This window comes from Novosphingobium album (ex Liu et al. 2023), from assembly GCF_029076845.1.
In the GTDB taxonomy this organism is placed as follows: Bacteria; Pseudomonadota; Alphaproteobacteria; order Sphingomonadales; family Sphingomonadaceae; genus Novosphingobium.
On sequence record NZ_JARESE010000060.1, the window covers coordinates 1 to 44,615 of the forward strand.

Consider the following 44,615-nt stretch of genomic DNA (forward strand, 5'->3'; position numbering starts at 1 on the left):
TAGCCGCCGGCTTCCTACCGAAGCCCGTGCCCAGCCGCCCCGCGTGGGGGATAATTATCGCTTACGATATAATCGCGCTGGCCCGGCAATATGGTCGCTATGGCTATCGCCGGGTGACGGCGTTGCTGCGCGATGCGGGGTGGCATGTGAACCGCAAGCGTGTCGAGCGCATCTGGCGTCGCGAGGGGCTCAAAGTGCCGCAAAGGCAGCCGAAGCGCGGGCGACTGTGGCTGAACGACGGATCATGTATCCGGCTGCGGCCCGAGTATCCCGGCCATGTCTGGTCCTATGACTTCGTCGAAGGGCGCACCCACGATGGTTGCAAATACCGGATCCTGTCGATCATCGATGAGGCGAGCCGGGAGTGCCTGGCGTTGCCGGTAGCGCGCAAGCTCAGGAGCGATGACGTGCTCGCAGCGCTGGCCGACCTGTTCGTCACGCGCGGACCGCCCGCGCATATAAGGTCGGACAATGGCCCCGAATTTATCGCCACGGCGGTGCAGCAATGGCTCGCCCAGATCGGCGTGAAGACGCTGTATATGGCTCTGTTGCAAACATTCGGGACCGCCGAGCGGCACCGCGCCTTTGTTGGGATCAGGCCGCTTTGTTGAAATGCTGATTGAGCATGGCCATGGCCTCGGTCATGGCCGAGGGGCCAATGCCAAATGATCTTTCGATCAGACGCACCTCTCCCCTGATCCCTGGCTGCAGGCACCATGCCCGGGCCTGCCCTTTGCGCAGGGCGCGCATCACCTCGAAGCCCTTGATCGTGGCGTAGGCTGTCGGCATCGATTTGAAACCACGCACGGGCTTGATCAGCATCTTGAGCTTGCCGTGGTCGGCCTCGAGCACGTTGTTCAGGTATTTCACCTGCCGGTGTTCGGTTTCTGGGGCGAGCTTTCCTTCTCGTTTCAACTCGGCGATTGCGGCGCCGTAGCTTGGCGCCTTGTCGGTGTTGAGTTTCGTCGGCTTTTCCCAGTCCTTCAGACCGCGAAGGGTTTTGCCAAGAAAGCGCTTCGCAGCTTTGGCGCCGCGGGTCGGCGACAGGTAGAAATCAATCGTGTCGCCCCGTTTGTCGACCGCCCGGTAGAGGTAGGTCCATTTGCCCCGCACCTTCACGTAAGTCTCATCGAGACGCCAGCTCGGATCAAAGCCGCGCCGCCAGAACCAGCGCAACCGCTTCTCCATCTCCGGCGCGTAGCGCTGCACCCAGCGATAGATGGTCGTGTGATCGACATCGATGCCACGTTCCGCCAGCATTTCCTCGAGATCACGGTAGCTGATACCGTACCGGCAGTACCAGCGGACCGCCCATAGGATGACTTCTCCGGTAAAATGCCGCCCTTTGAAATCGTCCATCACAACCGACCTTACCAAGACAAGGCCCAACGTTGGCAACCGCATCAGAGTTTGCAACAGAGCCCCGGAAAGTACCCAAGGCGCTCGATGCTGGCGGGGGCGACGATGCCTCGCCGCTCGGCGATGCCATCGCCGCCAACGAGGTGACCCGGAAAAAGCAGATGCTGCTGCTCGGTTCAGCAGGCGCCGCAGCGCTGGTAGCGGGCTCTCTCTATATCTTCGACGATAGCGGCAAGGCGAGCGATGCCGAGGTCAGGCAAGCCGCCGAAGGCGTCTCGGTCGACGAACTGGTCAACAAGAACATGGCTGAGAAGGAGTGGCGCGCGCAGTCCGAAGCGCAGATGATGTCAATGAACAACAACATGCGCGCACTCGCCTCCCGGGCCGAGCGCGCCGACCATCTCGAACAGCAATTGGCAGCTGCACAAGGTGCTGGCGGAGGCCAGGGCGGAGCCATCTCGTCCGATACCGAACGCGTATTGTCGGCCTACCAGGCGGAAAACGAGCAGCTGCGCGCAGCGCTGAATGCCGCGCGCCAATCGCCGGTTGGTGCGAGCGCTGGACCAAATGCGCTTTACGGACGCACCAGCCCGCCAAGCTACCAGGTCGCCGGTGCTCCGCGGGTTGGCGGACCGCTGCCGTCGACACCCGCCGGACAGGCAGCAGCCTCGGCAGCAGGTCTTCCGGCGATGCGCGGGAGTGAAGTGAGCCTGGTTTCGTTCAGCGAAGGCGCGAGCGGGACCGGCACACCGGTGCCCAAGGGCAATACGGTCTTTACCGACAGCGCAAATTATCTGCCGCCCAATTCGATCGCGGTCGCCAAGGTGATCGTCGGGGTCGATGCCATTGCGGGGGTCGAGAGCCAGACTGATCCCTTGCCAGTCGTGCTGCGGATTACCGGACCGGCGCGCTCTGTCTACGAAAACGGTCGGCTGCTCACGACCAATATCGCCGGCTGCCTCGTCAACGGTGCGGCCCGCGCCGACCTCTCCTCGGAGAAGGTCTACGTCAAACTCCAGCGCATGACCTGCCCGCAGCCGGGCGGGCGCTACGCGGTCTCCGACGTCAAGGGCTTTATCGCCTTCGGCGGCAAGACCGGGGTGCGGGGCCGGGTGGTGAGCCGCGAAGGCGCGCTTGTCGGCCAGGCGTTTCTCGCCGGGCTCGCCGGCGGGTTCGGGCGCGGGTTTTCGGCCAACACCAGTTCGCTGATGACAGGCACCAATGTCTCGGTGAACGGCCAGCGCCCGAAACTCGGGGCGGGCGAGATCCTCGAAGGCGGGCTCGGCGAGGGCGTCGCGACCTCGGCTGACATGGTCTCCAAGTACCTGATCGAGCGGGCCGAGCAGTATCAGCCCGTTATCGAGATGCCGACCGGGATCGATGTCGAAATCGTCTTCCTCGAAGGCGTGTTCATCAGCGGGTGAGGAGAAAACGCATGAAGCTTGAACAACTGCACCTGCGCCAAATGGGTTGGGCACTTGCCGCCGTGACGCTCGGCAGCGGCGCATCGCTGGTCTGGGCGCAGGCAAGCGAGGGGGCACCCGCAAGGCCATCACCGCAGGATACGTCAGTCGCAGCCCTGCTCAAGGAGCGCCTGCCGCGCACGCAGGTCTCCCGCGTCAACTGCCAGGTGGTCGACGGGGTCTGTGAAGTGACCGCAGGCTCGCAGCTGTTCTACGTCGACAAGACGGCACGCTACCTGATGATCGGGCGGGTCTACGACATGCAGACCCGCCAGGACCTGACCGCTGTGCGCCTGCTCGAGGTCAATCCCGATCTGCTGGTGGGCGGTGCAGCAGGCAGCCGGCGTGAGGCCGAAGCTGTCGAATCGCCAAGGCGCGGTGTGAACACAGCTGCCGCGCAGGCGGCCCCCCGGACGATGTCCCTGGCCGCACTGCCCGAGGCCGGCGGCATCGTCTGGGGAAATCCATCGGGTCAGACCGTCACCGTCTTCAGCGACTTTCGCTGCGGCTACTGCCGCGCGCTTTCAGGCGTGCTCGAGAGCCTCAACGTGCGGGTGATCGAGCGGCCGATCTCGGTGCTCGGCAGTCGTGATCTCGCCAACCAGGTGTTCTGCGCGCGCGACCGCCGCCGCGCGGTCAAGGCTGCCTATGCGGGTGAGCCGATCGCCGACACGCGGCCTTGCGACACCTCGCCGCTCGATGCCAACGAACGCTTCGCGCGTGAAAACAGCATTGCCGGAACCCCGGTTATCGTCCGCTCGGACGGCGCAGTGATCGAAGGGTTCCGCCCGAAGGAATTCCTGATCACCTGGCTCAAGGGAGCGCGCTCGTGACCTCGCTGTCGGCGCTGCAGTTTGCGGGATTCCAGCGCGCCGCCAGACGTCGCTCGCGCGGGCAAGTGACGATCCCCGATGTGCGGCTGAGCCTCGCAGAAGCCACCGCCCTGTGGACCGATATCCGCGCCGCCTTTGGCCCTGCCACTGGCAGGGACCTCGCGCCCCAGGAACTCGGTCACTTGCGCCGGCGTGCCTGGCGCCGATCCTCTGGCTTTGCGAGTCTGTCGGCGCTTTCGATGTCACTCGAGGCTGCCCACGCCTTCTGGCGGCTTGCCGGAAAGCTCGGCGCGCTGGCGGCCCGGCGCAAGGCTTCGCCGCGCTCGAAAGTCGCGGACGCCGCCGTTCTTGGCCTTGCCGCGACGCAGATGGCGGCCTGCACCACCTTCCTGGGCAGCAACATCAAGGGCAGTTTTTCGTGCAATGCGCCGGGCGGCACCTGCGCGCCCTCGACCGTGATCGATGACCAGGCGCTTTCCGTTATCCAGAACGCACGGCCAATGAGTCCGGCCGGGCCTTACTTTCAGCCATCGGCGCGGAGGCCAGCCTCAGTCGCAGCCCTCGCACCTGCCGGACGCGGACGCTTGGCGGCCGCCAGCGAAGGCCTCGTCCACCGCGAGCGCCGGGTCCTGAAAGTTGTGTTCCCCGCCTTTGTCGATGGTGCGGGCAACCTGCACGAACCGCGCATTGTCCATACCGTCGCCGACCAGGGAGGCTGGATGCAGTTGTCCTCGGGCGAGCCCAATGCGGGTGATCAGCTCGCGGGCCGCGGCGATGCCGCAGCTGCGATCCCTGCATCGCTGGCCGGCACCATGACTGCGCCAATGCCGGGGATGAATGACACCGCTCAGGAGTTCAGGGACGCCCCCACCCAGGCTCTGGTCGCCTCGCAGGTACAAGGCGGGCCGCCCGACCCGAGGCTCGTTGCCGAAGCCCGGGCAAGGGGCACCGAGCGACGCGCAGTGTCGCCGGTCGATGCCATCAAGTCCGAAGTCCAGGCGCAGCTTGCGCGGGTCCCCAAGGCGTCGGGCAGCGTCGGCACGGTTCAATCGCCGCCACTAGAAAGGTCGGCAGAACCGGCCGCCTCGCAACCTGCGGCACAAGGCGCGGCACAAAGCCAGGTCCCGCCTGCCCCCAAGGTCGCCAACCCGCCCGCCGGTTTTTCCGGCAAGATCGAGGAGTAGGCCCGTCATGGCCGCCCGCAGCTTCTGGGACAGCTTTCTCACCCTGATTTTCGGCGACGCGGCGCATCCCGAGGCGCAGCGCCCGCTGCTCGGCGCACCGATGCTGTCGAACTGGCTCCCATACCGCAGCTTCGACGCCAAGAGCCGCATGTTCATCAACACCGAGTCTGTCGGTTTCATCCTCGAGCTCGCCCCGATGGTGGGGGCGGACGAGCGCAGCGGCGAGATCCTGACGCAGTTCCTCTCCGATGCCGTGCCGTCGGGCTGCGAGATCCAGCTGATCCACTGGCAAAGCCCGTCGATCGGGGAGCGCATCGCCGACTGGGTCATGCCGCGGGTGGTTGCCAAGGGCGTCTATGGGCGCGCGGCAATGCACCGCGCGCGCTGGCTGCGGCGCGGAGCGTGGATGTCGATCTCCAAGGACGCGCCCTTCTTCGTGCGCTCGCATCGGGTGATCCTGAGCGTGGGCGCTTCGCTGCGAAGCCCGATCGGCGCAGACATGCTTTCGACTGTGCGCGACAGCCTGATGGGCACCTGCCAGGCGCTCTCGATCCCGGCGCGCGATATGGGGCCCGTTGAGCTCATCGCCTTCCTCGACGATTTCCTCTGCCCTTCGGTCGACAACGCCGATCGGCCCGAACACTATTCCGAGCTCGATCCGATCAACGTGCAGTGCATCCGCCGCGACCTCGAAACCCAGGTCACGCCCGACCGGATCGTGCTCAAGACCGAGCGCTTCCGCCCCACCGGCGAGGAGATCGACGGCGCCCCGGTGATCGGCGAGGTCGTCCCCGATACCTTCGACTGGCGCTTTTTCGCGGTGCGTCACCTGCCCAAGCAATGGGCGCCGTGGGACGTCCAGAAGATCATCGGCGACATGGTCAACGACAAGCTGCGCTTTGGCTGCAACGTCATGACCGTGCTCGGGCTGTCCTTCCAGGACGATGAAGCGGTCGCCTCGCGCACCGGGCTCAAGGTCATGCGCACGACGAGCCTGGCCGACAGCAGATCGGCGCGCTTCCTCCCCCAGCTCTCCGAGCAGCGCGATGAATGGCAGTACGTGCAAGGACAGATCCGTCAGGGCCGCAAGCTGTGCCAGGCCTATTACGGCGTCGGCGCGCTCTCGCCGCTCGGCAAGGGCGACATCAACGAGCGCATGGTGAAGTCGGTCTACAAGGGGGCCGGGTGGGACCTTATCGACGAGCGCTATCTGCAGATCATGGGATTGCTCGCGGCCATGCCGCTTTCGTTTCCCAACGGGCTGTCGGCGGACCTGCGGCGCATGAAGCGCTTCAAGACCATGCTGACGACCACCGCCGCATCGATCGCGCCGCTTCAGGGCGAGCATATCGGCGGGCTGATCCCGCACGTGCTGCTCATCGGCCGCCGCGGCCAGCCCTTCTTCTGGTCGCCGTTCCAGAACGCGGCCGGCAACCACAACGTCGCGGTCTTCGGCAAGTCCGGTTCGGGCAAGTCGGTGTTCCTGCAGGATGTCTGCGCGGCGATGTCGGGGGCAGGGGCCAAGGTCATCGTTATCGACGACGGACGCTCGTTCGAACATATGGCCAAAGCCTTCGGCGGGGCGTTTGTCGAGTTCAAGCTCTCCTCGGGCTTCTCGCTCAACCCCTTCGACATGATCGATGTCGCGGCGCTGACCAGCGACGAGGACGGCGAGGACTACGAGGTCGAATGCCTCGCGATGCTGAAAGCCATTGTCGGCCAGATGGCCCGCCAGCAGGACCGCCTGTCCGATACCGAGCGCGGCCTTATCGATTCCGCAGTAAGCGCGGTCTGGCGGGCAAAACAGCGTGAAGGGACGATCGACGATGTCGCGGCCGCCTTGCGCGCCCTGTCCTCGCCGTTCGCCGGCGACCTGGCCGATGCCATGGCGCCGTTCCTTACTGGCGGGACTTACGGCCGCTTCTTTGAAGGTGCCTGTTCGATCGACCTTTCCGCCGGGCTCACGGTGTTCGAGCTGTCGGACCTGTCCTCGAAACCCGAGCTGCGCTCGGTGGCGCTCACCGCGCTCATGTTCCTCACATTGCGCGTCATGCGCGATCTCGACCGCTCGGTGCCCAAGCTCACAATGATCGACGAGGCCTGGCAGCTCCTGGGCGGCGGACAGATGGGCCAGGCGATCGAGACCTATGCCCGCACCTGCCGCAAATATGGCGGCTCGCTCATCACCGCGACGCAGTCGCTCAATGACTTCTACAAGTCCGAAGGTTCGCTCGCCGCGCTCGAGAATTCCGACTGGTCGGTCGTGCTCCAGCAGAAGGAAGAGACGGTGAGCGACCTCGCCAAGCACCAGCGCTTCGAGATGGACCGTTATACCGAAACCCTGCTGCGTTCGCTGAAGCGGAGCGGCACCGAATATTCCGACGTGCTGATCAAGGGGCCAGAGACGCTCGCGGTCGGACGCCTGGTCCTCGATCCCTATTCGGCGACGCTCTATTCCTCGAGCCCGCGTACCTTCTCGAAGATCGAGGAACTGGTGAAGGGCGGCATGGCGCTGCCCGACGCGATCGAGCGCGTTGCCTTTCCCGATTTTGTGCCGCCCGCGCCCGGTGCGCCCGACTTTTATGAGGGCGAATTCATGGCAGCCGCCGAATGAGCAGGAGCGCGCCTCGCTGCCTGCCAAGGCCAGCCCCGAGCAGGCTTCAGGACGCCTGCTATGCCGTGCTGCGCCTTTCGGGATGGCTGACCGTCACTGCGGCCTGTGTGATCGGCCTCTGGGCGGCATTCTTCGCCGTGCTCGGCCAGTTCACTTTCGCGGGCACCATGCTTCATCTCGGCAACTTAGCCTCGCGCTACGTCGCGGCCGGGGCCGAACGCCAGGATGGGTTCCGTGCGCTGTTCTGGGCGTGGAGCACCGGGCTGTTCGTCACCGTGGGCTTTTTCCGTCGCCGCACGCTCACCGATCTTGTGAACCAGATAAAGGAGAAGGCCGATGGCCAGAAATAGGCTCGCATCCGGCGTTGCGGCAGCGGCAGGCGACGGCCCTCTTTTCGAGGACAAGGCTGGCCTGCAGACCCCCGCAGGTCAGTCCGACGTAAGCACTACCGTGCAGTCGCGCAGGATGGGCTGGATGCCGGTGGCACTGGTTGGCGGCCTCGTTGCCGCCGGCCTCTGGGGCGCCTGGGTTACCAAAAAACTGATGGCCGATGATGCCATACCGCCAATTGCGCGGGTCCAGCTTTCAGCAATTGTCGGCGAATATGTCCAGGCCCAGGCACGCTCGGCAACGCCGCCCGAACAGGTCACCGCCGAGACGCGGGCATTCATGGCCGAAATCCAGCGCAACCTCGAGGCGCGTGGGCAGCGAGGCGAGATCGTGCTGGTGGGCGAGGCGGTGCTCGCTGGTAACATTCCTGACATCACCGCGAGCCTGCGCAAAGAGGTCTACACCAAGGTCCGCATGCCGCAGCCAGCCTCGCTCAATCCCAACCAGGCTGCGAACGACGTGATGGGCGCGATGCGCTCGGCGATGGCTGGGCCAGCAGCGCCGCAAGCTGCGCTGGCAGGGGGGCAGGGCCGTGGCCCCGGCTACTGAGATCTCGCCGCAGGCGCAGCGCTGGTTTGCGATCGGGGGTCTCGCCTGGCTACTCGCGGCAACTGCCTGGCTCAGCGCCTGGCGCGATGATCACGCAATCCTGATCAACACGACCGAGTCGCTGCCCAATTGGGCGTTCTTCATAGACAAGCACCGCCGACCTCAGCGCGGCGATTTTGTCGTGTTCACGCCGCCGGTGACCCCGATCATCACCGCGCATTTCGGGCAGAAATCAGCGCCGTTCGCCAAGCGGGTTTACGGCATGCCCGGTGATTTCGTCACCCGCGAGGGCAATGCAGTCTTGATCAACGGGGCGGAGGTTGCACGGCTCAAACCCCGTACCAAGCGCGGCGAGGTGCTCGTCCCGGGCCCCACCGGGCGAATCCCGGAACACTGCTACTACCTTGGCACGGCGCATAGCGACGGGCTCGACAGCCGCTATGCCGACATCGGTTTTGTCTGCCGGGCCCACATCATCGGCACCGGGGACGCGATCCTGTGACCAGGGCCCGCCTCTTCGCCTTCGGCGCCTGCCTTGCTGCCATGACCGGATGGCCGATCGCCGCACATTTGCACGCCGCCGACCACGGCCAGATGGGCGAGACCTTTCCGATTATCGAGACCGATCTCCTCACCTCAATCGAGGCGAAGCTGCGCGCGCTCGAGGCCTCGGGCGGGATCGCGGCGCTCCAGCGCCAGATGCAAAACCAGGCGGTAGCCAGCGTGCGGCGGCCCAAACCGGTCGAAGGGCTCTCGGCAGCGACAGTGCGGCGCGAATGGCTGTTCGATCCCTCGGTGGTCACCGAAGACGACATTCATGACACCAAGGGCAACAGAATCGCCGCGCGCGGCACCAGGGTCAATCCGCTAGGTTTGGTGCAACTGCGCCAGGACCTGGTGTTCGTCGACGGTAACAATGCCGCCGAAGTAGACTGGGCGCTGCGCAGCTGGAGCGATCTCAAGGCCAAGATTGTCTTTGTCTCGGGCTCGCCCTTCGATGAGATGAAGCCCCGCCAGCGCCGGCTCTATTTCGACCAGGGCGGCATGCTCGTCGCCCGCTTCGGCATCCGCCACACGCCGGCGGTGGTGAGCCAGTCCGGTGACGCGCTCAAAGTTGCTGAGATCCCGCTGGTGCGAGCCGCGCCTAGTCCCAGGGGAGGGCCGGCGACATGAAGCACCCTCTGCTCATCGCCGTGCTGACCCCGCAGGCTGCGCCCGAGACGCGCGGGCTCAGGATCATGCGGCTTGTCTGGATGGCGCTCTGCGCCAGCCTCGCGGGCGCGGTGCTCGGGCTGCAAGTGCTCCTCGCACTGCTTGGCCCGAAAGGTGCGCTTGTCGCGGCCGCGCTGTGCCTCGCCGCGCCGATCCATGGCCTGTTCTACTTCCGCGCCAAGATCCGCGCGGACGAAGCCTTTGAGAGAGGGGAGGGGGCATGAAGGCGCTGCGCAAAGTCTTCGTCATGGCACTTGCCGTCCTGGCCATGGTCTTCGTAGGCCCTAGCCCCGCCCGCGCGGCATCGGTCACCTGCCACGGCAAGTTCATCAATCCGATCACCGATGTCTGCTGGTCGTGCCTGTTTCCGCTGTCGATCGGCGGCCTCTCGATCTGGAAGGGCTCGCGGCCTGATCCCAAGAACCCGACTTTTCCGCTCTGTGCCTGCGGCTCGCCCATTCCGCGCATCGGCATTTCGGTCGGGTTCTGGGAGCCGGTGCGGCTGATCGATGTAACCAATAAGGCCTGGTGCTTCCCCAATCTTGGCGGGATCAGCCTCAACCCGGGCTTCGATATCGGCAACGGCCATGTCCAGGGGCGCAGCCAGGTCGGCGGCAAGACCCAGAACAGCTCGCAGTGGCAGTCGCACTACTACATCTACCCGCTGCTCTACTGGATGGAGATCCTCACCGATTTTCTCTGTTTCGAGCAGACCACTTTCGACGTCGCCTATGTGACAGAGCTCGATCCGCTGTGGCAGGATTCGGCGCTGACCTCGATCCTCAATCCCGAAGTCGCGCTCTTCGCCAATCCGATTGCCGCGGCCGCCTGCGCCGCAGACTGCGTGGCTTCCACGGCGAAACTGCCGATCGACCAGATGTTCTGGTGCGCGGGCTGCAACGGCTCGATGTACCCGCTGAACGGTCATGTCCCGGCTCATGTGACCCCGGTTCAGGCCTCGCGGCTCGTCGCCGAACGCATGCTCTACAAGGTTCACCGCCAGGCGCTGGCATGGGGGACAATGGGTTCGAAGGCGCTGTGCCACAAGTACCTGATGCCGGTGATGCGCAAGCAGCAATACCGGCTGCAGATGACCAATCCCATTTCGACAGTGAAGGGCCGCTACGCCTGCGCGCCGATCGGCGCGACCACGATCATTCCGCACACCGGCAAGTCCTTCCCGGTGAAGGGCGAGGACTTTGGCTACCTCGTCTGGCGCAAGCGCAACTGTTGCATGCTGTGAGGAGCGCGCGCGCCATGATCCGGAAGCTGCCCCGGCCCACGCTTGCCGGTATGGCGGGCTTCCTTGCACTTGCCGCAGTCTCGGCGGCGCTCGCCCAGACAGTCGGCGACCTCGATCTCGGCGCGATCAAGACGCGCGGGACCGAGCAAGTGAAGGAGGCGCAAGCCTTCGTCGACGAAGTGGCGGGCAGGGGCGAGGCGCACCGGGCCGAGGCCGAAGAACTGAGGGATGAAGGCCTGAAGGCGGTTTCCGAACTCGATCCCGCCAGTCTACCCAAGGGTCCGGCGGGGCCAGTGGACTTCGACGAACTGCTGAGCGGCGCTGCCGCCAACACGCGCGCACCCATGGGCGAGGGGCCGCTGTTCACGGTCTTTGCCAGCCTGTCGATGCCGCAGGCAAGCCTGAGTGCCCTGATCCGCGACACGACAAAGGCCGGGGGTGTGGTCGTGTTTCGGGGATTTCCGCACGGCAGCACCAAGGCCTTTGTCGAAGGGCTGAAGCGCGTGGTCACCGATCAGGCGCAGGAAGCCCACATCGCGATCGACCCGCGGCTGTTTCGCGCCTTCAAGGTCACCGCCGCGCCGACCTTCGTGGTGACGGGTCGCGCATACGAGCTGTGCGACGGGTTCGATTGTTCGAGCGCGGCGCCCGACCACGACCGCATGGCGGGCAACGTCACGGTCGAATACGCGCTCGAGAGCTTTGCTTCGGCGCGCGGTCCCGGTGCCGGTGTCGCCGGCGTCGCGCTCGCCAACTTGCGCAAGCGGGACTGATATGCGCGCACGCTCCCTCCCTCGGCGGGCCTGGTCCCGGCTCACGCCAGCAATACTGCTCCTCGGCGCGGTGCTTGGCCTTATTGGCGGGACAGCAAACGCACAGGTCTATATCCCGCCGCCCGACGACCTGATTGAAAATCTGCCTGTCCTGCCGTCCGCGATCGACCCTGGCATCGCGCCGCCCGCACCGCCGCCCCCTTCCGCGCCTGTGACCATGACGGCGGACGAGGCCAAGGCCGAGGCGCGTGGGCTTGGAAGCACGCTGCGCGGAGCCTACGAAGGACTGACCCAGGCGCCGGGCGCAGCCGGGCAGATTCCAGGCTATCAGGACACCTATCCGGGCCAGACGAGCTATTACACCAACTCCGAAGCCATGCAGAGCGATGGCGCGGTGGCGGGCTGGAACAGCGAGGCCTACCAGACCGCCAATTCCACAACGCGGCCGACGGTCGATATCACCCGCGGCGATCTTTCTCGCGCCACCGCAATCGAGGCCGATCCGAACGCCTATCTGGACGGCATGAGCGCCGATGGTTCGACCGGATCCTGCACGCCGCTGCCGCCGGGCTCGGGCACAGCCAATACCGCCGAATGGACCTGTCATGTGGGTTCAAGCGTGGTGGAGCAGCCACGGACCTGCACCCGCAGCCTGGCAGTCGCTGAATGGAACGACACCCTTTACCAGTATCTTTGCGTTACAGCTGCCGGTTTCGATGGCTGCGCATCGCTCGCCGGCAATGCCATGTGCCACAGGACCGCGAGCTATCCGGTACCCGAATATGGCCTGACGGTCGATTATTACGACTGCGACAGCCCGGTCAGCGATCCGGGCGCCTACCTCATGGGCACGCTGCCAAAGCCGCCGCCTGCGGGCGCATTTCAGGTCGTGAGCAATGTCTATCGCTGCAACCGCGAGGGGATCGCCGACGCCCTGACCTTCGATCCCGTCACCGGCACGCCGCTGCAATACCTGACTGGCCTCCAGCAATGCGGGTCGATTGCCTCCAATGCCAGCTGCACGGTCACCAGCGCCACCGCAGCTGGCCTAGCTGAGCGCTCACTTTGCAAGACCTGGGACTTCATCGGCGATCCTTTCGGCGGCGGCTCGCTCTATTGCCTCGAGCCCGCCGCGCCCGAGGAAGTCTACGTCTGCACCGCAAATGTTGCGGGGATGACGGCGGAAAGCGCGATCTCGAAATGGTTCGTCGAGACCTGGACCGACAACGCCTGCGCCATCGACCTTGGTTCGTGCACCTATGCCAGCGCGCAATGCACTGCGGCAAACGAGACGCGGGTCGTCGGCGGCGTGGCAGTCACCCGGCCCTGCTGGGAAATGACCAAGACATACCAATGCCAGACCGTGGTCAGTGGCGGCAACGATTGCGGCACGCTCGAGGCGACTGCGGGCTGCTCGCCGACCCGCGAGATATGCCTCGACGATCCGCCGCGCGATGATGGCAGCTGCGACGTGATCGAGCGCGTCTACACCTGCCCGATCCCGGGCACGGTCCAGGAACCCACCCAGTATATTTGCGGCGGCGACGTCTACTGCGTCAACGGCGAATGCGAGGCCGTAGAGCGCGAGGCCTCCGACGAATTCAAAGATGCCGTCGTTGCCCTGAACGCGCTTGGCCAGGCCAATGCCGAGTTCGATGAAGCTGCCCTGACACTGTTTCGCGGCACGCGCGAGAGCTGCTCGCACAAGGTCTTCGGGCTTTCGAACTGCTGTTCGGGCAAGGGCATCCCGCTTCTGACCCCCTGGCTGTGCTCCTCGGCCGAAAAGCTGCTCGACGAAAAGGACGATGCCGGACTTTGCCACAAGGTCGGCACCTATTGCTCATCGAGCTTCCTTGGCATCTGCGTCACCAAGAAGGACGTCTACTGCTGCTTCCAGTCGAAGATCAGCCGCATCCTCCAGGAGCAGGGCCGCCCGCAGATCGGCAAGCCCTGGGGCAAGCCCAAGACCGAAACCTGCGAAGGCTTCTCGATTTTCGAGTTCCAGCAGCTCGATCTTGCCGCGATGGATTTTTCCGAGGTCTACGCTGACTTCATGGAAGCCGCGAAGCTCCCCGACGAAGCCGCCGCCCTCGTCCAGATCCAGCAGAAAATCGCGGACTATTACGCCGCGCACAAGCCGTGAGGAGATCGTCATGACCAAAAAATACGAGAGGCAGCCTCCCGGCGACGTGCGTGCGTTTGCGGTCGGCGGCAACCTGCTTTGGCCCAACATGGCCCTGTCCGAATTCTTCGTCGTCTTGGCTTTGTGCCGCCGCGGACCGTCGACCTCTGCCGAGGTCGCACGCGAAGTATCGACCTGGCTCGACACGCCGCTGCCTCCCGGTGGCCTCAAGCGCACGCTGCACGTGGTAGCCGGGCTGGGCTGGGCGCACCACACCGAGGGAGTTTACGCGATCAGGAGCGAGGGGATCAAGATCATGCGCAGCTGTCATGTCGCTTATATGCGTATGTTGAGTGACGGCCCGGCACACCCGGATGCCGCCGTTCTTAAGTGCTGCATCGAAAAATCCGAAAGGTCCTGATGATGCTCGAGCGGTCACGAATATCGCTCGCTGTGCTGGCCGCACTGCTTGCAGCATCCACCACTCTGGCGATTGCGGCCGACCGGAACGGCGACGGTGTCGAAGTCGAACAGCAGGAAGACGCGCTTTATTGCAAAGAGCGAAGGCTCGGCACCTGGTTCTACTGCGAAAAGCCGAAGGAGGCGCCGCGGACCACGGCCGCACCGCAAGCGTCCGCGCGGGATCGCCTGGCCGCGATCAGTACCAGTCTCGAGGAGCTGAAGGCGCGCGCGATCCTCGAGCCGAGCCCCGAGAACGTTACTGCCTATGTCCGCTTCCAGCGCGAGCAGCTCGACCGTTCCTCGATGTTCGCCGATGTCTGGCAGCGCGCACTGTGGCAGGATCCAGGGCTCGACTACACATTGCAGCGCCCGGTCTCGACGCTCGGCAAGCGGGCGTGGATTGACCAGCGCAAGGGCGACCGCGACCTGGTCATGGCCCAGCTCTCGCAGCGCTACGGGGTGTTCTACTTCTACGCCTCGAGCTGCGGGGCCTGCGACATCTTCTCGCCAATCCTCAAAGCCGTCAGCGACAAGTACGGGCTCTCGGTGCTCGCCGTCTCGATGGACGGCGGACCTTCGGCGGTCTTCCCCGGCTACATGGTCGATAGCGGCCAATACGAGCGCCTTGGCATGGGCACCGACCGGCAAGTGCCTGCGCTCGTCCTGTTCGACAGCGTGACCAAGCAGCCCATGCCGATCGGCTACGGAATCCTCAGCCAGGACGAGATCATGGACCGGGTGTTCCAGCTGACCCAGGTTGCCGCCGGGAGTGACTACTGATGCGAAAATCCCGTTCCTGTCGCCGCAGCGCAAAGAATCTTCGGCCCCGGTTTGCCGGCGTCTCGGCGCGGGTGCTCGGCACCCTGCTCGCCGGCTCGATCGTGCTCGCCTCGCCGGCCCCGGCACTTGCCGGAGTCGAGGGCGAGATGCAGAACTTCATGTCCGAGATGGGCGTGCAGGGAAACGTCACGGGGCCTAGCGCCTACCAAGGCCAGTCGGCGGGCTACTATTCGGGCGGGGCGGTCTGGTCGCGGTTTCCGCAAAAGAACATCCAGCCCTTCAACATCCAGTTGCCGCACGCGCGCGCCGGCTGCGGCGGCATCGACCTGTTTGCGGGCTCGTTCTCGTTCATCAACACCGCCGAACTCGTGGCCATGCTCAAGGCCACTGCCAACAACGCGCTCGGCTTCGCCTTCAAGCTCGCCATCGACACGATCTCGCCCGAGATCGGCAAGGTCATGGATGAGCTCGCCCAGAAGGTGCAGCAGATGAACCAGATGAACATCTCGAGCTGCGAGACCGCGCAGGCGCTGGTGGGCGGGCTGTGGCCGACTTCCGACACGGCCTCCTCGGTGATCTGCGAGGCGATCGCCAACAGCCAGGGCGCGGTCGCCGACTGGGCCAAGGCGCGCCAGCAATGCAACAACGGCGGCCAGCGCGAGGCCCTGAAGGGCGCAAATTCCGACCCGGACATGCGCGAACAGGCGGGCATGCCCAACAACTATACCTGGGAGGCTTTGGGCAAGAAATACGGCGGGTTCGATGCCCAGTTCCGCGAGTTCCTGATGACGCTGGTCGGCACGGTGATCTACGACCCCAATGGCACTGGCGGCAAACCGCGCGTCCAGTTCATTGGCCCGGCCGATAGCGCGCTGATCAGCGCCATGCTCGATGGCACGTCATCGACGCCGCACAAGGTCTGGAGCTGCGGCTCGGATACCAGCAAGTGCATGAACCCCAGCGAGATCGACATGGTGATCGGACCCAACGCGGCGATCAAGACCAAGGTTCGCGCGCTTATCGAGTCCATGGCCCTCAAGGTGCGCGATCCCGGAGCCTCGCTGACGACGGGCGAGGTCCAGCTTCTCGGCATGGCGAGCGTGCCGGTCTACAAGATCATCACCGTGAGCGCGGCCGCCGAGTTCGGGATCTCGGCCCAGGAGATCAACGACCTTTCCGAAATCGTTGCGGTCGATCTGGTCACCACCATGACCATGCGGTTCATCGACATGGCAATCAATTCGCGGTCCGACTTCAACGGCGCGGACGCGGATAGCTTACGCGAATGGCGTGAGGGGCTTTACGAAACCCGGCGCAACTTCCTCGGGATCGCGGCGCGGACCTCTGACCGCTTCGACCAGACCTTTGCGCTGATCCAGCGCACGCAGATGCTGGAGAAGACCCTGCGCACGCAATTGAGCCCGCAGATGTCGGCGGCGCTGCGCTTCTCGCGCACCTTGAACCAACAGGTCCAGTAAGGGGCGCTGGCGGATGCTCGAGGTCTACACGGTCGGCGGCGGCGACTATCTCGTCAACACCTTCAACGCGATCGCCGCCTGGACCGGTTCGGGCGGGTTCAAGTCGCTGATCCGGGTCGTCATGGTGATGGGGCTGATCTACGCGCTCCTCATCACCGCGATGGATCTCGACTGGCGCGCCTGGTTTCGCTGGTTCATCCAGTCGACGCTGATCTACCTCGTGCTCATGGTGCCGACGGTCACGATCAAGGTCACCGACCGCATCAATCCGGGCCTCGCGCCATCAACTGTCGCCAATGTGCCGATCGGGCTCGGCGTCATGGCCTCGTTCACCAGTCAGGTAAGCGACTACTTCACCCGCACTGCCGAGACGGTGTTCGTCATGCCGGCGGCCTTGAACTATTCCAATGGCGGCTTCGTCTACGGTGCGCGGATGTGGGACAAGGTGCGCGGGTTCGAGATCCGCAATCCCGTGTTCAAGGCCAACTTGGACGGCTACCTCAAGCAGTGCGCCTATTACGACATCCTGCTCGGCACCAAGAGCTTGAAGCTGCTCAGCGAGTCGACCGATCTCTGGGCCGACCTTGGGGTGGGTGCCGCCACCAACCGCGGCATGAAGTATCTGACCGATACCGGTGGCGGGACGGTCGATATCGAGGGCAAGACCTGCGCAGAGGCTTGGGGCCTGATCGATGCGCAGTGGGACACCGAGATCAATGCCTATGCGCTGCCATTCGCGCATTCGATGTACCCCAAGCTTACCCAGGCCGCCGCCGGTGCAAAGCTCGCCGCCGATGTTCCGGTGGTCTCGCAGCTGCTCACCGGCAGCGCCATGACCCGCAACCAGTTCTTCAAGCAGAAGAGCATGGTCGATGCTTTCGAGGCCGCCCAGCTCGACTTCGGCAATGCCGACAGCGATTCCTTCGCGCTCCAGCGCGCTGATGCCCAGACCCGCAACGCCATGACCACCACGGCCGAGCAGGGGCTGATCTGGATTCCGGTGCTGAACGTGGTGCTGACGGTCGTGTTCTACGCGCTGTTTCCGATCGTTTTTCCGCTGCTGCTGTTTCCGCGCAGCGGTATCGCGACGCTCAAGGGCTATTTTGCCGGTTTCTTCTACCTTGCCGCCTGGGGACCAATCTACGTCCTCATTCACATGTTCATCATGGACCGCCTCGCAGCGCAGACCAATGCGGCGGCAGCGGGCGGGGTGAGCCTTGTGAACTGGGCCGGGATCGATGCCGTCAATCAGGACGTCGCCACCATGGCGGGGTTCCTGATGATGTCGGTGCCGGTGCTTGCTCTCATGGTGATGCGCGGCACCATGTCGGTCGCCTCCAACATGGGCTCGATGCTCGCCCCTGCGCAGGGCGGGGCGGATGCAGCCGCGCTTGAGCGAACCACTGGCAACTATGCCTTCGGTGATGTCAGCCATGGCAATCTCAATGCCAACAACCGCCAGATGGCGCAGTGGAACCAGGCGCCCAACCTCATGGCTGGCGCCGCCCATTCAGGATTCCGCGGCGATGATGGCCGCATGTACCATCAGTACGGCGAGGGCCACACGGTGATCGACAGCAGCGGCGCCATCTCGCAGCTGCCGTTCAAGGCGTCGATGACACGCGGTTACGCCAGTGATCTCAGGAACCAGGGTCAGTGGTACATGAACGAGGCCGAGCGCATCGAGAATGGCACATCGGCGACCTGGAGCAGTTCGCGCGGAACATTCGGCAGTGCGGTCGCTGCCAGCAGCGAGGTCAGCGGGTCGCGAAGCGAGCGCGGGTCGCGTTCGTCAGACACCCACAATGTCGGCGGCAATGTCATGGTCGAGGGCTCATCGGGCAAGTCCACGCGCGAAGTCACGAATGACGATCTGATCCTGCGGCAGGGCAACAGTCGATCGAGTGGGAATTTTGATCAGCGGGCGTTTGGAGGCTCGGTAACTGGCTCTGCAAATGGAACTATTGGAACGCCCGGGAAGGATCTTGCAGGTAGCGGTGTTTCGGCGGGCCTTGGCGCTTCGATTTTTGGCAGGCGGGAATGGGGGGATGACGCCAGAACCGGATCCGAACGATCTGCGACGAACCAGGTCACCCGCGGTACGGACAAGTCCGAGGATGTGGGCAGCCGGGTCGTCGTCAGCGGCAACAGCGGCGATGTCCGGTCGTCGGGCACATTCAGCCAGAACTCCGATTATACCGATGCCAGCCAGAGCCGGACTACGACTGACGGCACAGATTGGCGGATTGCCGAGGCCGACGAGCGGCGCGCGGCGGCTGCGCGGTACCGCGAGATTGGCGGCAGGATGATGTCCGAAGCAAGCTACGCGGAGAGCCATGGATTCCAGGTGTCGAGCGACATGTCTAACCTGATCCAGGATCGCTACGAGGCCCTGCAGCGTGAACATCCTGAATGGCATCTTCCCGACATCTCGAACCCGCGCCTCGACTACCGCGATCTCGCAAGGCGCGATCAGGCCATCAGCTACATCATGGATGACCTGATGAGTGACCTGCGCAATCGGCGTATCGACGAACTGGCGGACGTATCCGATATCGCCGGTAAAGGTGCGCTCGGCAGCAATGCCGAGCTTGGCATGCCGGACAGCGTTGCATTGCCGCCTTCCGGGGGCTCGTCGGCACTCGTAGCCTCAGCCTTGGAAGGAGGAACGCTTCTGGCGGCTCCCGATGGGCCGGTTGATGGAGCGAAGCTTGCGCGCGAGCTGGGACTAGGCATCAAACCCAGCGCGCAACTAGGCCGGATGGATGGCGAACTCGTACCAGCCATGGGCGTGGTGGCAGAGGAAGCAACGGCGCTTGGCCTGCCAAGGCCCGTTGTCACGTCGGGCAATGACAGTACCCAGCACGTTGCTGGTTCCGCCCATTATGACAACCGGGCGCTCGACTTCCGTGGGAACAACATCTCTGACGCACAAGGAGCGCAATGGGCCGCACGCGTGCAGGAGCGTCTAGGGCCATCATATGCAGTCGGTTTTGAGCGGTTCCCTGACAACCCGGCTCGGGATCATCTGCATGTTGCTAAACGACGCAGTTGAAATCAGCCAACGATTCCGGATTCAACGAGAAACACGATTACAAAGGCGATCATGCATACCACTACTGTCGGCAAAACGTAGGGATTGCCGTCCTGTACCGATGGATCGGCATGCGGAACAGATGGCAACGGCAGGCCGGTGACAGGATCAGTGTTCGCTGCGCGGCAAGCCAAGGGTAAGCCATCCAGTCCGTATCGATCGTGGTTCATGTTGGGGCTCCTTGCTCTGGCAATCGATACCCTGTTCGGGCCGATTTTTCAATGATGTGCCAGGAAAAAGGGTGAGCCCCCGCCGCCCATTCCGCACCCTCGCACTCCTCGGCGCAGAGCGCCGGATCTGGTGATGGCAATTACGCGATCTCAGGCGCGTGCGGTGATTGAGCGCGCTATTCTCCGCATATATTGCGGCGATTGTCGTCCCGGCGACCTCTAGGCTGCCGAGCTCGCGACTTGACAATGTAAGAATTATTCCTTACCTTCCGGCTGTCGCATGGAGAGTATTATGGCAATCGCGCTCGAGGAATTCAGCACCATTACCGCGAAGGGTCAGACGACGATCCCCAAGGCAGTCCGTCAGGCGCTGGGCGTCGGTTACGGTGGCCGCATTGCCTTTCGCGTGAGCGATGGCGGCGTGACCGTTTGCCGTGCGGATAGCGATGAGGATCCGGCAGTCGAGAGCTTCCTGAGCTTTTTGGCTGCCGATCTGAAACAGCACCCTGAGGCCGTGAAAGCGCTTTCGCCCGATCTCACCGCCCGCATTGCCGCGCTGACCGCAAATATTCCGGTCGATCTCGATGACGCGATCGACGGCGACGTCTCGCTTTGAGCAATGACCCGGACTTGCTCAAGTGATCACGGTCAACGGTTGGACACTTTACGCGCATCCGCTGTTTCTCGCCCAGCTCGATAAGCTGACGAGCGCCGGTGAGCGCGCCCGCGAAAAAGACCCGATTGCCTATACCACCAGCGCTGACGCCAAGTTGCTTGCCGCAATACGCAAGCTGGTTTTCGAGGTGATCCCCGTCGATCCCTCACGTCCTGAGTTCCGGCAAGGTGGCACCCTGGGCCGGGAGCGCAAGCACTGGTTCCGGGCAAAGTTCGGCAATGGCCGGTTCCGGCTGTTCTTCCGCTACTCGACTGCCGCAAAGATCATCATCTTCGCCTGGGTCAACGACAGCAACACGCTGCGCACCTATGGCTCAAAGAGCGATGCCTACGCCGTTTTCAAATCCATGCTCGACAAAGGCAATCCTCCCGAAGATTGGAACGCCCTATTGGAAGCATGCATGGAATTGGCCGCAGGCTGATCCGGGTCCAACCGATATCCGGCCCAAATCCAGCTTTCAGGCGCTATTCTGCACTTCGACGTATTCCACCTCGATCCTGTCAACATCGACTATGCGCCCGCGCACCCGGACACGCCCATTGAGCCCTCCCGCCGCGCTTTCGTCAACAAAGCCAAGCCGCCAGCACAGGCCGTCATCGCCGCGCAGGATCGGCGCGCGCGCGCCGGGTTCGATCATTCCGACATGGAATCTCGCTGAGGGGGAACTGGTCGATTTCATGGGGTGACTTGGTGTCGGATGGAGGGAACAGCCTGAGGTGCATGCCGCGGACCCTGGTCGGCCTTAGCCTGCAGGATCGAACTTGCCCAGCCATCGCAGGAACTGGCACCTACTGACGACCCGTCCAGGGTCCCACCAAAGGCCCCGCCAACGATGCAGGTTGCATAGTTATCAGCGTGTGATAACTATGCAGGGTGAATGAGCCGCACGACTCGAGCCTTGATGCCTTGCTTCCGCTCGATGGCGAAGTGTTTGTCATCGATCCTTCGGGGAACCACTGGGTCAAGTTCGAGGTCAAACGTGTGGCAAGCTCACCCGAGAGACCGCACGGCTTGCGCTACTCGCTCACTCTGCACGACGGGAAGGGCGAAAGGTTGGTCGGATTCGACAATGCCCATCCGGTGACGTCGGGTTCGGGACCGGGGGCAAAACAAGCGGCTGCGTTCGACCATAAGCATCGGCTACGAACCATTCGCCCTTACGAATACGCCGATGCCGCAAGCCTGTTGGCCGACTTCTGGACAGAAGTCGAAGCGGTGCTGGCGCAGCGAGGAGTAAAGCTATGACGACGTTGAAAATCGGAATTGCCAGCCCGGCGGACTACAAAGCCCGGACCATGGCCATCGCGCGGGGCGAGTTGAAGCAGTCGGCGCAGGGGCCGAAGGTATGGTTCACCTCGATCGAGAGCCTCGCCAAGGTGCTGTCCGACCGCAACCGGGAACTGCTGGCGCTGATCGCCAAGGAAAAGCCGGAGTCCTTGCAGGCGCTGGTCGAACGTACCGGGCGAGCCAAGTCGAATCTGTCGCGCACATTGAAGACGATGGAGCGTTACGGTCTCGTGCGTTTCGAGAAGCGGCCCAACCGGGCACTCGCTCCGCGCGTGAATTACGACGATATCCGGCTCGACCTGTCGTTGCGCGCGCAGGCTGCCTGATCGCGCAATCCCCAAAATGGTGGCGCGGCCCGGTGGGAGGCGACCCGGGCCGCGCCGTCTGGTCAGGCCAGGATCGCTTCTTCGACGCAGTCGATGCAGTCGCGGTTGCGAACCTGGCTGGCAGAATCGGGGCGGGGAGCAACCGCCTTGTCAGGACAATCATCGCAGTCTGGCTGCTCGGCAGAAGGGGAGGGCCGCTTCATTGCCTTGATCCGCGCCTTAATCGTCTCGACGGCATCTCGCGTGTTCACGCCTGTTTTCGCACTGGCTTCGGCAGTCAGCGCATCGGCGACGCGCTGCAGCTCCTGCCTGCGGACCGCAGTAACCGCGGCGGCAGGCTCAATCGCAGTCTCGCCAAGGCCGGAGGCCGGCTCAGCAGCCAGCGAAGGCTGGGCACCCGCGGCAAGAAGCGCGGACAACAGGAATTTCAGTTTCATGGGTGGTCTCCTGGTTTCAGAAAAAGCCGGTCCGGCGGCCATATGAGAGGTCGCTGGTTGCAGAGTCCCCGAGCGCCGACCGGCGCACGCTCAGAGTAACGCCCCGACTGCCGCGACTGCGGTAGTGGAGGTCGCGGACATCGAGGTTGTTTCGTTCCGCCCAGTCCTGGGCGTCGCGTTCGTTGGCAAAGTCGCCGATTTCCTGATGGTCATAGGACATCCGTCAGGTCCTCTTCTGGATTGGCGCGGCCGGGCGCACTGGTTGGGGCTGGGTTCGAAGCGGCGATTTCGGCCAGTCCGTCGGGTAATGTCGGGCAGAGCGCGACGAATGCAGCGGCTAGCGCGACCGCGACCATCGCCCAGACCGCAACCTCCTGAACATCGGACCCAGGCGCAGCGAAGGCGAGCACCGCAAGCCAGATGAGGGCGGCCTGACAGCCATCGAACAGCCGGGTGGCGCTCTCTTTGGTGCAGGCGGGAATGGGCCGGCGCCTCACAGATCGAGCCCCAGCGATTTTTCGGGAACGGGGAGTTGCCGCACCGGTGCCTCTGGCACCGGACCCAGCACCGCATCGAGCTTGGCCCTGAGCTCCGGGCTCATGCGCAGTTCGGGAACCTGGCGGGTTTCGATGGGATTGGCCTGTCCGGCGTCAACTTCGACCTTGCCCGTCACCTCAAGCGCGGAGGTCTTGTTGCCCGGTGTGCGGTCGAGCTGGAACTTGAGGGCACCGAGATCATCGGTGACAACGTGCATGTCATCAGTGGCGCGGGTGTTGAGGACATTTTGCGTCCGCTGGGTCGCAAGGTTGCGCTGGGACGACGAAATCACCTCGATTGCATGGGCCTTGGTCATGCCCTGCGCCATGTGGGCATTGAGCGCGTAGCCAAGATCGAGACGGCGCAACATGGGGTCACCCACGGGCAGGGTAAGCTGCCGTTTGTCGGCAAGCTCGACCGTCACCGCTTCAGGCTTTGCCTCGATCACCTTCGCGTAAGTCGACTTGGCAATGTCGCGGACGGCATCCTTGTCACGCCAGAACACTGCGTCGCCATCATGAATCCGGATCGACTTCTGGTCATAGAGCCCGAGCCGGTCGAACTTGTGGTTTGGATCGATCCGGTCGGGATCGAAACTCAGGCGTTTGCCGCCCTTCTCGAGCGTGACCTTGCCGTCCTTGCGAATGTCGAGAATCGCATATTCACCGCGCGCGAGGCCAATCTCGCGCACATCCATCCGCGCCTCGAGGACCTGGCCGCGCCGGTAGGTTGAGGAAAAGCGTAGTTCCTCGCGGCTGACATTGGCGCTCTGAAGCGTTGTGAGCGCGATGCCTTCGCCCCCCAGCGCGCCCTCCTGGAGAAGCCCTTGCTGTACGAGGCTATTGATCTGGGTCCGGTCGTCGCGCCCGGCGGTGAAAATCGCCGTCGCCTCGCGCTTCTCCGGACTCAGCGACAGCCAGAGTTCAGCTGCGCGCGCGACGTGGTTCTGACCCGCCTCGATCACCCGGCCGTGCGCTGCCAGCAGATCGAGCGCGAGGCTGGCGTGGCCTTCATTCGAGAGCCCCGCGACCGCCAGCAAGAGCGGTGAATTCCTCTGACGGATGTTCTCGTCCATCCGCACGGTCGCCTGGCCAGCGGCCTGCGAGACCGCGAACATCTTGCCTTGCTCGATCGCCGACAATTGCTGGCGGTCGCCCATGAACGGCGCCTTGGCGACATCAAGTTGCTCGGCAATCGCGGTGAGCCGCAGCATGTCGCGTGAGGAGACCATCGAGGACTCGTCGGTGATGATGACGGTATCGCGTAGCGCTGCCCTGGAGGCCTCGAAGCGCTCGCCAGAACCCTGGGCTGCCGCCGAGCCATGCTTGTTGATGAAACCGGCGATGGTCCAGGCCTCGATCCCGGCTTCCTTCATCTGCTCGACCGACATGGTACCCGAAGCACCGCCGCGCAGATCGGCAACCATCTTGTTCTGAAAGGCGAGGCCGATCAGCTTGACGCCTTCCGCGCCAAGCACCTTGTCCAGCGCACCAAGCAGGGTCGACTTGCCGGCGCCCGCAACGCCCTGGATATTGAGGAACCGGTCGGTGCCCGAAAGGATCGCAACGCCGGCGGCTAGTTGGCCTTCGTTCAACTGCCAGCTATCGACGCCGGCCCGCTCGAGCCCGAGTTCGCGAGCGGCCTCCTGAAGCCGGGCCATGGCGAGATCGGGCGCCATGAAAGCGCGGCCCTGGCCGGCACCGGCATCCAGGCGGTCCAATATCTGCTGTTCGCGCGCCAGCGCCTCAGGCGTTGTCACCAGGTCGTAGTGACCGTCGGCGCGTTCAGACTTGCCAGGAATGAGGTGGCCGTCCCGGACAAGTTCACCGATCCGCGTGACCACGGCCTCACCCTCGAGGCCCTTGATCTGGAAGCCGAGCGCGCTCGCCAGGATGGCATGGGGTGAAAATGCCGCTTCCCGCTCGGAAAGGTGCCGGATAGCGGACGCGGTCGCGTGCTGGGCCTTGATGGTTTCAGCGGGGAGGAACAGTGCCGCCGTCCCGCTGACAGCCAGCGCGCTCGGTGGACGCATGGCCGCACTTATCCGCTCGGCGATCTCGGCGAAGGCCTGCGAGGCGGTTTCCCGAAGCGATGGCCTGGCCTGGTGCTGTAACCGCGCCATGGCCTCGGCGACGAGCGGCTTGCCGTCGAAGCCCAGTTCGGCAGCGCGGTCCTGCCATCCTTGGACCAGCGCGGTGCGATCTTCGACCACAAGCTTGGGATCGCGGGTATAGAGCGTGATCTGCTTCTTGGTTGCCAGAGTGGTGGCACCGGTCTCGGCGATCTTGGCTTCGATCTCGGCGGCGCGGGTCGAAAACGCCTTGATGACCTCGCCTGGCACGCCCTTGATTTCGAAAGCGCCGTGCTTGCCGGCGGCCTCGGTCTCGTAGCCGAGCTTCTGCAACTGGGCGCGGAAGGCGGCATGGTAGAACTGGCCGATCGTCGTATTGTTCTTCCAGATCTCACCGTTCCACAGTGCCTTCCAGTTGCCCTTGAGATCGCGGGTGAGGTTTGCGACCACGGCATGGATATGACCTTGCGGATCGAGCGCGCGGCTCGTGTCATGGGCAAAGAGGGCATAGACGAGATTACCGGTCCGCTCGGGCTCGCCGTTGCGGCTGCGTTCGTAATTGCGGGCCTCGGCGAACTGCTTCTCGACAAGCTGCGCCATGGTCGAACGCACCGCGGCCAGGTGCGCATCGAGAATCCGCCGGTCGCCCGAGACCAGTGCCAGGATCGAGGCAGACTTGGGCATCGAAAAGGTAAGATCGAGCCCGAGCCTGCGCCCCTCGACCTGCCCGACCTTATCGCCATCTGGCAGATGTCCGTTCAAGATCGCCTCGAACGCATCCCTCTCGACCGGGCCCGCCAGTCCCAGATCGCGCGCACCCTCGCCAGCCCAGACCCCCGCTTCCGCGTTCTCTTCAGCCGTGTAGTAGTTGTCGTTCGCGAAATAGTCGGCGGCGCCGCTCGAAGACCGCACTGCAGCAATGGAGTGCATGGGCTACATCTCCATTCCGTCATCCGGGCCGTCATCGAGCCCGGGACCGGGCACCTCGGGGCCATTTGGACCGCCTGCGGAGCGTTCAATCCTGCTCTCCGGTTCGAGCGCTTCGCCAAGTTCGCGCGCGGTCTGGCTGACACGTTGGGCCTCAGTCTTGGCCTGTGCGCTCGGCGCCGGTTTGGTTGAACTTTCAGGTTCGCGGGTTTGCGCCTGCGCGGCAATTGGCGGACCGCCGGGACGGAATATCATCGTGTTGCCGAGACTGCCTGCGGCGAGCGGGCTTTCGCCTGGCATGGATCCGGCAGGAGGTGCAGCAGCATCCGCCTGCGGCGCAAGCGCTGGCGGCCTCGGCAGGTCCCCATCGCGGTCGACTTCGACCTTGGGCTCGAGCTCGTCCTTGGTCTCTCGGCCACCACCTTCTTCGTCTGCATCGTCGTCGCTGGCGGGCTTCGCGAACTCGATTGGCTCGACATTCTCGCGCAGGATGTAGCCTTCGGCGACCGCCGGGTAGTCCTTGTAGGTGAGCTTGATCCGCGCGGCATCGAAGCCCTCGGGGAATACCAGGAACCCGCGCAGCGAGGGCAGCTTCATGATGTCGTCGGGCAGGACCAGAGGCTGGACTTCGGAGCGGGGGGTAATTGTCGCCGCATCGCGGATGTTGGAATAGCCGTAACTGTAGGCCTCATCCATCATGCGCACCTCGCGGTGGCCGATGTAGTCGGAACAATGCTCAGCGGTATCGCGATCGGCGGCGGCCAAAATGAGCTTGGTGCGCGCCAGCGAAGAGAGGTTCTGCGCGCCTTCCTTGCCGTAGGTCTCCGACAATTTGGCGAAGGAATGGATGCCGAGTACGAAGGCGCCGCCGAACCCCCGTGCGGTCTGCAAACCGTCCTCGATTGCGGGCAGGCGGTGCAGCGCATGGACCTCGTCGAAGAAGAACCAGGTGCGCAACGAGCGCGTGCGCGGCAGGCGCATCAGCGTGTGCACTGCCAGGTTCATCCAGAGCGAGAGCAGCGCGCGGTTGAGGACGAGTTCGTTGTGCGAGGAGGTGATGAACAGGATGCTGCCCGGCTTGTCATCGTTGCGGATCCAGGATTGAATCGAGAAGGGCTCCTTGCCCTCGGGCAGGAAGCGCAGCGCCTGCGCATTGGTGTTGAACACGGCCCGGATCGACTCTGCCATTTTGGCCGCTTCGGGCGCAGTCAGGGGATCGGCCACGGTGTTTTCGAGCATCTTGTGGACCTCCTTGAGGTCCGCCATCATCAACCGGCTGGCGAGCGCCTGGTTGGTCGCCTGGCCATCCTTCATGAGCTTGATGCAGGTCTCGACAAACAGCGTGCGCGCAGCGAGCATCCAGAACGGCTCGGCCCCGCCGCCATCGGCCGGAAGCAGGGCTGCGGCGATACCGGTAAAATCGGCATGGTTCTTCGCCTCGCCGAACACCGACCAGGACGGGCAACGCTCATCCATCGGGTTGAGGATCACGTCGGTCTGGGGATTGTAGAACGCCTCGACGTAGGCACCGGTGAGATCGAAGACGACGGCGCGATCGCGGCGCATACGCATCTGCGCGATCAGCGCGCGCATCTGGGTGGTCTTGCCGGTCCCGGTCGAGCCGATCATCATCGTGTGCGACTGTTCGGTACGCCAGGGGAAGGCGACCCCGGCGAGCGAATAGGCGTGGTGAATGCCGGCCGCTTTGCGCGGGGCAAGCGGCATCGCCATGACCTCGTCGAAGCTCATGGCGGGAAGCCGCTCGGCGATTTCCTGTTCGAGCGCAGCCCGGTTGTGGGCATTGATGACGGCTGCCAGCTCTGCGCCGTCGACCAGCATCGCGCCGCGCTGGTGACGCTCTTCGAGGATCGACTTGCCGCGCCGCTTCGAGAAATCGACGAACCAGATAGCGAGCGGTACAGCTAGGAACAGCGAGATGAACAGCGAGCCCCAGACCGCGCGCATCATACGGTTCCAGGCGATGGCAACATCGGGGTGTGAGGCGACCATCGAAATCGGCGCCGGGATCACTTCGCCAGAGGGCAGGGAGAGGTTGATGACCTTGCCGGGATTGAACTCCATGAATCCCCATCCGGCGGCGTAAATCCGCATGAGAATCATCTGCACTTCGTGTTCGTGAAGACGCAGCGCGAGCGCGACCGAGAGCACGAGGAGGAAGGTGAAAAACCACACCATGAAAGGCAGGCGCGCGGAGGCAAACCACATCAGGAATTCGTGGGTGATGAGCTGCGATCCGCGGGTGAAATCACCGGCATTGCGCGGCATGGTCCCGCGCGCCGAATGGTGCTGCAGCTTGCCCGGCCGAGCGCGGTCGGACCAGGTGTCAGGCCCCGCCATGGAAGGCCTCCATGCGCCGCTCGGCTTCGGTCAGAAGTTCGGTGTGCACCTCGGGGTATTCGCGCTGGACGATGAGGTCGAGCGCGAGGAAGGTATACTCGGACGAGAACTGACGCCGGCGATCCTGCTCGGATGAACCGGAAATGTCATCGATGAAGCGCTCGATGGCGATTCGCAGAAGCTTCGATCGGGAGATATTGCGCGAGACCGCAGCGGCATTGGCCGCCTCGGCAATGGGTCCGGGAAGCCGGACCGAAATCAGGACTGTTTCTGTCATCACCAAACCCTTCGAAAAGGGCCCGGTGGAGATTGCGCCTGGATGTTTTAGGCCATCGCCGATGGCTTGGCAAGGGAAGCGGGAACCGCTGCCTGCCGTATTCAAATGTATTACGCGCAAAATGGCGCAAGTGCGTCGTCCCCAATTATGTTCAGCAATTATAACACATTGTGATACAGGGATGGGATTGCTGTATACGCGCGCAGTTCTGCCAATTTCGCCTACTGCCGTGCAGTGTACGGTCTGCACCTTTACCCCTTAATCCGATGCAACTTGGTTCGCGTTGGATTTCTGGTTTTTTCAGGATCGAGGATCGGGCCTTCAGTGCCAGTCTCTAGGCGCAGCAGGGGCAATCTATGCTTCGCAGGCCACGGCAAATTGCAGATGGTTTGAACAAGAGGACTTGCCAACAGGCTTTGGCGTTGTGATGCTTTTGCCGGGAGGTTTCAGCGCCAACCCACGAGGTATCATCATGGCCAGGAAAGGAAGTCTTGAAGCGGAACGACAGGCGATCGCAAGGGAGCGAAACGCGCTGGAAGCGCGCGAAGCGAAGCTGCGGGAAAGCGAGCAAAATGCCATGGCCGAACTGCTGAGAAAATCGGCACTCGGCAAGGCACCGTTCGAGCGGGTTGAAGGCTTCTTCGCCACACTCGGAAAGCTCGGCCTGGACGAAGCGGAAAAGCGCTTGGCGAAAAGCTGAAACCGGTCTCGCAAGAGACCAGCGCAGCCGGGGCTCGATGCCCCGGCTGCGCTTTAATTCAGGCTCGCAAAAAAGGGGCCGGAGAGCCCCTGACGAGCCCTCCGGCGCTGTGCGATGTTTCTGCATGTCAGAACGGGCAGTCCGCGTCCCATTCGGGATCCATGACGACGCTCATGAAACTTGCGGCGCGGGCGATGTTCGCTTCGTCGAAATCATCGGCCATCATGCCTGGCACCGTATGGACGATCCGGTCGATCAGGTTCTGGGGCAGCGCATTGTAGTCGCCCTCGTCGATGGCGACGAAGCAGCCCTCTTCGTCCTCGATAACGTGCTGGTCGAAGAAGCTGTGCTGGGCCCTGACGTTGGCGGCGCGTACCGCGGCGTCATAGCTGATGGGATCGAAAGCCGGGATGTCGAGTGCGGTCGTAAGAGCGTTCATGTGAGCCTCCTGTCAAAATCATTGAAGAGACCTCCGAAAAGATGACCGAGCTTGGCCCGGGTCAGGAACGGGCCGCCCGCGGCCCGCCGCGAAGCGGGGGTGGGGGTGCCGATTTTTCTGGAGCGCAAGCGCAGCCGGAGTGGAGGAAAAATTGGGGGAACCACCCTTCTTGACGCGGGGCAATGGCGGTCATCATGCTTGGAATTCTGCGAGAGTTTTAACCCCTGTTGGTCCGCACCACCGGTGGATCCAAGTGCTGGCCTGCCGCCCGGCCGATGCGAAGGCTGGGAAGCGGGCAGGCCGACAGGCCGTCACCCGGGGCCCAGCGAGCGAGCCGGGTCAGACCAGGGGCGCTCCAAGCGACAAAAAAGAAGGGCATCCGGCGGTTAGACCGGACACCCTTCGGTAAAGTCGGATCACGTTGTTTCCCGCTCAGAACGGCGGGAGATCGTCGCCATTGACCGTGCGCTTTGCCCCGCCGCGTTCTGCCTGAGCCGGGGCCTTTGACCGGGATGGGGGAGCCTCGTTCTGGGCACCTGCCTCGCGCACGATGTGCATCGGCACGCGCGCCTCGCGCAGCCTGTCGGCGAGGTTCGCCTGGATGCCGCCGCCGTTGCACACCACCGCCTCGACCGGTTTGAAGCTGAGCATGCGCGCATTGCGTTGGTAGGGCGCCGAAGGACCACGCGAGGCATCGGGCTTGCACAGGATGACGGGGACGTTCTTGCTCGATGCCCAGGCCGCCGCAATCACGTCAGCACCCTTGTTCTGTGCGGTCGTTGCCAGCACCATCGAAGGGATGCGCGTCCGGATTGCGTTGAGGTAGTCTTCAACCTGAGCAATGTCGGTGAACTGCTGCCCGCCCGAGAACACCACAACCGGGCCCGTGGGCGCAAACTGTTCCCGCCGCTGCGCCTTTTGTGCGGCCAGGTAATCGCGCGCCTCGATCATCGAGGCATTGGTCTTGGACGATACCCGCGAGCCGCGCACTGGCGAGAAGGGACGACCGGTCTCCACGAGGTAGATCTTCGCGGCATGGTCGCGCATGCATTCCATCGCGTCGCGGCATTCGGCCAGGCTGCGGGCCTGCATGGTGAGGTCCTCCAGATCGGTCGCGTAGACTTCGCTCGGATCGTATTCGCGCAGCTTCTCCTGCAGCCGGTTCGCCATCGAATCCTCTCGGGTATCGAGACGCTTGGCGACCACGTGGAAGCTGTTGGCAATACCCCAGGCGACCTCGCTTGCCATGTCCTCCATCCGGGTGTCGCGGAACAGGTCGAACACCGTTGCCAGCATCATCTCGATTGCCGCCTGCGCCACATCCGGATCGGGCATTTCGGCTGCGCTCGGTTCATGCTCGATCGAAAGCTTGGCAAGCTCGGTCTGCTCCATGAATGCGGCAGCATAGTCGGGAGTGGCAATTTCCCGCGCGTAGTGTTCGGCGAGATCGGCGAAGTTCGAGAAACGGTCCGTCATGATAACCTCCAAAAGGAATTGTCTCTCATCACGCTGATGAAAGATGCCCATCGGAGGGACGCCGGAGTCAGGCAGTCAGGGACGGCGGCGCGCACGCGCTGCCGCTGCGAGCAGCGGGCGTGGGGGGAGCCGATTTTTGCTCGCAAGGCGGTAGCCGCAGCAGGCCAAAATCGGGGGGCACCCGCGATCCTTGACGGCCGCCAATCTCCCAGGCGTCATGCTATGGCGATGCTGATTTCGCTCAGCCACCGAGATGAGAGAGAGATTAGGTTTTGCCCCCGAACCCCTTCAGGGCGTTCGGGGTTAACCGCAAAACGCCATGTCCTTTGCGCCCCGCTTGATTGCCGTGGCCGAAGAATGTTGGTGGGTCGTCGCGGGGCGCGCTGGCTGCGCCGTGGTCGGCGGAGCCAGCAACAAATGACGGACCCCTTGTCGGAGACAGTCAGTCGGCCCGTGGCCCGGTGCATCGCACGGGCGCGGGACGGCGACGGAGGCGAAGGCAAGAGTGCCGGCGGCCCAATGCAGGAAACCCCGCACCCGCAGGAGCGTGCCAGCAAGGCGCGCGGGACCGAGTGCGGCAATCTTGACGGGGCCGCTCCTTCACTTCTGACCGGCGATGTCTGGCACCCTGCCGATCATCGGCATCACCAATGCCAGAAGCGCCAACGTTGATGATCAGCAGGCAAGCGATGGCGATGATCATGATGGTCATCAAAAACCCTTTCACGGGGATATGGTTTGTTAGAAATATGTGTGCTAGTTTCTAACGAAAGGAGCACTCGAATCATGTCCGCCATGGCCGACAAGATCATGAAGCGCGTTCGCGCGAAGGGGAGGGGGTGGGTATTCACCCCCAAGCATTTCATCGACTTTGGCACACGCGGCTCGGTCGACATGGCACTGTCGCGCCTAGCGCAGGCTGGGGAGATTCGCCGGATCGGGCGCGGCCTCTACGACTATCCTCAGTTGCACGACAAGCTGGGCGCGCTGACACCCGATGCCGAGATGATCGCGCAGGCCGTATCAGCGCAAAGCGGCGACCGGCTCGCGCCCTCGGCAGCGGCAGCGGCGAACAGGCTTGGCCTGTCGACGCAAGTACCTGCCAGGACGAGCTATGCGACGACAGGACGAACCCGCGTGCGCCAGGCCGCTGGCCGAAGCGTCACGCTGAAGCACAGCCGCGCACCAGTGCTGGGCAATGCCTCGGAGGCTGCCAACGGCGTGGTCCAGTACCTGGCTGGACTGGGACGCGCCAACGTCGATGCTGATGCGATTTCGCAGCTTGCCGCGCGGCTCGATGACAAGGACGTGCAGGCACTGCTCAAGGGCCGCGCGCAGATGCCGGGTTGGATGGGCGATGTCGTGCTGAAGATCGGGGCGGCGCACCATGGATGAATTTGCCCGGCGGCCTGCCGAAGAGCGGCGGGCGTTCTTTGCCGAAGCAGCCGCACGCCGCGATCTCACGCCGCTCATCGTCGAGAAGGACTTCTGGGTGTGCTGGACCCTGCGCCGGCTGATGGGCGTACCCGAGCTGGCCAAGGTCCTGACCTTCAAGGGCGGGACCTCGCTCTCGAAAGCATTCGGGATCATCAAACGGTTTTCAGAGGACATCGATCTCACCATCAATCGCGCAGCGCCGCTGCTCGGCGAGGTTGCCTCGCCGATGGCGAGCGACATCAGCGGCAAGGAGCGCGAACGGCGCGGCAAGGCGCTCGGCGCTGCCGCGCAAGACTGGGTGGGGACGATCCTCCTGCCGACGCTCGCGCAAGCGATCGAGGAAGCCCTGGGCACCCGTGATGGTTGGAGCATCGAGGCCGATCCCGATGACAAGGATCGGCAGACCGTCCTGTTCAACTATCCGGCATCCTCGGGCTACGGCCTCGACTATGGTAACACTTATGGCGGGCGTACCGGCTACGTGCAGCCGCGGATCAAGCTCGAGTTTGGGGCAAGGGGCGATCCCGAGCCATTCGAGCAGCGGGACATCCTGCCCTACGTCGCCGAGGACTTTCCGGGCGAAGTGCCCGATGCGGTGACTGCCGTGCCAACGCTTGCGCTCGAAAGGACCTACTGGGAGAAGGCGACGATCCTGCATGCGCTGCACTACAGCGGCAAATTGCGGCCAGGTCTGTCGCGGCACTTCTACGATGTGTTCATGCTCGATGCCGCCGGCGTCACGGAACGGGCGCTGACCGAGCGTGTGCTGCTGGAGCAGGTCGTCAGGAACAAGAGCCTGCTCTTCGCTGATGCCAAGGCCTCCTATGGAACGGCGCAGCTCGGAACACTGCGGCTCTCGGTCACCGAAGCAATGCGCGAGGAACTGGCGGCGGACTACGCCGCCATGGCGGAAATGTTCATGGAGGAGCCGCCGGCCTTCGAAGAACTGGTGTCCAGTCTCGCGGATATCGAAGGGCGGATCAATGCGGCCGGCTAGCCCGCAAGGGCACCGGCAAGGCGATAAGAGAAATCAGGAGATGCCTCGGATGGAATTCGACGACCAGATGCGGCGCTTCTTCGGGACCGATGATCTCGGTGCGGTTTCGCCCGCAGTGATGGCCAGCGGTATCGAACGGATGCAGGTCGAGTTTGGCCTTGAAGCCGACAAGGGCCGCAGGTTTGCGATGTGGTCGCTGCTCTACATGCTGGGTTCGGCGCCGGACCTCGACGTCGCCTTCAAGGACGAGCGCGACCGCGATGCGGCGCGCACGTTCATGGACCTGCTGGACCAAGCAAACGATACCGCAGCGGTTTGATCAAGCCTCGGAAACGCCAGCCTCAGGCTTATCCCACATTCGGGCAATCAGCGCGATTTGTGGGATAATTAGTCCGCCCAAGGCGGGCGATGACATCTCTATTTGGCTGTGAGTTCCATTTGAAGCGCGACTTCCGTTCGATGGTCTAGCATTGCACCGAGGGTGGGGCGAGCCCCACCCTCGGTGCTTCAATATCATTCTGAGTGGCGAGATATCTCCGCGGACAAGACCTCCAGCGGAGTCTGGTAACCGAGGCATTTGCGCGGGGTGCTGTTGAGCTGGGCGCAGATCGCCGCGATGACAGCAGGGTCCATCGCTGCGATGTCCGTGTCGGAGGGCAGGAACCGGCGAAGTCGGCCGTTAAGGTTCTCGACGGCGCCCTTCTGCCAAGGCGATTTCGGCTCGCAGAAGTAGCTGCTCATCCCCAGTTCGGATCGAAGCGTCGGGAAGGCGGCAAACTCGGTTCCCCGATCGAACGTGACCGACTGGCGCAAGGCGGAGGGAAGGGGGCCGAGTTGCCCGCAGATCCCAGCCATGACGCCGGCTGAAGTTCGGCTCGGATTGCGCCAGAGTACGGCAAACCGGCTTTTTCGCTCAACCAGCGATGTGAGGTTGGATTTGCCGTAGACCTGCCGGAAGGCCACGAGATCACCCTCCCAGTGGCCAAAATCGTCGCGGCGGGCGATTGCCGTAGGACGCTGTCCGATGCTGTTGGTCAGCGGAATTTTCAGCCCGCGGGGTTTCCGGCCGCCGCGGGGACGCCGGCGCCGGCGAGACCATGGCAGTAGCCGGTAGAGGTCCTGCTGCTTGCCTGCGGCGCCGTAGACATAGCGGTAGATCGTCTCGTGGCTCACCCGGAAGCCGCTATGACCGGCCAAGCGCAATCGACCGGCGATCTGCTCGGGCGACCAGCAGCTCCGCAGACGATCAATCACGTAGTGCGCCAGCTCCGGGTTGCGCTCGAGCTTGCGCCCAGGGACTCGCCGGTCGCGCGCCAGCTTGTGCGCAACGCTCGGGAAGTAACCGCGAAAATAGGCGTCCTCATCAAAGAAATAGTTCCGCCGCAGCTCGCGATAGATCGTCGAAGGATGCCGGCCGAGCTCGGCAGCTATCTTTCGGACCGGCAGCTTGGCGGCCTTCATCCGAAAGAGCGCTTCGCGCTCGGGCAAGCGGAGCTGACGGTAGCAGTGCGACATGGGCGTTCCTCCGAGAATGGGGCCTGTGCCCCGAAAATCCTCGGAATTCGCACTTCAAGATAGAATCCACCCGGCGCAAAAATCCAAGATTGATAAGATTTCTTATGTTAAATCAATGGTTTAGATGAATCACGCATTGTCAGGCCACGATGACTGGTCGCGCGGCAATCGCTGCTCGTCGTCGATCACTTCAAGACGATGCGGGGCCTCGCGGCTCCAGGACCACAGCACCAGATTGCGGTCATCGACCGTAGCTCGTGAAGCGAAGCTTGGCACGATCACGCCGGCGCAGCCGGCGGCAATGAGCCGATCGGCCAGTTCCCAGGTCGGAACGGACTTGCGGTCTCCGGCAAGACGCTCCCAGGCGCAGCTGAGCTGCGCCAAGGTGACCTGCGCTGCATCCCGCACGTCAGGGCTGGTCAGGTCGAGAATTTCCAAAAGATCGGCGCGGTAGCTGCAGATCGTCAGGGGCTGCGCCTTGAAGGCGAACCCTTGCTGAGCCTCGAGCCAGGCGGTTTCGAGGCTGAGCGCCGCATAGAAGCACGCCGTGCCGACGCGGTTGAAGCGGCCGCCGTGAAGCTTCGCGCCTTCGCCCGATTCCGGATCATAAGCCCACGCCGGATGATGCGCCCGATAGACCAGGCCGTCGAACCGGGTGAACGGCAGAGCCGATTTCGAAATCTGGCTCAAAGATCAGGCCCAAAGATCAGGCAAAGCCGCCGGCGGCAATCCGGCCAAGATAGGTGCGAACCTTCTCGCCCTGTCCCTGACGGACAAGCTCTTCCGCCGTGGCATCGCCGAAGGACGGCAGCGGCTGCGATCGGTACCAGGCATAGGCGGCAAGTTCACTACCCGCCCAGGGAATGACCCGGTTGATGATTTCGCTCATTTCACGCAGCCGCGACTGGGTGGCGATGCTGTTGCTGCGGGCGGCCTTCGAGACGGCATCGCGTGACAGTCCCGCGGCGAGCGCCAGTTCAGACTTGGTGATATGAAGCGCCGCCGACAGCCTGTCGACTGAGACGCCCTTGTCGCCGGAGACTTCGCTCAAAAATGCCGCGCTCGCCATTTGCCTCACCATATGCCAATATTTAGGTCATTATATGCGGCGTTCTCCGAAAATTGTCAAGCTGGACGTCAGGCTGCGAACAGTTCGCCCTGACCCGTACCGGACGCTCGAACCGCGCCGATCATTAGCGCAGGCCGACGCAGCAGTTTCAGGACCGCCGGGTTCACCACGTAGACCGCATGGCGCCCGCCGCCGCGATTGCGGTGGTTGGTGGCGTAGCCAGCGTAGTGCCGTGTGACCAGACCCGCACGCGCCAGATCCGAGATCGCGCGGCTGACATTGGCGCGGCCCACGGCCAGGACCTGCTCCTCGACTGCCTGGTCAATCTGAGCGGCATCGCGGGCCTCATCGCCGGAGAGTTCATGCCTGAGCGAGGCTGCAACGCGGGCGCGCAGCGCCGCGCGGCGGCCCTGCTGTTCGCTCAAAGGAAGCAGCTGGGTGCAGAGCCAATCGCGCAGGAGTGCGGGCTTTCCATCTCGGGCAACGAAGGGACCGGACTGCCCTCGCCCGTCGGCGGCTTCGGATACGAGTTGGAGAACCAGGAAAGCGTAGCGCGGCCGGCTCGAAACCTCGGCCAGCACCGCGTAAATGCCGCCAACGCCAGTGATCGGTGTCTGTTGCTCCATGGATCAGTATTGAGCACAAAAGGTGAATCCTGTGAATCCCCTTTCGTTCAGGCCATGTCGTTTGTCGCCCGTGACACTTTGCCTGGCACCGCATCGGAACATTCGGGACCTGCATCGTCAGCCAATTCGATCGGCAGAGCATTCAATACGGGCGGGTATCACCCGCGCTCCTGCAAAGGCTGATGTCGATGATGACACTTTGCCCTCGGGGCAGAGTGTCACAGACGGCAAGACATGCATCGATAAGTCGACAGAAAAGGAGCCAGGGAATGAAGCTGATATCCGACGTCGGTCCATCGGCGCATCAGGCTTAGCCGAAGGCGACCCCGAGCTTATTGCGCGGTTTGGCGGCCGCGACCGGCTTAGCCTCTGACTTCGGACTTTGTCCGGGCTTGCGACCAAGTCCGATCCGGACGGCGAGTTCCTTGCGCTTGGCGGCATAGTCGGGCGCGACCATCGGATAGTCTGCAAGCAGGTTCCAGCGCGCGCGGTAATCGGCCGGCGTCATGCCATGATCGGTGCTGAGGTGGCGCTTGAGCATCTTGAACTTCGCGCCGCAATCGAGGCAGGTCACCGCATCGGGTTTGACCGATGCGCGGACCGAGACAGCGGGTATGCGCACTTGCTCGGTCGGCTCGGGCACCTGACCAAGCGAAGCCAGCGATGCGTAGACCGACTGGATCAGGCCCGGCAAATCACCCGCCGCGACCGAATTGTTGCTGACGTGGGCCGAAACAATATCAGCGACGTGATCCAGGAGCATTTCATCGGCCATTGCGTGCGGTCTTTCTCCAATTGGCGATGGCGGACCCTATGGGCCGCGGTCGCCAAATGCCAGTGCCGTTGGCTTGCGCTCCAGATCGACATGCGCAAAAAAATGGGGCCAGCTTGCGGCGGCCCCTTGGAAAGTTTTGGGAGAGGATGCCTGAAAGGCACTCCTGATATGGGGTGACGCCTTAAATGCTGCAAGTGCGAAATAAGGTCCGGCAGTTGAATTTTGTGCAACGCGGCATCCACCTTCACCCCGGCGGCCGGTAGCGCGGGGTCGGATCGGCAAACCGGCGCGGATGAGCGAGTTCGGTGCGGGCGACACGGAACGTGTAGCCGTCCCATTCGCGCCAGGGATGGTAGCGGTTGAAGGTGCCGCCCATGCCGCTCGGCGTATCCCACACCGGCGTTTCGGCAGTGATCGTCATGGGGAATTCCTGTCTTTGTGAGAAATCGGGGGTGCAACGATCCGGCAGGGATTGGCCTCACCCCCCGTTGGGAGGCGGCGCTGCCGCCTCCCGGGCTCCGGTCAGAGGAAGAGGACTTCCTCGGCGACGATCTCGACCGCGTAGCGTTCGACGCCCTCGCGGTCCGTCCACTTCGAGTAGTGGAGGCGGCCCTGGACCTCGACCATGTCGCCCTTCTTCTTGTGCTTGGCGACCGAAGTGCCGAGGCCGTTGAAAGCGGTGACGCGGTGGAACTCAGCGAGGGTCTCGGTGTAGCCGGCCTCGTTCTTGACCGTCTTGCCATCGACCAGCTTGGGGCGGTCGGTGACAAGAGTGAAGGAGGTAATCGCGGTTTCACCGGCGTGACGGGTTTCGGGTTGGCTAGCGATGCGACCGATCAGGATGACGAGGTTCTTCATGGGGTTTCTCCGTGGCTTGAATTCGGCGGAACCGCCCGCCGATGAACACCACAGGCAGGGCCAAAGGCACGGGCCCGCACCGAACGCTTGCGTGAGGGGAACTCAAAAGCGAGGAGTGGTGCGGCAAGCCCGCAGGGCTTCACGGTCCGCTGCTTTTGGGTTGCGGCCAGAGACTGGCGCTGCAGGGTTCATCGGCAAACGAAGGGCGGTTTCGTCAGTTCAGGCCGCAGGTTCCCAGGCGTTCCTACCCGTCTGCCTTGGTTGCATCCCGTCAGGGCACCCCGGCACCACGCTGGTGTCCATGCGCACCCTCCCCTCGCAGCGGTACTCCCGCCTGCGCATGTCCGGGCAAGTCAGAACGAGATCGCGCGAGAAACCTCGATTTCTCTGCGCTTACCGCAACGGCCTTGTGCGTCAGCACCTGCACGAAGAGCGGGCTGATCCGGAAATTTCAGGGTGCCACCGCGTGCGAATGGGCGCGTCAGCGCCAGGGTTTGGCGAGGCCCTGCGTGATCAGGTAGTCGCCGGCGTCCACGCCGTTCACCGAGATGGTGGCAAGCGTCCGCCCATAGGCGTCGGTGCCAAGCCGCGTGATCATGACCCGCCCACGCGAGACGAACCGCACGAGCGCGGCGCGCGATGCTTCCCCGGCAGTGAAGTCGCACCAGGCGTAGGACCGGCGACGGTCCTGACACTTGGGACTGTCCGGCAGTTCAGGTGCATCGATATTGGCGATGCGGACCCGCTCGCGGCCGCAGCGGATGGTGTCGCCATCATGAACGCTTGGCGAAAGACATAGGGCGGCAGCGGCGAGAACGATGGGCATCGGCAATCCCTAGCGCGGCCGCACTGTCGAACCAAGCCCTCCCCTCTTCCCGACTGGCCCCGATCGTCACCCGAAGGGCCGGCATTCTCGCCGGCGAGGTTGGGCGGGCGGCGGCGCGAGAGCGCCGACCGCGCGCCCTAGCGAGTAGAGCGGGTCGCCCCAAGCCCCGCGCGGGGCGCGGGCGTAGGGGTGCCCCCGCCCTCTCCCCTGCCCTTTGCCTCCCAACACCCCATCCACCTTTAGCCCAATACCGATGTGCGATTGTCGCCCGCATGGCGGGCCCACCGCGTCAGTGGATTGCGGCAATGCTCGACCAGCGGCTCTAGAAAGGCTATGGGGGGGCCGTCCTGGAACCGCCCGCAGGGGCAGTGTTTCCATGCGACTGGCAAGGGAGAATCGCGAATGGATCAGGAGATCCAGATGCCGAGCGCGCGCATGGTTGCTGAGGCCATGGCGACGCTGCTCGCAGGCAAGCTTGCCGACCAGGCGGCGAGCGAAATCGTGCTGAGCCGCGAAGAAGCCGCACTGTGCCTCGGGCTTGCCGAGGGAATTGCCGAAAGCCTCGCGCACGAGGCGGGCGAAACGGACTGATCCAGCTTATCTGACCACAAGCTGCGCTATACGCCGCCGGCCTTGCCGGGGGCCACGGGCAAGGATAGACTTGGCCCAGTGCGCGCCATGCGGGCCGCGTCAGACAAACCAAAGGAGAATGCGCGAGAGGTCGAACGGGCAGCGTCGATCGCGAGAAATTGGAGATCCCCAATGATCCAGCGATACCGTGTGCTCGGGAAGGTCGTCACCGGCGGCCAGGATGACCTGCAGGCTGCGCTCGGCGCAGCCTATGCGCGCAAGGAGCGGGTGCTCTGCGAATGCCGCAGGCACGAAGAGCTGCCGCTCTATATAAGCCACCGCCATGATCGCTACGTGCTGGCGCGCTGGCCGGGTTCAGGCGCACGTCATGCGACCGCCTGCGACCATTACGAGGCCCCGGACTTCCTGACTGGCATGGCCCAGGTCCGCGGAAATGCCGTGATCGACGACGAGGATTCCGGCGAAACAACGCTCAAGCTCGCCTTTCCGCTGTCACGCAGTGCGGCGCGGCTCGCGCCAGCGGCGCTCACCAACGACAAACCAACGGTCAAGTCCACAGGCCAGAAGCTGTCGATGCGGGGGCTGCTCCATGTCCTGTGGGACCGGGCCGAACTGACGCACTGGCATCCCAAGATGGCGGGCAAGCGCAACTGGTTCGTGGTGCGCCGCGCGCTGCTCGAAGCCGCGGCCAGCTGCAAGGCCAAGCAGGAAGCCCTGTCCCATGTCCTGTTCGTGCCCGAGACGTTCCGGCTCGAGGACAAGGAGGACCTGCGCGCGCGCCGCCGGGCGGCGCTTGAGCGCGTCTACCGTTCGCGTGACGAGTTGATGGTGGTGGTGGGAGAGATCAAGGAAATCGCCCCGGCGCACGGCGCGGAGCGCATCGTGCTGCGCCACGTCGGCGACATGCCGTTCGTCATGGACCCGGACATGGCGCGCCGCTTCCACAAGCGGTTCGCGGGCGAACTGGCGCTGTGGCAGGCGCAAGGAAACCAGGGCCACCTCGTCGTTGCCGGCTCGTTCGCGCGGCGCAGGCAAGGGACGTTCGACCTGATCGAGGTGGCGCTGATGCCGGCGACCGGCGAATGGCTGCCCTACGAGAGCAGCGACGAGCAGTACCTCCTCACCAAGGCGGTCGCCGAAAAGCGTCGGTTCGTGAAGGGCATGCGGGTCAACCTCGATGCCAGCGCGCCGATCGCCAGCTTGGTGCTCAAGGACACCGGCGAGGATGCAACCGCGATCCATATCCATGATGGCGATACTGAGGCCAGCGAACCGCTTGAGGCGCTGCTCGCCTGCGAGGGCGTCACGCACATGGTGTGGAAGGAAGGCGAGCCGCTGCCACCGCGTGGGTCCCGGCGCCGAACCGGCGGCATCCCGTCGGACCGCGCTGCCGCGTGAATGGGCCCGCGCCCAGGCGTCAACCGCCGTTCGGCAAGGGCTTTGTCGGCAGCAGGTCGATCCGGCGCGCCGCGTCAGGTTCGGACCGTAGCGCGGCAAGGCGCGTCTCGACCGAGGCCGCGTCCTCGGTGATCTCGATGCGATTGAGCCCGATCAGCGTCCAGACCTTGTGCTCGGGACGCGCGGCGGTGTGGACCGCGTAAGCGAGCGGCAGCTTGTCGGGGTAAAGCCAGAGGAGGAGCACCGGTACGGCGGCAAGGTTGGGCCTGCCCTCGACGTCGGTGAGCGACAGCAGCCCGGTCTCGGGATCATAGCGGCAGTCGATCCCGAGCGGCACAGGGTGGCCGATTATCCCGAGCAGCGCCTCGCGCGCGTTTGCACCGAAGACCCGGTCCAGTTCCGGTCCCGGCTTGGCATCGGGGTCGGTTTCAAGCTCCGCCAGGAAGATGAGCACGGCGAAGAGCCGGGCAGCTTCGTCCCGCGTGCAGGGAATATCGAGGGCGAGGTGGATTGCGGACATGGGAGTTCCTTCGCGGGAAGCGGTCAGCAGCCCTCGACCGGCGCAAGTGCGTCGGGACCCAGAACGGCAGAGCATTGCTTAGATTGAGAGGTGGCGTTCGACGTGCGCACGCTCGCGCGGGCGCTGGAAATTGTAGACGGGAACGCCGTGGGCAGCGGCGATGCGGATTGCCTGGCCGGTCCCGCCCGAGGCTTCGCCATCGGCGGTCCAGCACAGGACGAAGTCGGCGGGCGCATCGAGCTCAGGCCCCAGGACCTGGAACACGTTCCGGGTGTGCAAGGCCTGGACGAAGAGATCGAGTCCGGCGAAAGCGGGGTGCGCTGCGGCAGCAAGAGCTCGCGCACGCTGCCACAGCTCTGGCGGCAAGGCCTGCGGGTGGAACGGGCTCGCCGAACCGCGCCAGCCCGGCGCGGGCAGGAAGATCTGTTTGCCCTCCCCCGCCCCGCGCTCGAACGCGCTGTCGGCGCCGATCGCATGGCCGGAGCGCAGGACGTAGCCGCGCTTCAGAAGGGCGAAGGCAGCGCGCGTCATCAGTGCGAGCACTTCGGGCGGGGTGCGGCGTGCACCGATCCCAGTGTAAAAGCGGGGCATGGCAGGTCTCCTTGTTCGCCTGCCCGCCGCGTTCCCCCTACCCTCCCGTCGGCATCGCCGGGGTAACGCCCGCCCCGCGTGCGGCCAGCATGGGGCCGTAGGTAGCTTCAAGATTGCGGTGGAGGACCGCGTTTGCGGGCGGGAAGAAGCTGCCGTCCTCGCGCGGCCGCGAGATCCGGAGCGCGCCGGCGATAACGTCGGGAAAGGGGCGGACACATAGGAGCGACGAACCCGCGTAAGTGACTGGCGGCGGGAACCCCGCGCTGATCCAGCTTGACGGCACGTCTAGCCCGTCGAGCCAGCGCCGGGCGCCGGGCGGCAGTACCGCCACCTGCGAGACGATCCACAGCGTCCAGTAGGTCCCGAAATCATGAGCGTTGGCGATCGCCGCGAATTCCAGGGGCGCAGGCGGCGGGCCGTTTACCGCGATCACTGCGGCCTGAAAGGCGCGCAGCTCGTGCCTGTTGACGCGCTCGAAATCGGGCGTTTGGCCGAGCTGGGCGCAGGGCTCGTTCGCTGGCCCTGCCCCGAGTTCGAAGAGCCTGTGGCGGGTCACGCAGCAGCCTCCCCTGCCCCATCGGGATACCAGGCGAGTTCCACCGCGTTAGGGTTATCGACATCGTAGGCGGCGATACGCGCCGAGGTAATCCAGGTCTCCGGATCGCGGAGCGCGACATAGCCGCCATAGAAACGGCCATCACGGTGGACGAACTGGGCGTGGATGTCCTCGGCTACCGCTTCGGAGACGAAGAAGCCGGCCGCGCCGCGAATGTGGATCGGGGGAAGAACGCCCAGCATTTCGTCATGGAAGACCTCTGTCACCCTCGAGAGCGGGAACTGCGCGAGCGTGCGGGCGCGTTCATCAGACGGCGACGCTGCAAATTCGGGATCGGTCATGGGAGCCTCATTCGTAACGGGGTGGGGCTTGCGGGAAGCGGGGCGGAACCGCGTGTTCGAACACGCAGGCGCGGTAGCGGCCGCCGGCGTAGAGCACGGAATCAAGGCGGCGCTGGCCGCGCTGGACCAGGTCGAGCAACCGGTTGGCGCGCACCGCGAGCCGCGATGCAGCAGCTTCGGTAAGGCAGACCCGGTGGAGGCGGACAAGTTCGCCGGTGTCGTACCACCATGAGCCCTCTTCCGGCCCGCCGTAAGCGCGGTCGACCGCGTAGAAAGCGACGACGTATTTCATGGCAAAATGCCTCCTGGGGCGGTGCGACACGTCAGACAAGAACGAATGGCGGGACGGTGATCTCGGCCTTCGCCATCGCACGCTTGAGCTCGCGCAGGCGAGTGAACCCCTTGATCCAGGACGGCGGGAAGAGGACATATTCGTCTTCGCTCGCCGTGTAGTCGCGCATGGGTCCCGTACCGTCGAACACGACAATCTCGGGGAGATACGCCCCGGGACAGCCGCCCGACCAGCGGCGAAAGATCAACCCGTGCTCGATGCAGAAGGCATCGACCTCCGGGATCTGCCCGCCGTTCAGTTCGGTGCCGTAGAGCTCGAGCGGCGCGCCCTCGATTACCGCCGCCGGGTCGAACGGCTCGCCGTCCCATTCGGCGCGCAAGTCATATTCCTCGGCGCAGGCAGCGAGGCCGCTGAGGAGGTCGCGGCGCAGCGCGCCGCCGATAGTGATGTGAACGGGGGCTCTGTCGCCCATGGCCCGTGTCCTTTCGCAGCCGGTTGGTCCGACCGCGATCACCCCTCTCCCCTCACCAGCCTCTTGCGCGAGCAAAGGTGTGGCGCGTTCAGGCTGGCAGCAGCGGCACAAGGTTGGAGTCGAGCGGAAACCCGAGGCAGCGCGCCAGCTCGGCCGCGTGCTCGAAGTCGGCAGTCGTCACATGAAGTGACCGGGCGATATCGGCCAGCGTCTCGCCTTTGCGGGGCGGCGCTACGCTGTGAAGCTTTCCTGCTTCTGCGGTCACCGCGAAGGGCCAGGTCATGGCGACGGCAATCACCCGCTCGGGCAGCACGATCAGGGTATCGCCAGTTTTGATGCTCTCGTCGCATTGCGACGCGTCATAGGCATTGCCGGTAGTCGCAAAGGCATGGTGCCGCCGCGTGTCGAAGGCGAAGCGTTCGCTATTTGTGAACATGAAGTGTCTCCGTTTGCGCGGCGACAACTACGATGGCCGGTTGAGCGGCGACTATGATGGCCGGTAGGATCGGTTGTC

The 44,615-nt window shown here is 64.1% G+C and carries 53 protein-coding genes and 1 pseudogene; 28 read left to right on the top strand and 26 right to left on the bottom strand.

All coding sequences use genetic code 11. The annotated features are described in order from the left end of the window. Positions 1-545 (top strand): annotated as a pseudogene (locus tag PYV00_RS16910) (DDE-type integrase/transposase/recombinase); the annotation flags it as partial. Between the two features lie 49 nt (positions 546-594). On the opposite strand, the gene PYV00_RS16915 reads toward PYV00_RS16910, so the two are convergent. Continuing rightward, positions 595-1,359, bottom strand: coding sequence for an IS6 family transposase (locus PYV00_RS16915; protein WP_026109285.1), 765 nt, complete (start codon positions 1,357-1,359; stop codon positions 595-597). 32 nt (positions 1,360-1,391) lie between these two features. Here PYV00_RS16915 and PYV00_RS16920 point away from each other — a divergent pair, with 32 nt between their 5' ends. From PYV00_RS16920 to PYV00_RS16995, 16 genes are all read left to right on the top strand, one after another. Beyond that, the gene (locus PYV00_RS16920) at positions 1,392-2,783 is read left to right on the top strand and encodes a TrbI/VirB10 family protein (protein WP_275229467.1); all 1,392 of its coding nucleotides are present in this window, start codon (positions 1,392-1,394) and stop codon (positions 2,781-2,783) included. An 11-nt stretch (positions 2,784-2,794) separates the two neighbouring features. Continuing rightward, positions 2,795-3,655, top strand: a complete 861-nt coding sequence (locus tag PYV00_RS16925; RefSeq protein WP_275229468.1) for a DsbC family protein — start codon at positions 2,795-2,797, stop codon at positions 3,653-3,655. Continuing rightward, positions 3,652-4,839 carry a hypothetical protein gene (locus PYV00_RS16930; protein WP_275229469.1) on the top strand — a complete coding sequence of 396 codons (1,188 nt, stop codon included), beginning with the start codon at positions 3,652-3,654 and terminating at the stop codon, positions 4,837-4,839. The genes PYV00_RS16925 and PYV00_RS16930 overlap by 4 nt, the downstream gene beginning before the upstream one ends. Positions 4,840-4,846: 7 nt before the next feature. Beyond that, positions 4,847-7,453, top strand: coding sequence for a type IV secretion system protein TraC (gene traC, locus PYV00_RS16935; protein WP_275229470.1), 2,607 nt, complete (start codon positions 4,847-4,849; stop codon positions 7,451-7,453). Positions 7,454-7,518: 65 nt separating this feature from the next. Next, the gene (locus tag PYV00_RS16940; RefSeq protein WP_275229471.1) at positions 7,519-7,803 is read left to right on the top strand and encodes a hypothetical protein; all 285 of its coding nucleotides are present in this window, start codon (positions 7,519-7,521) and stop codon (positions 7,801-7,803) included. Then, positions 7,790-8,392: a type-F conjugative transfer system protein TrbI gene (locus PYV00_RS16945; protein WP_275229472.1), complete on the top strand. Its 603-nt coding sequence runs from the start codon at positions 7,790-7,792 to the stop codon at positions 8,390-8,392. The genes PYV00_RS16940 and PYV00_RS16945 overlap by 14 nt, the downstream gene beginning before the upstream one ends. After that, a complete protein-coding gene (locus PYV00_RS16950; RefSeq protein ID WP_275229473.1) occupies positions 8,376-8,894 on the top strand; it encodes a S26 family signal peptidase in 519 nt (172 codons plus the stop codon). The genes PYV00_RS16945 and PYV00_RS16950 overlap by 17 nt, the downstream gene beginning before the upstream one ends. Continuing rightward, on the top strand, positions 8,891-9,565 hold the full coding sequence (gene traW, locus PYV00_RS16955) for a type-F conjugative transfer system protein TraW (protein ID WP_275229474.1): 675 nt from the start codon (positions 8,891-8,893) through the stop codon (positions 9,563-9,565). Before PYV00_RS16950 ends, traW begins: the two co-directional genes overlap by 4 nt. Further along, complete coding sequence (locus tag PYV00_RS16960) at positions 9,562-9,828, top strand: hypothetical protein (protein WP_275229475.1); 267 nt, start codon at positions 9,562-9,564, stop codon at positions 9,826-9,828. The genes traW and PYV00_RS16960 overlap by 4 nt, the downstream gene beginning before the upstream one ends. Continuing rightward, complete coding sequence (gene traU, locus PYV00_RS16965) at positions 9,825-10,847, top strand: conjugal transfer pilus assembly protein TraU (protein WP_275229477.1); 1,023 nt, start codon at positions 9,825-9,827, stop codon at positions 10,845-10,847. The genes PYV00_RS16960 and traU overlap by 4 nt, the downstream gene beginning before the upstream one ends. A gap of 14 nt (positions 10,848-10,861) precedes the next feature. After that, on the top strand, positions 10,862-11,620 hold the full coding sequence (trbC, locus tag PYV00_RS16970) for a type-F conjugative transfer system pilin assembly protein TrbC (RefSeq protein WP_019054090.1): 759 nt from the start codon (positions 10,862-10,864) through the stop codon (positions 11,618-11,620). A 1-nt stretch (position 11,621) separates the two neighbouring features. Next, positions 11,622-13,763, top strand: coding sequence for a conjugal transfer protein TraN (locus tag PYV00_RS16975; protein ID WP_275229479.1), 2,142 nt, complete (start codon positions 11,622-11,624; stop codon positions 13,761-13,763). Positions 13,764-13,773: 10 nt separating this feature from the next. After that, positions 13,774-14,163: a hypothetical protein gene (locus PYV00_RS16980; RefSeq protein ID WP_275229480.1), complete on the top strand. Its 390-nt coding sequence runs from the start codon at positions 13,774-13,776 to the stop codon at positions 14,161-14,163. A 2-nt stretch (positions 14,164-14,165) separates the two neighbouring features. Continuing rightward, a complete protein-coding gene (gene traF / locus PYV00_RS16985) occupies positions 14,166-14,984 on the top strand; it encodes a conjugal transfer protein TraF (RefSeq protein WP_275229481.1) in 819 nt (272 codons plus the stop codon). Then, the gene (locus PYV00_RS16990) at positions 14,984-16,462 is read left to right on the top strand and encodes a conjugal transfer protein TraH (protein WP_275229482.1); all 1,479 of its coding nucleotides are present in this window, start codon (positions 14,984-14,986) and stop codon (positions 16,460-16,462) included. Before traF ends, PYV00_RS16990 begins: the two co-directional genes overlap by 1 nt. Positions 16,463-16,475: 13 nt before the next feature. After that, positions 16,476-19,517: a conjugal transfer protein TraG N-terminal domain-containing protein gene (locus tag PYV00_RS16995; protein ID WP_275229483.1), complete on the top strand. Its 3,042-nt coding sequence runs from the start codon at positions 16,476-16,478 to the stop codon at positions 19,515-19,517. A 2-nt stretch (positions 19,518-19,519) separates the two neighbouring features. Here the strand turns inward: PYV00_RS16995 and PYV00_RS17000 are convergent, their stop codons facing one another. Continuing rightward, a complete protein-coding gene (locus tag PYV00_RS17000) occupies positions 19,520-19,726 on the bottom strand; it encodes a hypothetical protein (RefSeq protein WP_275229484.1) in 207 nt (68 codons plus the stop codon). Between the two features lie 292 nt (positions 19,727-20,018). Between PYV00_RS17000 and PYV00_RS17005 the strand changes: the two genes are divergently transcribed. Together PYV00_RS17005 and PYV00_RS17010 are read left to right on the top strand one after the other, a co-directional pair. Then, on the top strand, positions 20,019-20,342 hold the full coding sequence (locus tag PYV00_RS17005) for a type II toxin-antitoxin system PrlF family antitoxin (protein WP_275229485.1): 324 nt from the start codon (positions 20,019-20,021) through the stop codon (positions 20,340-20,342). Between the two features lie 22 nt (positions 20,343-20,364). After that, positions 20,365-20,823 carry a type II toxin-antitoxin system YhaV family toxin gene (locus PYV00_RS17010; RefSeq protein WP_428981653.1) on the top strand — a complete coding sequence of 153 codons (459 nt, stop codon included), beginning with the start codon at positions 20,365-20,367 and terminating at the stop codon, positions 20,821-20,823. A gap of 36 nt (positions 20,824-20,859) precedes the next feature. Here PYV00_RS17010 and PYV00_RS17015 read toward each other — a convergent pair whose 3' ends face one another. Then, positions 20,860-21,039: a DUF5818 domain-containing protein gene (locus tag PYV00_RS17015; RefSeq protein ID WP_275229486.1), complete on the bottom strand. Its 180-nt coding sequence runs from the start codon at positions 21,037-21,039 to the stop codon at positions 20,860-20,862. A 236-nt stretch (positions 21,040-21,275) separates the two neighbouring features. Between PYV00_RS17015 and PYV00_RS17020 the strand changes: the two genes are divergently transcribed. Together PYV00_RS17020 and PYV00_RS17025 are read left to right on the top strand one after the other, a co-directional pair. After that, positions 21,276-21,647, top strand: a complete 372-nt coding sequence (locus tag PYV00_RS17020) for a toxin-antitoxin system TumE family protein (RefSeq protein ID WP_066213976.1) — start codon at positions 21,276-21,278, stop codon at positions 21,645-21,647. Between the two features lie 50 nt (positions 21,648-21,697). Continuing rightward, positions 21,698-22,015: a helix-turn-helix domain-containing protein gene (locus PYV00_RS17025; protein ID WP_275229487.1), complete on the top strand. Its 318-nt coding sequence runs from the start codon at positions 21,698-21,700 to the stop codon at positions 22,013-22,015. A gap of 62 nt (positions 22,016-22,077) precedes the next feature. Here PYV00_RS17025 and PYV00_RS17030 read toward each other — a convergent pair whose 3' ends face one another. The 6 genes from PYV00_RS17030 to PYV00_RS17055 are packed head-to-tail and all read right to left on the bottom strand — an operon-like array spanning position 22,078 to position 28,727. Then, positions 22,078-22,452, bottom strand: coding sequence for a hypothetical protein (locus PYV00_RS17030; protein WP_275229488.1), 375 nt, complete (start codon positions 22,450-22,452; stop codon positions 22,078-22,080). Positions 22,453-22,468: 16 nt separating this feature from the next. Beyond that, complete coding sequence (locus PYV00_RS17035; protein ID WP_019054080.1) at positions 22,469-22,672, bottom strand: hypothetical protein; 204 nt, start codon at positions 22,670-22,672, stop codon at positions 22,469-22,471. After that, positions 22,662-22,949: a hypothetical protein gene (locus PYV00_RS17040; protein WP_275229489.1), complete on the bottom strand. Its 288-nt coding sequence runs from the start codon at positions 22,947-22,949 to the stop codon at positions 22,662-22,664. The genes PYV00_RS17035 and PYV00_RS17040 overlap by 11 nt, the downstream gene beginning before the upstream one ends. Then, complete coding sequence (gene mobF / locus PYV00_RS17045) at positions 22,946-25,990, bottom strand: MobF family relaxase (protein ID WP_275229490.1); 3,045 nt, start codon at positions 25,988-25,990, stop codon at positions 22,946-22,948. The genes PYV00_RS17040 and mobF overlap by 4 nt, the downstream gene beginning before the upstream one ends. A 3-nt stretch (positions 25,991-25,993) precedes the next feature. Continuing rightward, positions 25,994-28,345 carry a type IV secretion system DNA-binding domain-containing protein gene (locus PYV00_RS17050; RefSeq protein WP_275229491.1) on the bottom strand — a complete coding sequence of 784 codons (2,352 nt, stop codon included), beginning with the start codon at positions 28,343-28,345 and terminating at the stop codon, positions 25,994-25,996. Then, positions 28,332-28,727, bottom strand: a complete 396-nt coding sequence (locus tag PYV00_RS17055) for a CopG family transcriptional regulator (protein WP_275229492.1) — start codon at positions 28,725-28,727, stop codon at positions 28,332-28,334. The genes PYV00_RS17050 and PYV00_RS17055 overlap by 14 nt, the downstream gene beginning before the upstream one ends. A 322-nt stretch (positions 28,728-29,049) precedes the next feature. Here PYV00_RS17055 and PYV00_RS17060 point away from each other — a divergent pair, with 322 nt between their 5' ends. Then, entirely contained in the window at positions 29,050-29,322 is a 273-nt protein-coding gene (locus PYV00_RS17060) for a hypothetical protein (RefSeq protein WP_275229493.1), read from the top strand. 127 nt (positions 29,323-29,449) lie between these two features. On the opposite strand, the gene PYV00_RS17065 is transcribed toward PYV00_RS17060, so the two are convergent. Beyond that, entirely contained in the window at positions 29,450-29,761 is a 312-nt protein-coding gene (locus tag PYV00_RS17065) for a hypothetical protein (RefSeq protein WP_275229494.1), read from the bottom strand. Positions 29,762-30,193: 432 nt separating this feature from the next. Then, positions 30,194-31,237 carry a DUF2493 domain-containing protein gene (locus PYV00_RS17070; RefSeq protein WP_275229501.1) on the bottom strand — a complete coding sequence of 348 codons (1,044 nt, stop codon included), beginning with the start codon at positions 31,235-31,237 and terminating at the stop codon, positions 30,194-30,196. 616 nt (positions 31,238-31,853) lie between these two features. On the opposite strand from PYV00_RS17070, the gene PYV00_RS17075 reads away from it, so the two are divergent. From PYV00_RS17075 to PYV00_RS17090, 4 genes are read left to right on the top strand one after another with little or no spacing between them, the layout of a single operon-like run. After that, positions 31,854-31,982: a hypothetical protein gene (locus PYV00_RS17075; RefSeq protein WP_275229495.1), complete on the top strand. Its 129-nt coding sequence runs from the start codon at positions 31,854-31,856 to the stop codon at positions 31,980-31,982. A gap of 41 nt (positions 31,983-32,023) precedes the next feature. Continuing rightward, positions 32,024-32,632, top strand: a complete 609-nt coding sequence (locus PYV00_RS17080; protein ID WP_275229496.1) for a DUF6088 family protein — start codon at positions 32,024-32,026, stop codon at positions 32,630-32,632. After that, positions 32,625-33,671 carry a nucleotidyl transferase AbiEii/AbiGii toxin family protein gene (locus PYV00_RS17085; RefSeq protein WP_275229497.1) on the top strand — a complete coding sequence of 349 codons (1,047 nt, stop codon included), beginning with the start codon at positions 32,625-32,627 and terminating at the stop codon, positions 33,669-33,671. The genes PYV00_RS17080 and PYV00_RS17085 overlap by 8 nt, the downstream gene beginning before the upstream one ends. 49 nt (positions 33,672-33,720) lie before the next feature. Continuing rightward, on the top strand, positions 33,721-33,990 hold the full coding sequence (locus PYV00_RS17090; RefSeq protein ID WP_275229498.1) for a hypothetical protein: 270 nt from the start codon (positions 33,721-33,723) through the stop codon (positions 33,988-33,990). Positions 33,991-34,184: 194 nt separating this feature from the next. Here the strand turns inward: PYV00_RS17090 and PYV00_RS17095 are convergent, their stop codons facing one another. The 8 genes from PYV00_RS17095 to PYV00_RS17130 all read right to left on the bottom strand — a co-directional run bounded on the left by PYV00_RS17095 (position 34,185) and on the right by PYV00_RS17130 (position 39,340). Continuing rightward, the gene (locus PYV00_RS17095) at positions 34,185-35,186 is read right to left on the bottom strand and encodes an IS30 family transposase (RefSeq protein WP_275229499.1); all 1,002 of its coding nucleotides are present in this window, start codon (positions 35,184-35,186) and stop codon (positions 34,185-34,187) included. Between the two features lie 129 nt (positions 35,187-35,315). Further along, complete coding sequence (locus tag PYV00_RS17100; RefSeq protein WP_221231116.1) at positions 35,316-35,876, bottom strand: RES family NAD+ phosphorylase; 561 nt, start codon at positions 35,874-35,876, stop codon at positions 35,316-35,318. Between the two features lie 16 nt (positions 35,877-35,892). After that, positions 35,893-36,255 carry an antitoxin Xre/MbcA/ParS toxin-binding domain-containing protein gene (locus PYV00_RS17105; protein WP_145075440.1) on the bottom strand — a complete coding sequence of 121 codons (363 nt, stop codon included), beginning with the start codon at positions 36,253-36,255 and terminating at the stop codon, positions 35,893-35,895. A gap of 68 nt (positions 36,256-36,323) precedes the next feature. Then, positions 36,324-36,881 carry a hypothetical protein gene (locus PYV00_RS17110; RefSeq protein WP_145075443.1) on the bottom strand — a complete coding sequence of 186 codons (558 nt, stop codon included), beginning with the start codon at positions 36,879-36,881 and terminating at the stop codon, positions 36,324-36,326. Positions 36,882-37,191: 310 nt separating this feature from the next. After that, positions 37,192-37,656, bottom strand: coding sequence for a MucR family transcriptional regulator (locus tag PYV00_RS17115; RefSeq protein ID WP_145075446.1), 465 nt, complete (start codon positions 37,654-37,656; stop codon positions 37,192-37,194). A gap of 244 nt (positions 37,657-37,900) precedes the next feature. Then, entirely contained in the window at positions 37,901-38,077 is a 177-nt protein-coding gene (locus tag PYV00_RS17120) for a hypothetical protein (RefSeq protein WP_158636703.1), read from the bottom strand. A gap of 101 nt (positions 38,078-38,178) precedes the next feature. Further along, complete coding sequence (locus PYV00_RS17125; RefSeq protein WP_066213939.1) at positions 38,179-38,514, bottom strand: single-stranded DNA-binding protein; 336 nt, start codon at positions 38,512-38,514, stop codon at positions 38,179-38,181. A gap of 481 nt (positions 38,515-38,995) precedes the next feature. After that, positions 38,996-39,340: a thermonuclease family protein gene (locus PYV00_RS17130; protein WP_145075489.1), complete on the bottom strand. Its 345-nt coding sequence runs from the start codon at positions 39,338-39,340 to the stop codon at positions 38,996-38,998. 402 nt (positions 39,341-39,742) lie between these two features. On the opposite strand from PYV00_RS17130, the gene PYV00_RS17135 reads away from it, so the two are divergent. Both PYV00_RS17135 and PYV00_RS17140 read left to right on the top strand, forming a co-directional pair. Further along, a complete protein-coding gene (locus tag PYV00_RS17135) occupies positions 39,743-39,931 on the top strand; it encodes a hypothetical protein (protein WP_145075492.1) in 189 nt (62 codons plus the stop codon). A gap of 87 nt (positions 39,932-40,018) precedes the next feature. Further along, positions 40,019-41,329 carry a DUF1173 domain-containing protein gene (locus tag PYV00_RS17140; RefSeq protein WP_275229502.1) on the top strand — a complete coding sequence of 437 codons (1,311 nt, stop codon included), beginning with the start codon at positions 40,019-40,021 and terminating at the stop codon, positions 41,327-41,329. Between the two features lie 19 nt (positions 41,330-41,348). Here PYV00_RS17140 and PYV00_RS17145 read toward each other — a convergent pair whose 3' ends face one another. From PYV00_RS17145 to PYV00_RS17175, 7 genes are all read right to left on the bottom strand, one after another. After that, entirely contained in the window at positions 41,349-41,849 is a 501-nt protein-coding gene (locus PYV00_RS17145; protein ID WP_183615228.1) for a hypothetical protein, read from the bottom strand. Between the two features lie 78 nt (positions 41,850-41,927). Continuing rightward, on the bottom strand, positions 41,928-42,440 hold the full coding sequence (locus PYV00_RS17150) for a hypothetical protein (RefSeq protein ID WP_145075501.1): 513 nt from the start codon (positions 42,438-42,440) through the stop codon (positions 41,928-41,930). A 37-nt stretch (positions 42,441-42,477) separates the two neighbouring features. Next, entirely contained in the window at positions 42,478-42,996 is a 519-nt protein-coding gene (locus PYV00_RS17155) for a hypothetical protein (protein WP_145075504.1), read from the bottom strand. Then, the gene (locus PYV00_RS17160; protein ID WP_145075506.1) at positions 42,993-43,337 is read right to left on the bottom strand and encodes a hypothetical protein; all 345 of its coding nucleotides are present in this window, start codon (positions 43,335-43,337) and stop codon (positions 42,993-42,995) included. Before PYV00_RS17160 ends, PYV00_RS17155 begins: the two co-directional genes overlap by 4 nt. Positions 43,338-43,344: 7 nt before the next feature. Continuing rightward, positions 43,345-43,629, bottom strand: coding sequence for a hypothetical protein (locus PYV00_RS17165; RefSeq protein ID WP_145075509.1), 285 nt, complete (start codon positions 43,627-43,629; stop codon positions 43,345-43,347). A 31-nt stretch (positions 43,630-43,660) separates the two neighbouring features. Next, entirely contained in the window at positions 43,661-44,101 is a 441-nt protein-coding gene (locus PYV00_RS17170; RefSeq protein WP_145075512.1) for a hypothetical protein, read from the bottom strand. 88 nt (positions 44,102-44,189) lie between these two features. Then, the gene (locus PYV00_RS17175) at positions 44,190-44,537 is read right to left on the bottom strand and encodes a hypothetical protein (RefSeq protein ID WP_183615227.1); all 348 of its coding nucleotides are present in this window, start codon (positions 44,535-44,537) and stop codon (positions 44,190-44,192) included. Positions 44,538-44,615 lie beyond the last annotated feature (78 nt).

Coding starts and splice junctions, on each gene's coding strand:
- PYV00_RS16915 (WP_026109285.1), bottom strand. CDS start 1,359: ATGGACGATTTCAAAGGGCGGCATTTTACCGGAGAAGTCATCCTATGG.
- PYV00_RS16925 (WP_275229468.1), top strand. CDS start 2,795: ATGAAGCTTGAACAACTGCACCTGCGCCAAATGGGTTGGGCACTTGCC.
- traC (WP_275229470.1), top strand. CDS start 4,847: ATGGCCGCCCGCAGCTTCTGGGACAGCTTTCTCACCCTGATTTTCGGC.
- PYV00_RS16945 (WP_275229472.1), top strand. CDS start 7,790: ATGGCCAGAAATAGGCTCGCATCCGGCGTTGCGGCAGCGGCAGGCGAC.
- PYV00_RS16960 (WP_275229475.1), top strand. CDS start 9,562: ATGAAGCACCCTCTGCTCATCGCCGTGCTGACCCCGCAGGCTGCGCCC.
- traU (WP_275229477.1), top strand. CDS start 9,825: ATGAAGGCGCTGCGCAAAGTCTTCGTCATGGCACTTGCCGTCCTGGCC.
- trbC (WP_019054090.1), top strand. CDS start 10,862: ATGATCCGGAAGCTGCCCCGGCCCACGCTTGCCGGTATGGCGGGCTTC.
- PYV00_RS16975 (WP_275229479.1), top strand. CDS start 11,622: ATGCGCGCACGCTCCCTCCCTCGGCGGGCCTGGTCCCGGCTCACGCCA.
- PYV00_RS16980 (WP_275229480.1), top strand. CDS start 13,774: ATGACCAAAAAATACGAGAGGCAGCCTCCCGGCGACGTGCGTGCGTTT.
- traF (WP_275229481.1), top strand. CDS start 14,166: ATGCTCGAGCGGTCACGAATATCGCTCGCTGTGCTGGCCGCACTGCTT.
- PYV00_RS16990 (WP_275229482.1), top strand. CDS start 14,984: ATGCGAAAATCCCGTTCCTGTCGCCGCAGCGCAAAGAATCTTCGGCCC.
- PYV00_RS16995 (WP_275229483.1), top strand. CDS start 16,476: ATGCTCGAGGTCTACACGGTCGGCGGCGGCGACTATCTCGTCAACACC.
- PYV00_RS17000 (WP_275229484.1), bottom strand. CDS start 19,726: ATGAACCACGATCGATACGGACTGGATGGCTTACCCTTGGCTTGCCGC.
- PYV00_RS17005 (WP_275229485.1), top strand. CDS start 20,019: ATGGCAATCGCGCTCGAGGAATTCAGCACCATTACCGCGAAGGGTCAG.
- PYV00_RS17015 (WP_275229486.1), bottom strand. CDS start 21,039: ATGATCGAACCCGGCGCGCGCGCGCCGATCCTGCGCGGCGATGACGGC.
- PYV00_RS17025 (WP_275229487.1), top strand. CDS start 21,698: ATGGCCATCGCGCGGGGCGAGTTGAAGCAGTCGGCGCAGGGGCCGAAG.
- PYV00_RS17030 (WP_275229488.1), bottom strand. CDS start 22,452: ATGAAACTGAAATTCCTGTTGTCCGCGCTTCTTGCCGCGGGTGCCCAG.
- PYV00_RS17035 (WP_019054080.1), bottom strand. CDS start 22,672: ATGTCCTATGACCATCAGGAAATCGGCGACTTTGCCAACGAACGCGAC.
- mobF (WP_275229490.1), bottom strand. CDS start 25,990: ATGCACTCCATTGCTGCAGTGCGGTCTTCGAGCGGCGCCGCCGACTAT.
- PYV00_RS17050 (WP_275229491.1), bottom strand. CDS start 28,345: ATGGCGGGGCCTGACACCTGGTCCGACCGCGCTCGGCCGGGCAAGCTG.
- PYV00_RS17060 (WP_275229493.1), top strand. CDS start 29,050: ATGCTTTTGCCGGGAGGTTTCAGCGCCAACCCACGAGGTATCATCATG.
- PYV00_RS17065 (WP_275229494.1), bottom strand. CDS start 29,761: ATGAACGCTCTTACGACCGCACTCGACATCCCGGCTTTCGATCCCATC.
- PYV00_RS17070 (WP_275229501.1), bottom strand. CDS start 31,237: ATGACGGACCGTTTCTCGAACTTCGCCGATCTCGCCGAACACTACGCG.
- PYV00_RS17075 (WP_275229495.1), top strand. CDS start 31,854: ATGTCTGGCACCCTGCCGATCATCGGCATCACCAATGCCAGAAGCGCC.
- PYV00_RS17080 (WP_275229496.1), top strand. CDS start 32,024: ATGTCCGCCATGGCCGACAAGATCATGAAGCGCGTTCGCGCGAAGGGG.
- PYV00_RS17085 (WP_275229497.1), top strand. CDS start 32,625: ATGGATGAATTTGCCCGGCGGCCTGCCGAAGAGCGGCGGGCGTTCTTT.
- PYV00_RS17090 (WP_275229498.1), top strand. CDS start 33,721: ATGGAATTCGACGACCAGATGCGGCGCTTCTTCGGGACCGATGATCTC.
- PYV00_RS17095 (WP_275229499.1), bottom strand. CDS start 35,186: ATGTCGCACTGCTACCGTCAGCTCCGCTTGCCCGAGCGCGAAGCGCTC.
- PYV00_RS17105 (WP_145075440.1), bottom strand. CDS start 36,255: ATGGCGAGCGCGGCATTTTTGAGCGAAGTCTCCGGCGACAAGGGCGTC.
- PYV00_RS17110 (WP_145075443.1), bottom strand. CDS start 36,881: ATGGAGCAACAGACACCGATCACTGGCGTTGGCGGCATTTACGCGGTG.
- PYV00_RS17115 (WP_145075446.1), bottom strand. CDS start 37,656: ATGGCCGATGAAATGCTCCTGGATCACGTCGCTGATATTGTTTCGGCC.
- PYV00_RS17120 (WP_158636703.1), bottom strand. CDS start 38,077: ATGACGATCACTGCCGAAACGCCGGTGTGGGATACGCCGAGCGGCATG.
- PYV00_RS17125 (WP_066213939.1), bottom strand. CDS start 38,514: ATGAAGAACCTCGTCATCCTGATCGGTCGCATCGCTAGCCAACCCGAA.
- PYV00_RS17130 (WP_145075489.1), bottom strand. CDS start 39,340: ATGCCCATCGTTCTCGCCGCTGCCGCCCTATGTCTTTCGCCAAGCGTT.
- PYV00_RS17135 (WP_145075492.1), top strand. CDS start 39,743: ATGGATCAGGAGATCCAGATGCCGAGCGCGCGCATGGTTGCTGAGGCC.
- PYV00_RS17140 (WP_275229502.1), top strand. CDS start 40,019: ATGCGGGCCGCGTCAGACAAACCAAAGGAGAATGCGCGAGAGGTCGAA.
- PYV00_RS17145 (WP_183615228.1), bottom strand. CDS start 41,849: ATGTCCGCAATCCACCTCGCCCTCGATATTCCCTGCACGCGGGACGAA.
- PYV00_RS17150 (WP_145075501.1), bottom strand. CDS start 42,440: ATGCCCCGCTTTTACACTGGGATCGGTGCACGCCGCACCCCGCCCGAA.
- PYV00_RS17160 (WP_145075506.1), bottom strand. CDS start 43,337: ATGACCGATCCCGAATTTGCAGCGTCGCCGTCTGATGAACGCGCCCGC.
- PYV00_RS17165 (WP_145075509.1), bottom strand. CDS start 43,629: ATGAAATACGTCGTCGCTTTCTACGCGGTCGACCGCGCTTACGGCGGG.
- PYV00_RS17170 (WP_145075512.1), bottom strand. CDS start 44,101: ATGGGCGACAGAGCCCCCGTTCACATCACTATCGGCGGCGCGCTGCGC.
- PYV00_RS17175 (WP_183615227.1), bottom strand. CDS start 44,537: ATGTTCACAAATAGCGAACGCTTCGCCTTCGACACGCGGCGGCACCAT.